This is a genomic window from Tateyamaria sp. GN1-10 (assembly GCF_055693845.1).
The window spans coordinates 172,611-230,281 of record NZ_JBVFUR010000004.1 but is presented as its reverse complement, the minus strand read 5'-3'; the positions used below and the strand labels follow the sequence as shown (position 1 = coordinate 230,281).

The following is a 57,671-nucleotide window of genomic DNA, read 5'->3' as shown; positions in this document are numbered from 1 at the left end:
TGCAACCGTTGCATCACCGGGCCGATGGCTGCTGCGTTTCCGTCACCCACAACCAGCAGAACGTCGTCGACATCCGCTTCGATTGAGGCTGGCGCGCAAGCGGCAATGTCGTCTGCGCTTAGCGGGTCTGGATCGTTCAGCTTGTACAGCCCGACCTTTTCCAGTGTTTGTCGAAAATCTCCCGGCTCCAGTTGGCGTGCGAGGTCCATCAGCAGGTGCATCGCCTCTTGCGGCGGGTTGGTGATGCCAGCGGCGGTTAGGTCGCGTTCAATCTCGTCTCGCGTCGGGGGATTGTCGTAGATGCCTGCGGCATTGGCCGATGGGTGTGCCTCGAACGCCTTGCGGAGTTTTGACGTGGGCTTGAGTGCGCCTGCGGTGACCACGATCTGTGCATCCCCGGCCACCCAATCCGACAGGGCCTCGGTGATGATGGGCCCGACGGTTTCGTTTGCATCTTCGACCAAGGCAACACGGGGGCCGGGAAAAAATCCGATGGCCTTGGTCGCGTCCAGCAACAGGGCGGGCTCCTTGCGCAAATCACCCGCGGGTATGCGCGTCAGCCGCATTTCTTCTTCGCCTTGCGGGCCGATCAGCGCAGCTACAACCTGTTGCCGCTTCAGTGCAATGCGCATTCCGTCGGCACCGTATATCAACAGGCCCGCTGCATCCGGGTCCGGCTTGGCAAAATACGCAGTCGCCTGGGCCGTGTTCAGCTTCACAGGTCAGAGGCCTGCAGTTGCAGCACAATTTCATCCGCAAGGATGGTCATTAGCCGTTCGACGGCATCTCGTTTGGCCGAAAGGGTCGCAACAGTTGTGCCGGTTGCCGAATAACCCACAAAGTTATCCACAGTGTCTGACCGCAGAACGGCACCTGTCGCAGTGTCCGAAAGCGTATATGTGGCATCGCCAATCACGTGAAACCTGCGGATGTCACCGTCCGGGTCGATGGCGCGCGCTTCTTCCCGCACCGCCAACTCGATGCCAAGCCGGTAGGCGGGGTCACCCGCGCGACCCAACCGCTCTTCCAACTGCCGCACCAGAAGGAAGCCTTCGCGGTCGATGGGCGTGTCGACCTGCACACGGTTTTGCAGCTTCGTGCCCGTGCCGCCCGGGCCATAGACGGGCTCGAACCCGCAGCCGGTCAGAATCAGGGTCAGGGCAAGAGCTGCAATGATGCGCATGTCGGTCAGACCACCACGTTGACGATACGGCCCGGCACGACAATCACCTTCTTGGGGGTGCCGCCGTCCAGTGCCTTTTGCACAGCTTCGGTTGCCAGCGCTTGTTTTTCAACCTCGGCCTTGTCCATGTCGGCAGGTACGGCGATCTCACCACGCCGTTTTCCGTTGACCTGAATGGGCAATGTTACGGTGTCAGACACCAGCATCGCCTCGTTCGCTGTCGGCCAGGGGGCGTTGATAACAAGCCCGTCGCCGCCCTGACGTGCCCATATATCCTCGGACAGGTGCGGGGTCATGGGGGCCATGAGTTGGGCAAGCGTCATCACGGCCTCGCGCTGGGCGGCATGGCTGGCTTTTGACTTCTGCAGCGCCGCGGTAAAGCCATAGAGCTTGGCGATGGCCGCGTTGAAACCAAAGGATTCGACGCCCAATGTCACATCATGGATCGTCTTGTGCATGGCGCGCAGCAGGTCATCGTCGCCTGTGCCCGCGACGTCTTTGTCCATCTGTCCGATGCGGTCGCAAATGTTCCAAACGCGGGACAGGTGTTTGAACGCGGCCTCAGCGCCCGAGGCTGTCCATTCCACATCGCGCTCGGGCGGCGAGTCGCTCAGCACGAACCAGCGTGCCGTGTCTGCCCCGTAGCTGGCAATAATGCCAAGCGGATCGACCACGTTCTTTTTTGACTTCGACATCTTGGCCGACGGGACAACTTGGACCATGGCGCCAGTGGCACCAAGGCGGGCGCCGGATTCGGTCCACTCGATATCCTCGGGCAGATGGTAGACGGGCCGGTCATTCTCGTCCCGGGTCACATAGATCTCGTGCGTTACCATCCCTTGCGTGAACAGCGCGTCAAACGGTTCCTCACAACCTTGCGGCAAGTGCCCGGTGATGCGCATGGCCCGCGCAAAGAAGCGGGAATAGAGCAGGTGCAAGATCGCGTGTTCGATGCCGCCAATGTACTGGTCCACATTCATCCAATAGGCTGCGTCTTCCAGATCGGTGGGAGCCGCTGCGTGCGGCGCTGTAAAGCGGGCGAAGTACCACGAGGAATCAACGAACGTGTCCATCGTGTCCGTTTCGCGCTGCGCAGGTTTGCCACACGATGGGCAGGGCACATTCCGCCACGTCGGATGGCGATCAAGCGGGTTGCCCGGAATGTCAAAGCTGACATCGTCTGGCAATTCGACCGGCAGGTTTTCTTTCTTCTCCGGCACCACACCGCAATCGTCACAATGGACAACCGGGATCGGGCAGCCCCAATAGCGTTGGCGGGACAAGCCCCAGTCGCGCAGACGGTATTGTGTCTGACCCTTCCCAAGACCGTTGGTTTCGAAATAATCGATCGTGGCGTCTATGGCTTCCTGGCTTGTGACCTCACCGATGCCTGCAAAGTGGTCGATGAAGTCGACTTTTTCCGTTTTGGCCGGAACAAGCGCTTCGTTCTCTACCTCGGTGGTGTCACCGGGCATGTAAAATGCGTTCTGAACGTTCAGATCGTATTTGCGCGCAAAATCCAGGTCGCGCTGATCATGCGCAGGACAACCAAAGACGGCACCGGTGCCGTAATCCATCAAAACAAAGTTGCCGATCCAAACCGGCAGTTCGACATCTGGATAGACGGGGTGCTTGACCCGAATATCCGTATCGATGCCTTTCTTTTCGGCCTTCTCCATTGCGGCTTCGGTCGTGTCCATCTTGCGGCATTCATCGATGAACGCGGCAAGGTCAGGATTGTCGGCCTCAAGCGCCTTGGCGACAGGGTGGTCTGGTGAAACGGCAACAAACGACGCGCCACGCATCGTGTCGGGGCGGGTTGAATAGCAAAGGATGGTGCCCTGCCCATCCGTGCGGACGAAAGGAATGTCGATGCCTCGGCTTTCGCCGATCCAGTTTTCCTGCATCAGGCGCACCTTGGCGGGCCAGTTGTCAAGCTTGCCAAGCGCATCCTTCAGCTCGCCTGCCATATCGCTGATCTTGAAGAACCACTGTGTCAGTTCGCGCCGTTCTACCTCGGCGCCCGAGCGCCAGCCCTTGCCGTCGATTACCTGTTCGTTGGCGAGCACAGTCATATCGACCGGGTCCCAGTTCACCTGCGCGTTCTTGCGATAAACGAGATCGGCTTCGAGCATGTCGAGGAAAAGCGCCTGCTGCTGGCCGTAGTATTCCGGGTCGCAAGTGGCAAATTCGCGAGACCAGTCAATAGACAGGCCAAGCGGCTTCATCTGTTCGCGCATGTCCGCGATATTGTCGTAGGTCCACGTCTTGGGGTGGCCTCCGATGGCCATGGCGGCGTTTTCGGCGGGCATCCCGAACGCATCCCACCCCATTGGGTGCAGCACGTTATGTCCGGTCGACATCTTGTAGCGGGCAATCACGTCACCCATTGTGTAGTTGCGCACGTGACCCATGTGGATGCGGCCCGAGGGGTAGGGGAACATCTCGAGCACGTAGTACTTCGGCTTGTCGGCACTGCGGGTTGCGGTGAACACGCCGGCTTTTTCCCAGGCGGCCTGCCAGCGGGCTTCGATCTCGGATGGGGTGTAGGTGGCCATGGGTTCTGGTCCTGAATGTACAAACGCCGGGCATGAAGCCCGGCGCATCTGATAATAGGGAATGGGTTGCGCTGAAAGGGCCTAAAGGCGGTTATCAGCCACCCGTAGTTGGCGGGCTCGCGTCAGGATCGCATCTTCGATCGCGCGCACGGTTGCGGTGCTGGCCGGGCCATTGCGCGTTTGCAAGGCCACGTTGAGCGATCGTGCGTCAAGGGCCGGATCGCTGATCAGTACAGTTGCGCGGTAGGCGCGTCCGCCACCGGGCGGGGTTCCAAAACCGGTTACAATAACGCCTGTGAAGGGATCAACGGATTGAACTGGAAGAAAATCCAATACCTGCAGGCTCGCCGACCATATATAGCGATTTACTTGTACGATGGATTCCTGATTGCGTCTCGCACGTGCAGCTGCCCCGATTGTCGTTCCACGTGCATTTCTTTCCCGCTGACTTTCCCCATCTTCAAAAACAGGGTCGTCCCGCTCTGTTGGCGCACTGCCAGAGCCACCGCAGGCTGCAAGGGATAAAGTCAAACACACACCGACTACACGTGCCGAATAGTACATAAGACCCATTAACTTACCCCATCACTTCGTTTCCGTATTCTCATTAGCTAAGTTGTCCAAATGCTGCAAGGCAGGGCAGCGAAGCATGTGTACAGGCCATGTGTTGAAACTGTGGCAAAGCTGCACCAGCCATGCCTGAATTGCACTCAGGTCTGATGCGTCGCTTGAGATGCTCCAGCAAATCGGTGAGACAGCATCCATCCCCTCGCCGGATTCCCCGGTTAGGGCGTGTGACTGAAAACCGAGGGAAAACTCATGAAAAAAGTTCTCTTCGCTACAACTGCACTGGGTGCCGCCGGCCTGATCGTCAGCGCCGACATGGCAGCAGCGCAGGATGTTAGCTTTGGTGGTTACGGCCGTTTTGGTCTGTTCTACCAGGAAAACGACACCGACGCAGATGAAACACGCATCGAGCAGCGTTTCCGTCTGACCATCACAGCCAGCACCACAACCGACGCTGGTCTGGAAGTTGAAGGTCGTATTCGTCTGCAGACAGACGAAAACGGTGACGGTGCATCTAACGTTGCACAGACATCCGCAGCCGGCTTCGCTGTTTCGAGCGGCGGTTTCCGCCTGGACGTTGGCCACGTTTCTGATGTTGTCGATTCCGGCGACGTTCTGGACTTCTTCGGCTACGAAGTCGGTCTGACTGACTTTGTTGGCAACTCGACAGGCTCCGACGGTATCCCTGCCAGCGGCTTCGGCGTTTCGGGTGACAGCGATGACACCGTCGCTCCGACTGTCAAACTGCGCTACAACGTTGGCGACTTCACTGTATCCGCATCGTACACAGACGACGCAGATACCGTGGATGACGATGTTGCCGTGGACGGCAACAGCGAATTCCAGATCGGTGTTGGCTACAACTTCGGCAACTACAGCGTTGGTCTTGCCTATGGTGAAGCCGAAAACGGTGTAAGCGCGACCGAAGACAACGAATTCTTCGTTCTGGGCTTCGGCGGTGAGCTGGGCGCGTTTGCCTTCAACGCTCTGGTCTACGACTCGGACGTCCAAGAGGACACTGGCTTCTCGCTGACAGCGAAGTATGACATCGGTGCAGCAACCGACATCCGCTTCGTATACGCGGACGGTGGTGTTGACGGCGAAGACGAGATCCTACGGCATCGGCTTCCGCCACAGCCTGGGTGGCGGCGTTGTTCTGCGCGGTGGTGTTGGTGAAGTTACCGGCACAACCACAGCTGACCTGGGTATCCGTTTCGACTTCTAAGTCGGCAGATATCTGACAGATTTGGGGCGGGCCTTTGGCCTGCCCCTTTTCGTTTCTGGACCTTTGCAATTGTCCGCACAGCATGCTTTGTGCGCCATATCGCCAATGCAAAAGGTCCTCCCATGTCCCTTTCCGAAATCAACTCCAAGATCGAAGCCGCCTGCGCCAAGGCCGGGCGGGACGCGGATGCGGTCAACCTGATCGCCGTCAGCAAGGTGCAGCCGCTGGACCGGGTGCAGGCGGTTCTGGACGAAGGGCACCGCCTGTTCGGCGAAAACCGCGTGCAGGAAGCGGCGGGCAAATGGCCTGATTTTCGGGAACGCTATGGCTCGATCGATGTGCACCTGATTGGCCCACTGCAAAGCAACAAGGCCCGGCAGGCGATGGAGTTGTTTCAGGCGATCCACTCTGTTGACCGGCCCAAGCTGGCGAAAACCATCGCGCGCCTTGCGCAAGAAATGGGCAAATGCCCGGACCTCTTTCTTCAGGTCAATACGGGTGAAGAACCTCAGAAAGCCGGTGTATTACCTGCGGACGCTGACGTGTTCATTGCCGAGTGTCGGGCGCTCGAACTGCCTGTTCGCGGTCTCATGTGCATCCCCCCGGTGGATGAAGAACCGTCGTTGCACTTTGCTCTGCTGGCCAAGATCGCGGCGCGTAACGGATTAACGGGCCTGTCCATGGGGATGAGCGGCGACTTTGAAAGCGCGATCGCGCTCGGGGCCACCCATGTCCGCGTGGGTTCCGCGATCTTTGGCGAACGGCAGGCCACCTGATGCGGTATCTCCTGTTTTTTGCCATGTTCTGGCCCGCTCTTGCAATCGCACAAGGCGTGAAACCGGGTCCCATCACGCCGACGGCTTGGGATGATTACCGTCGTGCGGCCGAACTGTTCAACGCAGGTGCGCGGGTGCAGGCGGGTTGTGTCATGTATCGCGGCCAGTTTCGTGCGCGCCTGATGTTGTTGGCAGACCCGGACCAGTCGTCCGACGGTGGCCCTGCCTTGTTTGCATCCCTGAACGAAACCGTCGCGCGACCGATCAATCAATGGCTGGGCGGGGATCGTGACGACTGGATTGCGGCATTGGAATGCGCCCGCAAATGGGCTGCTGAAAATGATGATCCGGCCTATCCGCACAGGCGGTTTGGTGCGATCCACGCCAATGTGCTCGCGGGGCTGGATGAGTTGATCGCGGCGATCCCACCAAAATCTGAATTGCGTGCGCAACGTCGCTCAGCAGGCTTGCCTAACCGCTAGAGGACAATCAGCCGGGTTTCATAACCGATCCGAAGGGCGATCCATCGCAGATCGTCTGGCCGCAGTCCGATACACCCTTCGGTCGGATAGCCGGGCCTGCGCCAACGGTGGATAAATATGGCTGACCCGCGCCCCGGCACTGCATGGGGCCAGTTCCAGTCTGTCAGGATCACCAGGTCGTAAAGCGGATCGGCGCGGCGCAGGACTTCATGGCTCGGTGCATAGGGCGCGCGCACCATATGATTGTAGTCATCGTCGTCGGTATCATCAGACCACAGATCACCCGGGTGGATTGGCACAGCCCAATCCGTCGGAGCGGCTATGCGGTCCGGGCGATAAAGCATACCCACAATCCTGTGGCAGCCGCGGGGTGTGGCCCCATCACCCTCTCGCTTTGTGTCGCTTATACCGCCCTTGCCAATTGTGCAGGGAAACCATCGCCCGGCAAAGCGCATCCCGCGCGACGTCACCACCATGTCCCGTGGTGTCACAACAAATGCCCGGACTTCGCCGCCTTGGTCGCAAGGTAGTCTCGGTTGAACCGGTTTTCACCAACCTTCAGCGGCACGCGCTCAGCCACGGTAATGCCGCTCGCTTCCATCATCGTCACTTTCGCCGGGTTGTTGGTCAGCAATCGCACTGCCGTGAATCCCATGGACTTCAGAATATCTGACCCAAGCCGAAAATCCCGCTCGTCATCCTCGAACCCCAGGCGGTGATTTGCGTCTACAGTGTCAAAGCCCTGATCCTGTAGCGCATACGCGCGCATCTTGTTGGCCAGGCCAATCCCGCGGCCCTCCTGGTTCATATACAGCAAAACACCTGCCCCTTCGGCCCCCATCTGGGCCAAGGCGCCGCGCAGCTGCGGCCCGCAATCGCACTTTAAACTGCCCATCACGTCGCCGGTGAAACAGGCCGAATGCAAACGGGCCAGAACAGGCTGGCTGCGGTCTGGCCGACCAATCTCGAACGCATAGTGCTCTTCGCCGCCATCGTCGGGCCGGAAGACATGCAAACGCCCGGCTTCGGATGCTTCGACCGGCAATCGGGCCTGCACCACCGGATGCAAAAGGCTTGAGCCGCCCAACAGGGGTGCTGCCAATGCCAGCGGCACGGCGGTCAGGCCATGTGTGGCCGCAAAACCTAACCCGTCTGTAATCTCAACGCACAGCGCGGCTGGCAATAACTGAGCTGATTTGCATAACTGTAACGCCGCACGATGCGGAGCCGCATCCCCGTCGCGGACTGAACGCAAGGGCCCTTTCATCGGCGTCGCCAAGTCGTCAGCCGGATCGGCCAAAGACTTCAGCCACCCCAAGGCCGCAGCTTCAGGCACAGCGATCCGGGCCACATCACCATCGTAAACGCGGGCCTTCAAAGTGTCTGCCCGCCAGCCTGTCAGGGCTAGCTCGGGTGCTGCGCCAAGGGCTCGCAGCCCAACCAACCGTGCCTCGGTCAACGTCTCGACTGCCACGGCCAACATATGGGTGTCACCCAGGACCACAATTGGCACACCCATCCGCAGATCGGCCCGTGCCCGCGCCAGCGTCTCGACGATATCCGGGCCCAGCCCCATGTAACAAATCCTCTCCTACACCCCGCCCGACATAAGCAAATCGCACGAGAATTGAAACATTTGCCCGTTCACCGACACATGGGCGTGAAACAAAAGGCCCATAACTTGCTGAAACAGCGAAGGCAGCGCATTTATCATTCAACTTCAAGGGAGACGAGGCCCATGGCGCAACTTAAAAAAATTCTGCTGGTCGACGACGATGAGGACCTGCGCGAGGCGCTCAGCGAACAGCTGATCATGACCGAAGATTTCGACGTGTTCGAAGCGGGTAACGGTCAGGACGCATTGGTTAAAGCCAAGGAAGCGATCTACGACCTCGTGATCCTTGATGTCGGCCTGCCCGACACCGACGGTCGCGAACTGTGCCGGGTCATGCGCAAGCAGGGGGTCAAGTCGCCCATTCTGATGCTTACTGGTCACGACACCGATGCTGACACGATCCTTGGCCTTGATGCAGGCGCCAACGACTATGTCAGCAAGCCCTTCAAATTTCCCGTCCTTCTGGCCCGCATCCGCGCCCAGCTGCGCCAGCACGAACAGTCTGAAGACGCCGTGTTCACCCTTGGGCCGTACACGTTCAAGCCGTCGGTGAAGATGCTGATCACCGAGGATGACCGCAAAATCCGCCTGACGGAGAAAGAAACGAACATCCTTAAGTTCCTCTACCGTTCGACCGAGGGCGTGGTAGCACGCGATGTGCTGCTGCACGAGGTTTGGGGGTACAACGCAGGCGTCACGACCCATACGCTCGAGACGCATATCTACCGTCTACGCCAGAAAATTGAACCAGATCCGTCCAATGCCCGCCTTCTTGTGACCGAATCCGGTGGGTATCGGTTGATCGCCTGAGATTGATTTGGGTCAAGGCAGACATGTTTGCCATGGCCCAGATTGAAGGCACGAAAGCCCGCACATGCCGGGGCCGCCACGCGGCAAAGCATGTACCTCCCTGTTGGACTTGCCCGGGCCTGAGTGCCCGGGTTTTTTTGGAACTGCGGTGCGGTTCTAAAGACGATGATGTGATCCAACCCAAGCGAATCGATCACGATGTCACTGGTCGCTTGAGCATGCCCTTCATCTTGGATGAAGCGCGGCGCAAGGCCGTTGAAGTGAAAAACCCAGCATTCATCCCGTGATTTGAACATCTTGCCGGGTCAGGGATTAACTCTTGCCAAAATTGGAACGTTCCAGTAATCATATATGGAACGTTCCAAAAGCGATAAGCTCGGCGTGGGGGAGGATACTATGAAGAAGGTCGTGCCAGCTGCCGAAGCCGCGCGTCAGATTCCGGACGGGGCCGTGCTGTCGGTATCTTCTTCTTCGACGTTGGGGTGTCCGGACGCGATGCTCAAGGCAATTGGCGAACGGTTCACAACCGAAGGGCACCCACGCAACATCACTTCACTGCATCCGATTGCGGCCGGGGATGTGTATGGCGTCAAAGGCATGGATCATCTTGCCAAAGACGGTTTGCTTGCCCGCGTATTGGCCGGGTCCTATCCGTCCGGTCCATCCAGTGTCGAAATGCCAGAGATCTGGAAGATGATCGTCGAGGATCGCGTTGCCGCCTACAATGTTCCGTCCGGCATCATGTTCGACATGCATCGTGAGGCGGCGGCGCATCGTCCCGGTGTCTTGACCAAAGTGGGGCTTGAAACCTTCGTGGACCCAAATCTTCAGGGTTGTGCGATGAACGACAAGGGCGCCGCAGCGCCCATCGTCAACCGAGTGGCGTTCAACGGTGAAACCTGGCTGCATTTCCCGAATGTCATACCGAATGTGGCCATCATTCGGGCCACCACGGCGGATGAGCGCGGCAATCTTACCTACGAACACGAAGGCGCCTATCTGGGCGGCCTGGAGCAGGCGATTTGCGTGCGTAACAACGGTGGCGTGGTCATTGCGCAGGTCAAACGCGTAACCGCCAATGGCAGCCTTCGGCCCCATGATGTGCGGGTTCCCGGCCATCTCGTGGACTACGTGGTTGTCGATGCGGATCAGAAGCAAACCACTGAAACAGCCTATGATCCGGCAATTTCGGGAGAGATCATGCGGCCCTGGGACAGTTTCTCGCTGGCGAACCATGGCATTGAAAAAGTGATCGCTCGCCGCGCAGCAATGGAACTGCGTCGTGGGATGACAGCCAATCTTGGGTTCGGGATCAGCGCCATGGTGCCCCGTGTCCTGCTTGAGGAAGGGCATCCAGACGCGGTGACATGGGCCATTGAGCAGGGCGCCGTCGGGGGTGTGCCATTGACCGGATTTGCCTTTGGATGCGCGTCGAACGCGGATGCTTTCGTGCCCTCCCCGCAGCAATTCATCTACTTTCAGGGGGCCGGTTTTGACATGTCGTTCCTGTCATTTCTTGAGGTCGACGTGGAAGGCAACGTCAACGTCTCGAAGCTTGGCAAGAAACCCTATCTGACGGCTGGATGCGGTGGATTTGTGGACATCACTGCCCGGGCTAAAAACATTGTGTTCTCCGGGTGGTTCGAGGCGGGGGCAAAGGTCAAGCTGCTCGATGACAAGATCGAAATCGCGGAACCCGGCAAGTTCACCAAGATGGTGGACGAGGTTGAGCATGTGACCTTCTCGGGAAAGCGCGCGCGCGAACAGGGGCAGAACGTGCTTTATGTTACCGAACGCTGTGTGATCGCGCTGACCGGGAACGGTCTGGTTGCCACCGAAATCATGCCGGGTGTGGACCCGGCAGAGCATATCGTCGGGCCTTCGCAAGGCCGTGTGCAAGTGGCGGAGAATGCCAAGATCATGCCGAAGGCACTGCTTGCCGACGCTCCAATGGGCCTCGCACTATGAGTGAGGTTGTTTGCACATATCATCGGGACACGGCCGTTCTGACGCTGTCCAACGAGGCGAAGCTGAACGCGTTCACAACGGCAATGCTGAGATCGCTTGAAGCACATCTCATTGAAATTGAACACCGCCCCGACATTCGGGCTGTCATTGTGACCGGTGCGGGACCGAAAGCGTTTTGTTGTGGTGCAGACATCGCTGAATGGGGCGGACTTGGCCCGGCCGAGTTTGCGCGGCATTGGGTCCGGGACGGACACCGCATCTTTGACATGCTGGCACGGCTGTCCAAGCCGACGATCGGGGCCATCAACGGCCATGCGTTTGGCGGTGGTTTGGAACTGGCCGCCTGCTGTGATGTGCGCGTGATTTCTGCTCAAGCGACGCTTGGACTTCCCGAAGGCAAGGTCGGCATTGTGCCGGGTTGGTCCGGCACACAGCGCCTTGTGCGGCTTCTTTCTGAGCCGGTTGTAAAAGAGATGGCGATATTCGGGCGGCGCATCACCGCGGAACGCGCGCACATGCTCGGATTTGCGGTGGATGTGACCGACGATGCGCTAACCACGGCAAAAGACATTGCTGCATCCTTGAGCGCCCTATCGCCACGCGCAAATGAATTGACCAAGGCAATGATCCACGGTGCCGTGGGCGAAGATCGGGGCGCCGCAATCGAGGTGCTTGGCAGCGCGGCAGCTGCCGCCAGCGCCGACCGTGATGAAGGCGTGCAGGCTTTCCTTGAAAAGCGCACAGCCAGTTTCGATGGATCTTGAGACGATGAATGACCTGACGATCAATAAGGCGATTGACCACGCACTGCCTTCTGCCTTTGCCGGGCGTCATCTGATCGATGGCAAATGGGTTGAAAGCACCGAGACATTCGACCGAGTGTCGCCGTCGCATGGCACCGTTGTCAGTGTATCAGCCAAGGGCGACGCGGTGGTTACGGAGCAGGCCATTATCGCCGCGCGGCGCGCCTATGATGCGGGGGTTTGGAGCCGCATCTCGGGCAAGGAACGTGCGACCGTTCTGCTTCGGGTCGCAGACCTGATCGAGGCCAATGTTGAACGCATCGCCGTGCAGGAGACATTGGAGAGTGGCAAACCGATTTCCCAGGCGCGTGGCGAAGTGGGCGGTGCGGCAGACCTATGGCGCTATGCTGCATCCCTTGCGCGGACCACGCACGGGGACAGTCACAACACGCTTGGCGCGGACATGCTGGGTGTTGTCGTCAAAGAACCAATTGGCGTGGTGTCCATCATCACGCCGTGGAACTTCCCGTTCTGGATCCTGTCCCAGAAGCTGCCTTTCGCTTTGGCCGCTGGCTGCACGGTGGTGGTCAAACCGTCCGAGATGACGCCGTCTTCGACCGTGATGATGGGCGAACTGCTGGTGGAAGCTGGCTTGCCTGCGGGCGTTTGCAACATCGTCCTGGGCTACGGTGAGCCGGTTGGCAGTCTGATGTCGACCCATTCTAACGTCGATATGGTGACCTTCACCGGCTCAACGGCAGTGGGCAAGCTGATCACACAAAGCGCGTCCGCGACGCTGAAAAAAGTCGCGCTGGAACTGGGCGGCAAGAACCCGCAGGTGATCTTTCCCGACGCCGATCTGGAAAGCGCGGCCGATGCCGTAACCTTCGGCGTCTATTTCAACGTCGGGCAGTGCTGCAATTCGTCCAGCCGCATCATCGTGCACGAGGATATCGCGGATGCGTTTGTGGCCCGCGTGGTTGCGCTGTCCAAACAGGTGAAGTTTGGCGACCCTCTTGATCCGTCCACGCAAGTCGGTGCCATAGTTACGCCCGAACACAACGCCAAGATTGACGGATATGTGCAAGCCGCCATTGCCGCCGGTGCCAAGCTGGAACTGGGCGGGGGTGCTCTGTCCGTCGATGGGCTTGGCCGACAATTCTATCAGCCGACCATCATCAGCGGTGTGACACCTGACATGGCGATTGCGCGGGAAGAGGTCTTTGGCCCGGTCTTATCGGTCTTGACGTTCCGCACACTGGGCGAGGCCATCGCGCTGACGAATGACAGCAACTATGGCCTCTCTGCTGGAGTCTGGAGCGAAAACGTCCACACCTGTCTGGAGTTTGCACGCCGCGCCGAAGCGGGTACGGTTTGGACCAACACCTGGATGGACGGATACCCAGAACTGGCCTTTGGCGGCATGAAGCAATCGGGGCAGGGACGCGAGATTGGCCGCTATGGCTTTGATGAATTTCTCGAGGTGAAATCAATGGTCATGCGCATCGGACGCAGCCGGGCACCTTGGGTCGAGACGTGCGCATAGCGTGCGTCACTGCAAACGCAAAATGGGAGGAAACCAATGCGTTCTTTTTTGAAGACTAAAACAGCAATCGCGCTGGCGCTGACGGTCAGCGCCGGTGCCGCTCATGCAGATGGACACGGCGGTGTCGAGGTGTTGCACTGGTGGACATCGGGCGGTGAGGCCGCAGCGCTAAACGTTCTGAAGGAAGACCTGGAAGGTCAGGGCGTCGGCTGGACCGATATGCCAGTTGCAGGCGGCGGTGGCGAACAGGCGATGACTGTTCTGCGCGCACGCGTCACTGCTGGCAATGCACCGACAGCCGTTCAGGGCCTTGGCTTTGACATTCTCGACTGGGCAAACCAGGGCGCTCTGGCGAACCTCAATGATGTTGCCGCGGCAGAAGGGTGGGACGACGTGATCCCAGCCGCCCTGCAGCCATTCGCCAAAGTCGACGGCAAGTGGGTTTCGGCCCCCGTGAACGTACACTCGACCAACTGGGTCTGGGCCAACAAGGCCGTGCTGGACGCCAATGGCATCGCTGTTCCAACCACGTGGGAAGAGTTCACAGCGGCTCTGGATACGCTCAAGGCAGCAGGCGTGACGCCGGTCGCGCACGGCGGGCAGGCCTGGCAGGATGCAACCGTCTTCGACGCTGTGGCAATGTCCGTGCTTGGGCCTGATGGCTACCAGGCCGCGTTCATCGACCTTGATGAAAGCGTTCTGGGTGGCGACGGCATGAAAGAGGCGTTCGACCGTATGGCCGTGATCCGCGAAAACGTGGACGAGAATTTCTCGGGCCGTGACTGGAACCTCGCAACCGCAATGGTCATCAATGGCGAGGCCGGTTTCCAGATGATGGGCGACTGGGCCAAAGGTGAATTCCTGAACGCGGGCAAGGTGCCGGGTCAGGACTTCCTGTGCTTCCGCTTCCCCGGCACGTCTGATCAGGTCACGTTCAACGCGGACCAGTTTATGATGTTCGACCAAGGCGGTGCCGTTTCCCCGGAACAGGCCAAGCTCGCCACGGCGATCCTGTCGCCCTCGTTCCAATCCGCCTTCAACGTGGTGAAAGGGTCGGTTCCCGCACGCACCGACGTGTCGAACGAGGCGTTTGACGATTGCGGCAAGAAAGGCATGGCCGATCTGGCTGCCGCCGCATCTTCGGGCAACCTCTTTGGTTCCATGGCCCACGGCCATGCCAACCCTGCGTCGGTGAAGAACGCGATCTACGACGTGGTCACGGCGCATTTCAACGGCGAGTACGACAGCGAAACCGCTGTTGTTGAACTTGTCGACGCGGTGTCGATCGCCAAATGATCCTCCCTTGGTGGGGCGGTGGCACGATGCCGTCGCCCCGTCACTTTGGATACAAAACAAACCAATGACTTCTGGGTGAGGAGGGCGCGTCATGGCACAGGCTGCCAACGCGGATTTCAAGACACGGCTACAGACATGGTTGCCCAAGCTGGTGCTTTCACCATCGCTGGCCATGGTCCTGATCTTTGTCTACGGGTTCATCGCGTTCTCGGTCTATCTGTCCTTTACCGACAGTCGGCTTCTGCCGTCCTTCGGTTGGGTCGGATGGGAGAATTACTCCAAGCTCTGGCGCCTCAGCCATTGGGAAACATCGATCACCAACATGGGCATCTTTGCCCTGCTCTATATCGGCATCTGCACGGTCCTTGGGCTCAGCCTTGCGATCTTCCTCGATCAGAAAATCCGGGCCGAAGGGTTCATTCGCACCGTGTACCTCTATCCGATGGCGCTCAGCTTCATCGTGACAGGCACGGCGTGGAAATGGTTTCTCGATCCCGGCATCGGGCTTGAGAATGTCATGCAAAGCTGGGGTTGGACCAGCTTTGAGTTCGATTGGATCAAGAACCGGGATTTCGCCATCTACACCGTGGTTCTTGCCGCCGTCTGGCAGACAAGCGGGTTTGTCATGGCCATGTTCCTTGCGGGTCTGCGCGGGATCGACAACGAAATCCTCAAGGCGGCGCAGATGGATGGCGCCTCGAATTGGAACTTGTATCGCCGGATCATCATTCCACAATTGCGGCCCGCGTTCCTGTCGGCCTTCGTGATCCTCAGCCACCTCGCCATCAAGACGTTTGACCTTGTCATCGCTTTAACCGGCGGTGGCCCCGGGCGGGCAACCGAATTGCCCGCGACCTTCATGTATTCCTACACGTTCTCACGGAACCAGATGGGGATCGGCGCGGCCTCGGCCACGATCATGCTGATGACCATTGCCGCCATCATGATCCCATACCTCTACGCCGAATTGCGGGAGAAGAAGTGATGGCGCACGCAACCCAAGATACCGCCATCCGCACCGGGCGCGCTGTGCGCATGCTGATCTACCTCGTGCTGGTTCTTTTCGCGCTGTTCTACATGCTGCCGCTTTATGTGATGCTGGTGAACTCAGTGAAACCGCTGGAAGAGATCACTGGCGGCGGCATGATGAACCTGCCACAGGTCTGGACGCTCGCGCCGTGGGCCAAGGCATGGTCCTCGGCGCAGATCGGGGTCGAGCCGACGGGCCTGTCCCCCTATTTCTGGAATTCGATCAAGATGGTTGTGCCCGCCGTTGCCATCTCGACCATTCTGGGTGCGCTCAATGGCTATGTTCTGACCAAATGGCGGTTTCGGGGCGACACGATCTTGTTTGGCCTGATGCTCTTTGCCTGTTTCATCCCGTTCCAGATCGTTCTGATCCCCATGGCGCGGATGCTGGGCCTGATGGGGTTGGCCGGAACAACATGGGGTCTTGTGCTGGTCCACGTGGTCTACGGGATCGGGTTCACGACGCTCTACTTCCGCAACTACTACGCCGTCTTCCCGACCGAACTGGTGCGCGCTGCGCAGATCGACGGGGCGGGGTTTTTCCAGATTTTCTGGCGTATTCTTCTGCCCTCGTCAGGCCCCATCGCGGTGGTGTCGATCATCTGGCAGTTCACCAATATCTGGAACGACTTCCTCTTTGGCGCGTCCTTTGCTGGCGCTGACAGCCAGCCCATGACGGTTGCGCTTAACAATCTGGTGCAGGCCAGCCACGGGGTGAAGGAATACAACGTTCACTTCGCCGGTGCGATCCTGGCCGCGCTTCCCACTCTCCTCGTCTACATCGTCGCGGGCCGCTATTTCGTGCGCGGTCTGATGGCTGGCTCCGTCAAAGGATAAGACCCATGGGCTTTCTCGATATCGACAACACAACCAAGTCCTATGGCGCGGTCGAAGTTCTGCACAACGTGGACATCTCGATCGAAGAGGGCGAGTTTCTTGTCCTCGTCGGCCCGTCGGGCTGTGGGAAATCCACGCTTCTGAATATGATCGCGGGTCTGGAAGAGATCAGCAGCGGTGAAATCCGGATCAAGGATCGGGTGATGAACGGGGTCCACCCGTCCAAGCGCAACATCGCAATGGTGTTCCAGTCCTACGCGCTCTACCCGAACATGACGGTTGGACAGAACATCACCTTCGGGCTGGAAATGCACGGCACACCCAAGCCCGAGCGTGAGAAGGCGATGAAGGAGGTTGCCAGCCTCTTGCAGATCGAACAACTGCTTGACCGCAAACCGGGTGCCCTGTCCGGCGGGCAGCGGCAACGGGTTGCCATGGGCCGCGCATTGGTGCGCGATCCGGATGTGTTTCTGTTCGATGAACCGCTGTCCAACCTCGATGCGAAACTGCGCGTCGACATGCGGACAGAGATCAAGAAACTCCACCAGAAGCTGGGCACCACCATCGTCTACGTGACCCATGACCAGATCGAGGCGATGACGCTATCGACACGCATTGCCGTGATGAATGGCGGCTATGTCCAGCAACTTGGTACGCCGCAGGATATCTACGACACGCCCGCGAACATCTTTGTGGCGACTTTCATGGGGTCGCCGGCAATGAACGTCGTACCGGCACGGGTCGCGGTCGAAAACGGCAAGCCCATGGCGCGCGTTGCGTTGCATGACGGGACCGAAACCGCCCTGCCGTTCAGCCAGAACAACATGGCGGATTGGGATGGGAAAGACATCCTTCTGGGCATCCGGCCTGAAACGATCACGGATGAGGATGCCGCAGACCGCAAATCCTCGAACATCGCGCATATGACCAACCGGATCGTTGTGACGGAACCCGCTGGCTCCGACACCTTCGTGACGATGACGATGGGCAGCAAGGATGTGATTGCGCGTATGCGCTCCGATGCCGAGGTACATCCGGGCGCGGATTTCACCTTTGCTGTGAACATGGAAAAAGCGGTCGCCTTTGATCCCGCGACCGAGGCGCGCATCGCACCTTGATGCAGCCGGACGTCATCATAATCGGCTCGGGCATGGGCGGAGCGACACTGGCTGCGGTGCTTGCTCCCACGGGCCGCCGCATCCTGATCCTTGAACGGGGTGACCACCTGCGCCCGTCGCCACGGGACCGTGACGCGCAGGCGATTTTCGGGGATGGCGTTTTTCGCCCGGACGAGGTTTGGCTGGATGGCAAAGACCAACCGTTCAACCCCGGCAACTACTACAATGTCGGCGGCAATTCGAAATTCTACGGTGCCGTGCTGATCCGATACCGGGCCGAGGATTTTGGTGTTGTGCACCATGCAGGCGGCGCAACACCCGGTTGGCCGATCAGCTATGATGAGCTTGAACCCGACTACCAGGCGGCCGAACAGTTTTATGCCGTGCGGGGGACATTGGGCGACGACCCGACAGAGCCGCCCCACTCCGGCACTTACCCGCATAAACCGGTGCCGGATGAGGACGACATCGCCGATCTGCGCGCCCGGTTGAAACAGGTTGGATTGACACCCAGCCATCTCCCGCTGGGCGTCGATATCGACCGCTGGCTGGCGGCGGGTCAGACCACGTGGGATGCCTATCCCGACACCTGCGGCGGCAAGATGGACGCGGAAACTTGCGGGCTGTCCACCGCACTAGCACATGACAACGTTCAGATACGCACCGGATGCAGTGCAACGGCCCTGATTGCCGACCAGGACGGCCAAGTGACAGGCGTCACCTGCGAGGTGGATGGAGGCACCGAAACGCTGACAGCACCGATCATCGTGCTGGCTGCTGGCGCAGTACAGACGGCGGCACTGCTGCTCGCCTCGGCCAATGACAACTGCCCAACGGGCCTTGCCAACCGCTCTGATCAGGTGGGGCGAAACTTCATGAACCACAATTGCAGCGCCGTGCTGGCCCTGCATCCGTTCCGGCGGAACCGGGCGGTGTACCAGAAAACGCTGATGGTGAATGACTACTACCTGGACAGTGACGGCGACGGTCCTCTTGGCAACATCCAGTTGCTTGGCAAAATCACCGGCCCCATCCTTGCGGCCAATGCACGCCTGCCGCGCTGGCTGGCCCACCAGATCGCCGCGCGCAGTTTCGATTTCTACGCCATGTCCGAGGACCTGCCGAACCCGGACAGCCGGGTGACGCTCAAGAACGGGAAGATCAAGCTTGATTGGCAACGGTCGAACTGGGCCGGGCACGAACTTTTGGTGAAAAAGCTCACGGCCAAACTGAAACAGGCAGGGTTTCCCATCATAATGTCGCGGCCCTTCGACCGGCGTACCCCATCACACCAGTGTGGCACGGCACGCATGGGGACCGACCCGGCGGCAAGCGTCGTGGACACGTTCTGCCGCAGCCACGACCACAAGAACCTGTTTATCGTCGATGCCTCGGTTCTGCCGACATCCGCGGCGGTGAACCCCGCATTGACCATCGCGGCGCTCGCCCACCGGGCCGGGCGGCACATTGCCCAGACGGAGTTTGCGGCATGACAGCCAAGGGCTACGATTTCATTGTCATCGGCGGCGGATCGGCGGGGTCGGTGATTGCGGCGCGGCTGTCAGAACACCCTGATGCGCGTGTCTTGCTGCTCGAAGCTGGCGGCAGCGACCGCCACCCGTTTTTTCACCTGCCCGCTGGCTTTGCCAAGATGACCAAGGGCATCGGATCATGGGGGTGGTCGACCACGCCGCAGCGATCCATGCAGGACAAGGTGTTCAACTATACCCAGGCCAAGGTCATTGGCGGCGGTTCGGCCATCAACGCGCAAATCTACACGCGCGGTGCGGCGCAAGATTATGATGAGTGGCGGCAAATGGGGTGCGAGGGGTGGAGCTATGACGAAGTTCTACCCTACTTCAAAAAATCCGAGGACAACGACACTTACAATGGGGAGTATCACGGCCAGGGCGGCCCACTGGGCGTCTCCATGCCAGCCGCACCGCTGCCAATCTGTGACGCGTTCATTGAAGCGGCCGGGCAACTGGGCATCCCCAAGACCACCGACGTAAACGGGGCCAAGCAGGACGGGGCAGGCTACTATCAGCTGACACAGCGCAATGCGCGCCGATCCTCGGCTGCGATGGCGTTTCTGACCCCCGCCAGATCGCGGCCCAACCTGACCATTCAGATGCAGGCTCAGGTCCGCCGCATCACGGTCGAAAACGGGCGCGCCACTGGGGTCGAGATGGCGGACGGCACCAAGGTGACGGCGGACCGCGAAGTGATCCTGTCCTCGGGTGCCATCGGATCACCCCGCCTCTTGCAGCTTTCGGGTATCGGTCCGGCGGATCATCTGCACGGGCTTGGCATCGACGTGGTGCTTGACCAGCCGGGGGTCGGCGCGAACCTTCAGGATCACCTTGATCTCTATGCGATTTGCGAGGTGACTGGTCCACACACATATGATCGCTTTGCCAAGCTGCACCTGAGCGCGCTGGCAGGGCTGCAATACCTGTTCACGCGCAAGGGGCCGGTTGCCTCCAGCCTCTTTGAAACCGGCGGCTTCTGGTATGCGGATGAAAACGCGCGTTCGCCCGATATCCAGATGCATCTCGGGCTTGGTACGGGGATCGAGGCCGGGGTCGAAGCCATGCCAAACGGCGGTGTGACCCTCAACGCCTGCCATTTACGTCCGCGCTCTCGCGGCAGCGTCAGGCTGCAAAGCGGCAATCCCGCCGATATGCCCCTGATCGACCCGAACTATCTGTCAGACCCCTATGATCGCGAAATGTCGATCCGGGGCCTGAAGCTGGTACAGAACATTCTGGCGCAGGACGCTCTGAAACCTTTCATCATGGCCGAACGTTTGCCGGGGCGAGATGTGCAGACGGATGAGGACTACTTCAACTTTATCTGCGTGCATTCCAAAACATCACACCACTGCGCGGGCACCTGCCGCATGGGCAATGATGCCGATGCCGTGCTGGACCCACGCCTGCGGTTCAATGGGATCGAAGGGCTGCGTGTGGCCGATGCCTCGGTCATGCCTAGGGTCAACTCCTCCAACACCAACGCTCCATCCATCATGATCGGTGAAAAGGCCGCTGACATGATCAAGCAAGATCAGGGACTCATGCAATGATCCGTCACATCGTACTCACCAAGTTCAAGCCGGACACGCCCGAAGACAAGATTGCCGGTATCTATGCGGGCCTGTCTGCATTGGCGGACAAACTGCCCGGCGCACAGGACTTCACCGGCGGGCGGTCCGAAAGCCCGGAACAGATCGAACGCGGCTACATGCATGGCTTCGTGATTGATTTTGACGGTTGGGAGGCGCTGCAAACCTATGCCGACAATGACGAACACAAGGTACTTGGCGGGCAACTGGTTGAAAATGCCGTGGGCGGGGTCGACGGCATCCTTGTGCTCGACCTTGATGTCTGAGACCAGCAAAGGCTGACAACGAAGGGACGCCTGTAGATGGGTCAAAGACCAACCATACTGGATGTTGCCAAGCGGGCGGGCGTATCGAAATCGACCGTCAGCCTTGTCCTGCAAGGCAACAAGACGGTCAAGGAATCGACCCGGCAGGCGGTGCGGCAGGCGATGGCCGACATCGGCTATGTCTACAATCGTTCGGCTGCAACCTTGCGCTCGTCCTCGTCCGGGCTGATCGGTCTGGTGATCAACGACCTGCGCAACCCGTTCTTCACGGAATTCGCGGCCCTGTTTCAGATGGAACTGGCTAAGAACGGGTTTGCGACCGTGCTTGCCAACTCGGACGAAGACCCGGACCTGCAGACGCGCATGATCTCTTCGCTGGTTGAACATGGTGTGTCCGGCTTCATCGTCTCGCCCAGCTATGGCGCTGAACAAGACGCTCTCGCCGTCCTTGAAGCGTCCAATACCCCCACGCTGCAGGTGTTCCGCGCGCTCGATGCAGGCGACAGGAAATTCCCCTTCGTCGCACCGGACTATGAAAAGGGCGGGCGCCTCGCGACCGAGCATTTACTCGAGATGGGATGCAAGCGCATCGCGTTTCTGGGTGGTCTTGAAGGCCGCCCCGTAACCGAAGAACGCATGAGCGGGTACCTCGCGGTCTTGTCCGAGGCCGGGATGGAACCGGTAGTCCTGACCGGGCAGGCGACGCGATCCTTCGGCAAATCCATGGCCGCCGACCTGCAAGCCAATCACCCGGATGTCGATGGCGTCCTGTGTTTCAACGACCTTGTGGCGCTGGGCGTGCTGGCGGCTTGTCCTGAACTTGGCGTGCGCGTCGGCACCGACCTGCGTGTCGTGGGTTTTGACGATATCGAAGATTGCCGCGACAGCTATCCGTCCCTCACCTCGGTCAGCTGCAACATCCCCGACTTCGCAAAATCAACGGCCGCGCAAATCCTCGGCTGGATCAAGAATGGCAAACGCCCTGCGCTCACAGCCCGCAGCCCGGTCCAACTGATCAAAAGGGCATCCAGCGGAACCTGATTGAAACGCGCCCGATAGTGCGCGGGCCCCGAAACACGCTGCGCCAAAATGATGGAACGTTCCAAGCGTCAGCAACACAGAAGGAGAAGCACATGACGGAAGTAAAAGTCGCAGTTCTGGGCGCGTCTGGCTGGATGGGCAAGGTTCACACCATGGCCTACCAGACCTTTCCGCATTTCTTCGGAGACGGCGATGGCACGGCCCGCGTCACAGCCTTGGTCGAGGCCAACGCCGACGCAGCCAAGGATTTGGCCTTTCGTGCCCCGGGCGCCAAGATCCTGACCAACTGGCAAGAGGCGGTCAACGATCCCGACATCGACCTGATCGACATCTGCTTGCCTGACAACCTGCACTATGACGTGGCCAAGGCGGCCCTTCTGGCCGGCAAGCACGTCTATTGTGAAAAGCCTCTGGCCGACACCGCCAAAGAGGCCCGCGAACTCGCGGACATAGCTCGCGAAAAGGGCCTGATCACGCGTGTCGGTCATTCCTTCCCCCGCAACCCGATCCATGACCGCGCCAAAGACATCATCGAGGCGGGTGAGATTGGCGAGATCAAGCTGTTCAAGGGCAGCCAGCACGTGGACATCTATGCCGACCCGCTCTCCCCTTACATGTGGCGCGCCAATGGTGACCTTGCTCCAACCGGTATCATCGGCGACACCGGCAGCCACGTGTTCAGCTTTATGGATTTTCTGGTCGGGCGCGTCTCATCGCTGATCGCCGACAGCTACATTACCGCCCCGAAGCGACCCAAGATCGAAGGGGTGGACTTTGGTGGCGCAGTTCCAGAGATCACGGACCAGACCGAGTGGGGTGATGTTACCAACCCGGATGGCACAAACCTGCTTTGTACTTTTGAGAACGGCGCAAAGGGCGTCGTCGATTTCAGTCGCGTCGCCACTGGCCGCAAGTTCATGCAAACATATGAAATCTACGGCACGAAGGGCAGCCTCGCTTACACGTTCGACGAGGTCAATCGCCTGCGGTTCTATTCCAACGATGACCCCACCGGACGGCGGGGTTTCCGTGAGATCGACGTGGGCCCGGAACACCCGACCTATGGCGCGTTCCTGCCGCTCCCAAACTTCGCGCTGGGCTATAACGAGGGCAAGATCATCGAAGTGGCCGAACTCATCCGATCCATTGTCTCGAAACAACCCATGTGGCCAACCTTCGAGACGGGCCACCACATCTGCCAGATCGTAGACGCCTGCATGGACTCCGCGCGTCTGAAACGATGGGTCGACATCGACTAACCCCAAAGGACCCGGATGAATGAGCCTTTCTGTTCCCCAGCACATTCTTGATGCGCTCACGGACGTGGTCATGCCGCGTTTGCCGGCAGAACCCGCGCCGGACCGGCACGTAACAGCCTCGGGCTACGACATCCCTGTGTTTGCCTGTGGCGCCGTCGTGATCGGCAGCGGCGCGGCAGGCCTGCGTGCCGCGGTCGAGATGAAGCGCCGCGACGTGGATGTCGCGGTCATCAGCCAAAGCGCATGGGGTGGAACGTCGGCGTGTTCCGGGTCGGACAAGCAAACGTTGCACACCGCCAACACCAAGGATCAGGGCGACAATTTCCAGGCCATGGCCGCCGCCATCCGGGCAGGCGGCGCTATGGACGAAGACACCGCATATATCGAAGCCGTCGGCTCGATCCGGGCCATGGCGTCACTGCAATATCTCGGTCTGCCGCTGCCGCAGGACGATCTTGGTGGCACACTCCGGTATCAGACCGACCATGACGAGGTTGGGCGCGCCACCTCCTGCGGGCCGCGCACCTCCCGGCTCATGGTCAAGGTGCTGGCCGAAGAGGCGATCCGCCTTGGCGTCCCACTGTTCAACCACACCACCGCCTTGAAGGTGCTGACCGACGGGCAGGGGGATCAGACGCAAGTCACGGGTGTGCTGACGATCCGGCCCAAGGCACGCAACGATGCCAACCCGCTTGGCCTCGCGCTGTTCCAATGCGCGGCGCTTGTCTTTGCGGCAGGTGGTCCGGGTGAGCTCTATCGCGACAGCGTGTTTCCCAACGGGTGTTTCGGCACGCTTGGGCTCGCTCTGGAAACCGGGCTTGAACTGGTCAACATCACGGAAAGCCAATTTGGCATCGGCACCCGCCGCGAAGGATTCCCATGGAACCTGTCCGGCACCTACGTACAGGTGATCCCGCATATCTATTCCGTGGATGACACCGGGGCCGAACACCACTTTCTCGCCGACTACTATCGCACCACACGGGAAATGGCCTCGAACATCTTTCGCAAGGGCTATCAATGGCCCTTCCACGCCAGTCGGATGCTCGATTTCCAGTCCAGCCTCGTGGACCTTGCGATCTTCACCGAAAGCCAAAAGGGGCGGCGGGTCTTTATGGACTTCAACCGCAATCCGCTGCCGGTGCTGGGGGATCAGGGCTTTGATCTTGAACGGCTGGACGACGACGTGCGCACGTATCTTTCAAATGCCGGTGCCTCGCACGACCTGCCGATCGATCGGCTGCGCCAAATGAACCCGCTCGCGATTGAGCTCTACAAACGCTACAAGGTCGACATCACCTCTGACCCGCTGGAATTTGCGGTCAACAATCAGCACATGAACGGTGGTATCGCCGTCGATACATGGGGGCGGACCAACATCGCCGGGATTTACGCGGTGGGCGAAGCGTCGGGTACCCATGGCGCGACCCGGCCCGGCGGGTCAGCTTTGAATGCGGGGCAGGTGTTTGGCACCCGCGTGGCGGAACACGTCGCTGCCAGTCGCAAAGCGCATATGCCCACACAGACTGCGCCTAAAGTTGACCACGCCATCGACGAAATACATGCCGTCCTCAAAACGGACAGCCCGCACACCATCCGTGACATCCGCACTGACATCCAAGCCCGGATGAGCGATCACGCGGGCATTCTCTGCACCGCCAAAGACGTGACATCGGCGCGTTCAGAGGCGCGGCAATTGAACGATGCCATCCGCCGGAACGGTATCGCCTATACGCGCGAAAACGAAATTGGCCGCGCCCTGCAATGGCAGCAAATGGCGCTCGCGTCCGAGGCGGTGCTGTCCGCGCTTGATCACTACATCTCGAACGGCGGGGGCAGCCGCGGTGCACGGGCCATCTGCGATCCGGAAGGCACTGCCTTGCCAGAGGCCCGAACAGGTCCACTGCCACATGTCAGGTTCCGCCCGGAACGTGACGAAGATATGCGTGAGCAAATCCTCGTGCGGCTCGACGGCACAGAAATCGTGATCTCGACCCGGCCCAACCGCGCTTTTGACCCCAATGCGAAATCCTTTTTCGAACGGGATTGGCCTGCCTGGCTCACCGGCGACATTTACGATCTGTCTGGGGAAAGTGATCAAACGCGCTGAGGTCGGGACGACTGCATGCAGTCAGTGTCGGGCCTGATCCGCGAAGCCGCCCGTCTTCGTGGGTCAGTCTGTATCCGCGGTGGTTAAAATCGGCATAATACACCGTCCGCACACCCAACCTGCTGACACGTCGCGACAATAACGGAACCATTGAAATCCCGTGAACAGACCGAAGGGCTTGTCCCCGCGGGGACAAAACGCATTTTCCGGGTGGAGACTGCGGTTTTCGGCGTCTAGTCTGGCCTCCAAACCCGGATTTCTGGAGCCGCCCATGTCCTTCACCCTCGCCACCTGGAACATCAATTCCGTCCGCCTGCGCGAACCCATCGTGCTCAAGCTGCTCAAGGAAGAAGGCCCAGATGTGCTGTGCCTGCAAGAGTGCAAAAGCCCCGTCGACAAGATCCCCCGCGAAGGGTTCGAGGCGCTGGGCTACACCCACATGGTTGCCCGCGGTGACAAAGGCTACAACGGTGTCGCCATCTTGTCGAAGATCCCCATGGTCGAATCCAGTGCACAGGATTTCGCGGGCCTCGGCCACGCCCGCCACATTGCGGGACAGCTCGAAAATGGCGTGACCGTCCACAACTTCTATGTCCCTGCGGGGGGCGACGTGCCGGACCGCGAGAAGAACGAAAAATTCGGTCAGAAACTCGACTATCTCACCGATATGCGCGACTGGTTCCACGGCGACAAACCGCAGAAATCCATCCTCGTCGGCGATCTCAACATCGCCCCGCGCGAGGATGATGTGTGGTCCCACAAGCAACTTCTGAAGGTCGTCAGCCACACGCCGATCGAGGTCGAGCAACTTGCCGAAACGCAGGATGCCGGTGGCTGGGTCGATGTCACACGGGCCGACATCCCCGAGGGGCAGTTGTATTCCTGGTGGTCCTACCGGGCCAAGGATTGGGATGCCGCTGACAAGGGACGCCGCCTGGATCACGTCTGGGCCACGCCCGACATCTCGAACGCCGCCCATTCGAGCCGCATCATGCGCGATGCCCGTGGCTGGGAGAAACCCAGTGACCATGCCCCGGTCTTTGCGAGCTTCGATCTTTGATCAGGCCTGCACGTCTTGATGAGTTGGATGCACTGACCGATCTGATGCATCGGTCAAAGGCGCATTGGGGCTATGACGAGGACTTCATGAAGGCCGCCCGCGCCGTTCTGGTTTTGACTCCGCGAGATATTGAGAGCGACGAACTGCGTGTGTTCGACAACAACGGTCCGCAGGGTCTGTGCAAGCTGGTGGTCCGTGAGAATCGCGCGGACCTCGACAAGCTGTTTGTTGATCCGGAAGCAATGGGACAGGGTGTCGGGCGTGCTCTTGTATCTTGGGCCATTGACCAGGCACGCGCGCAGGGGGCCACACAGATGCAGATCGAAGCGGACCCGGATGCTGTGCCATTCTATGAACGCATGGGCGCGCGTGTGATCGGGGGCGTTCCGTCCGAGGCCATCGTCGGTCGCACCCTGCCACTCATGCAGATTGACCTTAGTGGCTTGGCACCGGACGCCTGCGGGTCCATATAAAGCGCGACCCGCCGCGCCAAGAAGGAATGATACGATGATGGATTTGGGATTGTCCGCAGGCCCCGATGACGCCGACCTGATCAAGGACGGCTCCGAAGCGAGCTTCATGCAGGATGTGGTCGAGGCCAGTCAGACCGTGCCGGTGATCGTGGACTTCTGGGCGCCATGGTGTGGCCCGTGCAAGACGCTTGGCCCGATGCTAGAGGATGCGGTCAAGGCGGCCAAGGGCGCCGTCAAGATGGTCAAGATCAACGTAGACGAGGCGCAGATGATCGCGGGTCAGCTGCGCATCCAGTCAATCCCGACCGTTTATGCCTTTTGGCAGGGCCAGCCGGTGGATGGATTCCAAGGCGCTGTTCCGGGTTCGGAAATCACGGAGTTCGTGGATCGGGTGATCAAGGCGGCCGGCGGTGAAGCGCCCGGGGACAGCCTGAACGATGCCGTTGAAGCCGCCGAAGAAATGCTGAGCGAAGGTGCTGCCGTGGATGCGGCCCAGACCTTTGCCGCGATCCTGGAAGAGGACCCCAACCATGCAGGCGCTTACGGTGGATTGGTCCGAGCGCATATCGCGATGGAAGATTTGGATCAGGCCGAGGCGATCCTGAACGGGGCACCTGCCGAAATCTCTGACAGTGCCGAAGTGGAAGCGGCCCATGCCCAATTGCAACTGGCCCGTCAGGCCGAGGATGCGGGGCCGGTCGCCGAGCTGCGCGCCGCAGTTGAGGCGGATGAGGGCAACTCGGAGGCCCGGTTCGAACTGGCGCAAGCGCTGCACGCCAGCGGAGATGCAGAGGCAGCAGTCAATGAACTGCTCGAAATATTCCGCAGGGATCGTGAGTGGAACGACGGCGCTGCCAAGGAACAGCTCTTCACCATCTTCGATGCGCTCAAGCCAAACGACCCGATTGTTCTGAATGGACGTCGTCGTTTGAGCTCAATGATATTTGCCTGATGCGATTCACGGGCTAGCTGACATTGCATGATAAAAGTGGCTGACCTTCCCGGCGTAATCCCGGTCTTTCCATTGCCGGGGGCGCTGCTGTTGCCGCGCTCTCGTTTGCCTCTGCACATCTTCGAACCGCGCTATCTGCAAATGTTTGATGACGCTCTGAAAACGCCGCACCGTTTGATCGGTATGGTGCAGCCCAACGAGGTGGAAGGGCGCAAAGGCAATGGGCTGCAAACGATTGGCTGCGCGGGCCGGGTCACACAGTTTTCCGAGACCGAGGACAACCGCTACCTGATCACCCTGAGTGGCATCTCGCGCTTTCGGGTGCAGAATGAGGTGGATGGGTTCACGCCGTATCGTCGATGCGAAGTGTCATGGTCCGGTTTTGATCGTGATCAGGGCCGCTGCGAGGAAGATCCCAGTTTTGACCGGCCCACGTTTCTGGACCTTCTGGGGCGCTATTTTGCGGCGCAATCCTTGTCGGCAGATTGGGAAACGTTGAAGGACGCAGATGACGAATTGTTGATCAATTCCTTGTCGATGATGCTGGACTTCGACCCCGAGGACAAACAGGCCTTGCTCGAGGCGCCGTCGCTCAGTACCCGTCGCGAAACCTTGATCACCTTGATCGAGTTTGCGTTGCGTGGCGGTGAAGGCGAAATGATGCAATGAGTACGGATGTTGATCGCCGGATGCTGGAGGCACTGATCTGCCCGCTCACCCATGTGACATTGCGCTATGATGCCGAAAAACAGGAACTGATCTCGGACGCGGCGCAGCTGGCCTATCCGATCCGCAACGGCATTCCTGTCATGTTGGAAGACGAAGCGCGCAAGTTGGATTGACGCGCGGGGCGGACGAAGCGTCCGCCTTACGATTGCCAGGTAAGGCGCAGCTTGCTGCGACCCCGCGGCGACGCCCCCGAAATGCTGTTTTCAAACTGTAAGACGCACGTGCCGTGCGCCCGGCGGAGGGCATCTCCGCCTTACGATCAGAGGGGTTGGCCCTGCATCAGACGGGGCAGGTCTCCGGTCAGCCCGGCGGCTTCCCGAATGAAACTACGGCGCAGACCGGGCAGTGCATTCACGACGCCCATCCCGATATCGCGCAGGCCACGCACCATCGTGTTGTCGTTTGAGAACAAACGGTTGAATCCATCCGTGGCAAGGGCAAGCGTCGTGTTGTCAAAGCGCCGCCACTCTTCGTATCGGCGTAGTACTGCAATGCTGCCGGGGTCTTCACCTCGGCGCACCGCGTCGGTGATCACTTGCGCCAGTGCAGCAATGTCGCGCATGCCCGCGTTCAGCCCTTGCCCTGCGATCGGGTGTACGCCGTGTGCTGCGTCAGCAATCAGCGCCAGCCTGTCGTCCGCCAGCCTATGTGCCAAGGACAGCGACAGCGGATAGGTATAGCGTTGGCCCGACAGGCTGATCTCACCCAGAAAGTCGCCGAAGCGGGGGCGCAGCATGGTCAGGTAATCGGCATCTGGCAGGGCGTTGAACGCTGCCGCGGTTTCATCCGTTTCGCTCCACACGATCGAGCTTACATTGCCTGGTAGCGGCAGGATAGCGAGCGGCCCCGGGGGCATGAAGAACTGGTGTGCGATCCCGTGATGCGGTTTTTCATGGGCGATGGCGCAGACCAGGGCCGTTTGGCCGTAGCCCCAGCCGGTGCGTTTAATCCCCGCCCGTTCGGCTGTGCCGCTGCCGCGCCCGTCGGCGCCGATCAAAACGCGGCCTGTCAGCACCTTGCCCGATGCCAGCGTGACGGCAGCCGCGCCGGGGTCGATATGCTGTGCCGTCACTGTTTCGCCCGACAGGTGCGTGATGCCGTCCGTGGCCGCCATAGCCTCCAGAAGTGCGCGCCGGATGTGCCGGTCCTGTACCATATAGCCCATCGGGCCTTCCTCGATCTCGGCATGATCGAAATGCATGAAGAAGGGCGATGGTCCTTCGCCCGCGCGGCCGTCCGTGACCTTGATTTCAAGGATCGGTTGGCTGTTGTCCGCGATAGCGTCCCAGACGCCGACTCCATCCAGCAGCCGTTGCGAGGTCAGCGCCACGGCGTAGCTTCGCCCGTCAAAGGCTGCGTTTTTGCGGACCTTTTCCGTCAGTGCGTCGATCACGGTCACGCGTTGCCCGGTTTGTGCGAGTGCGAGGGCGAGAATGGGGCCGGAGAGCCCGCCGCCGACGATCAGGATATCGCTGTCATGCGTCATGTCGCGCAATATGGACGGGTGCTTGGGATTGTCCATGCGTTGTCACGTCGCTACCGTCCGACAAAACCGGATGGAGGGCAGGACATGCAGGCGTGGTTGGACAAGAGTGCAGCGGATCTGGGCCGCGCCATCGGTGCGGGCGAGGTGGACCCGGTCAACCTGACTCAAGCCTTTCTTGAACGGATCAAGGCGCATGCGTTGTCAGACCGCATTTTCGCCCGACTGACCGAAGACCGTGCGATGGCCGAGGCGCAGGCCGCGTCTGTCCGCGCCAAGGCTGGTGCGCGTTTGTCCTTGCTGGACGGTGTGCCGATCAGTTGGAAAGACTTGTTTGACACCGCAGGTGACGGGACCGAGGCCGGGTCGAAGCTGTTGGCGGGCCGTGTGCCGGACCGGGATGCCGTTGTTTTGCAGAATGCGACGGCGATGGGGTTGGTCTGTCTGGGCAAGACGCATCTGAGCGAGTTGGCCTTTTCCGGTCTTGGTTACAATCCCTCCACCGCGACGCCCCCATGTGTGAACGATGCCGATGCTGTGCCGGGTGGCTCGTCCTCGGGCGCTGCGGCGTCGGTTGCATTTGGTCTGGCGCCTGCGGCCATTGGATCTGACACGGGCGGGTCGGTGCGTATTCCTGCTGCTTGGAATGATCTGGTGGGGCTGAAGACGACACATGGGCGGTTGTCCTTGGAAGGCTGTGTGCCCTTGTCGCTGAAGTTCGACACGGTGGGACCGTTGACCCGGACGGTTGAGGACGCAGCGCTGTTGATGGCGGCGCTGGAGGGGCGTGATCTGGGGGATTTGCGGGGTGCGTTGTTGCAGGGGCGCCGGTTTGCGATGCTGAAAACCGTTGTTTTGGATGACATTCGGGATGTACCCAAGGCTGCGTTTGACGGTGCTGTCGAGAAGTTGCGTGCGGCTGGGGCAGAGGTTGAGCCGCTGGAAGTGCCGGAGTTGGAAGAGGCCATGGCGCAGGCTGGGCCTTTGATGCCCGGCGAGGTGTACGGGTTATGGCGCGATGTGATCGAGGCACAGCCGGAGGCGATGTATTCCGAGATTCTGGAGCGGTTTCGTTTGGGCAAGGAATTCAGCGCGCCGGATTACAACGCGGCTTGGGCCAAACTGGATGCGGTTCGGCAGGCTTGGGACGTGGCCGTTGCGTCTTATGACGCCGTGTTGGCCCCAACGGCGCCGATCCTGCCGCCGAATCTGGAACGGCTGAACAGCGACAGTGACTACTACAAGACCGAGAACCTGCTGGCCCTGCGCAACACGCGGGTGGGCAACCTGATGGGCATTTGTGCCCTGACCTTGCCGACGGGTGTGCCGAGCTGTGGCCTGATGATGATGGGTGTGCAGAACGGCGAAGAGGCGTTGTTGCGGTTGGGGGTTGCGGCAGAGGCGGCTTTGGGCTGATCCAAAGGCCGCCTTGCGGCGACACCATATTTTGTTGGGGGTTTCACCCCCGGCCTTTGGCCTCCCCCATGGTATTTTCGGTCAGAAGAAGGGGCTGATTGGCGGATTTGCCACAAGGTGACGATTTGGCGTGGTTTTTCTGGACGAGGGAGTCACCCTTGGGGTACATTCAGGCAAACGGGGCGAAAATGATCCCGAACCTGAGGCAGTTTGATGAAGTTTCCCGAGCGGTTTTCGAACCTTCCGGCTTATGCGTTCCCGCGTTTGCGCGCCCTTTTGGATCATCACGATCCGGGCGGCGACGTTGTGCATATGACCATTGGGGAGCCGAAACATGCCTTTCCCGCATGGGTCACGGATGTGATTGCCGAGCATGCGGCAGGGTTCAACAACTACCCCCCGAACGAAGGTTTGCCCGAGCTGCGGCAGGCGTTTTGTGATTGGCTGGGCCGCCGCTATGGCGTGTCGATGGATGCCGATGCGAATGTGATGCCGCTGAATGGGACGCGCGAGGGTCTTTATAATGCGGGGATGGCGCTTTGCCCCGAGGTGAAGAATGGGCAACAGCCTGTCGTGCTGATGCCGAACCCGTTTTATCAGGTCTATATGCTCGCCGCGATTTCGGCGGGGGCGGAACCGGTGTTGGTGCCTGCCACGGCAGAGACGGGGCATTTGCCGGACTATGCGGCGGTTGATCCAGAGATTCTGAACCGCACCGTTGCGTGTTACATGTGTTCGCCTGCGAACCCGCAGGGCGCTGTGGCGGGCAAGGATTACTGGCGGGACTTGATCGCGCTGGCCGAGAAGTACGATTTTCAGGTCTTTGCCGACGAGTGCTATTCCGAGATTTACCGTGATGTGCCGCCAGTGGGTGTTTTGGAGTGCATTGGTGATGCGGACCCCGAGCGGGTCGTGGCCTTTCATTCGCTGTCCAAGCGGTCGAACCTGCCTGGGTTGCGGTCCGGGTTCATCGTGGGTGGGCCTGCGACCATTCGCGAGGCCAAGCAGTTGCGCACCTATGCGGGCACACCGTTGCCTTCGCCGCTTCAACACGCGGCGGCGGCGGTTTGGGCGGATGAGGAGCATGTCATCCAGAACCGTGCGCAGTATCACGAGAAGTACGACATGGCCGATCGCATCCTAGGCAATGTGCCGGGATATATGTCGCCCGAAGCCGGGTTTTTCCTGTGGCTGCCTGTCGGTGACGGCGAGGCGGCGGCGTTGAAGCTGTGGAAAGAAACCGGCGTGCGTGTACTGCCGGGCGCGTATCTGGCGCGTGAGATCGACGGGTTCAATCCCGGACATGAGTTTATCAGGGCTGCACTGGTGGCCCCAAGGGCAGAGACGGAGCGGGGCCTGACGGCCATTCGCGACGTTCTTTATGCCACATAAGAAAAGACGAGGCGAAGCATGGCATATCAGACACGGCGGGATCCGCTTTTTGACCACGGAATGCAGGCGGCGTTGGAAAAACGCGGGCGGGAGTTGGTGGGTATTGGCCTGCTGATCGCGGGTCTGATGGCCGCGGCCATGATGCTGAGCTACACGCCGGATGATCCGAACTGGATGGCGTCGACCGATGCGCCGGTGCAGAACTGGCTGGGTCGCACGGGCGCCTCTATCGCTGCGCCGCTGTTCATGATCGGCGGCTGGGGCGTGTTTGGCATTGCCATCGTTCTGATGGCGTGGGGTGTGCGGTTTGGGCTGCATCTGGGGACCGAACGGGCGCTGGGTCGTCTGATCTTTGCCCCCATCGCGATTGCTTTCGGGTCGATCTATGCCGCGACCCTGCAACCGGGTGACGTGTGGCAAGCGACCCACGGCTTCGGTCTGGGCGGTCTGTTTGGTGATACTGTCATGGCCTTTATCCTGACGGTTTTGCCTGTTGGATCGAGCTTTACCGTCAAGTTGATGTCGTTGCTGATGGGCATTGGTATCGTGGTCTTTGGCGCTTTTGTCCTAGGCTTTACCCGGATGGAAGTTGCCCGTCTGGCCCGCTTCCTGCTGGTCGGGTTGGTCGTGGTCTATGCCATGTTGATGACCGTTTTGGGTCGTGGTGCCAGCGGCGCGGTGCAGGCTGCACGTACCATGCAGGAACGTCAGGCAGAACGCCGTGCGGCGCGTGAGGCCGAGGCGGCAGAGGCCGAAGCCTATGCTGCTGCGGTTCCGCCGATGCCTGCCTATGATGAGCCGCTTGTCGAAGAGCCAGCCAGACCCAGCCTGTTGTCGCGGATGCCTGCGCTGATCAAACGCCCCGATCAGATGCCGGATGAGATGCCCGAGCAGGAGCTGATCGAGACTTACAGCGACGTGGATGTGGGCGACGGCCCCGGCGATGAACGGATCAAGACGAAGATTGCTGATGTGATCAAGGCGCGTGTGCGCTCGAACCCGGCCGTGCAGGCGGAAAGCGTTGCACCGTTGACCAAGGGCCGTGGGCGCGGACCGGATCCGCTGGTGCTGAACACCGCGTCACAACCGATCTTGCCGCCGGAACCGCCGTTGACCGCTGCCGCATCGCTTGGTCGTGCGGAACCACCTTTGACGGCTGCGCCCGGTGCATATGCGCCTGAGCCGGTACAAGACTATGCGCCTGAATCGGTGCAGGAGTACGTGCCGGAGCCGGAACAACTGGATGCACCCATTCCGGAACCTGTTGAAGCTGCCCCGGTCATTCCTGTGGCCGAGCCGCGCACAGTGGTTCATCAGCCGGCCCGCAAGCCGGTGCAGCCCAGCACACGCGCGCAGTTGGAAGCACAGCCGAAGCTGAGCTTTGAGGACACCCATCCCGGTTTCGAATTGCCCCCTTTGAACCTGTTGGAAAGCCCCAGCGTTGTGCAGCGTCATCATCTGAGTGACGAGGCGTTGGAAGAAAACGCGCGGATGCTTGAGAACGTGCTGGATGATTACGGTGTGAAGGGCGAGATCGTTTCGGTCCGTCCCGGTCCCGTTGTCACCATGTACGAGTTGGAGCCTGCGCCCGGTTTGAAAGCCAGCCGTGTGATTGGTCTGGCCGATGACATCGCCCGGTCCATGGCCGCCCTGTCGGCCCGTGTGTCGACCGTGCCCGGCCGGTCCGTGATTGGTATCGAACTGCCAAACGAGAACCGCGAAAAGGTTGTGCTGCGCGAGATTCTTGCCAGCCGTGACTTTGGCGATGGCAACCAGAAGCTGCCGCTTGCCTTGGGTAAGGACATCGGTGGTGATCCGGTTGTGGCGAACTTGGCCAAGATGCCTCACCTGCTGATCGCCGGTACGACGGGTTCGGGTAAGTCGGTGGCGATCAACACAATGATCCTGTCGCTGCTGTATAAGCTGACGCCCGAGGAATGCCGGTTGATCATGATCGACCCGAAGATGCTGGAACTGAGCGTTTATGACGGCATTCCGCACCTTCTGTCCCCTGTTGTGACCGATCCGAAAAAGGCGGTTGTGGCCCTGAAATGGGTCGTGGGCGAGATGGAGGAACGCTATCGCAAGATGTCCAAGATGGGCGTGCGTAACATCGACGGCTACAATGGCCGGGTGAAAGAGGCGCTGGCCAAGGACGAGATGTTCAGCCGTACGGTGCAGACCGGGTTTGATGACGAGACGGGTGAACCCGTGTTCGAGACCGAGGAATTCGCGCCCGAGGCAATGCCCTACATCGTGGTCATCGTGGACGAGATGGCCGATCTGATGATGGTCGCGGGCAAGGAAATCGAGGCCTGCATCCAGCGTCTGGCACAGATGGCACGGGCCTCTGGTATTCACCTGATCATGGCGACACAGCGCCCGTCGGTCGATGTGATCACCGGTACGATCAAGGCGAACTTCCCGACGCGGATTTCGTTCCAAGTGACCTCGAAAATCGACTCGCGCACCATTCTGGGCGAGATGGGGGCCGAGCAGCTTTTGGGCATGGGTGACATGCTGTACATGGCTGGTGGCGCCAAGATCACGCGCTGTCACGGCCCGTTTGTAAGCGACGAAGAGGTCGAAGAGATCGTGAACCACCTCAAGGCCTTTGGCGCGCCGGACTATGTGTCGGGCGTTGTGGAAGGACCGCCCGAGGACAAGGAAAGCAACATTGACGCTGTTCTGGGTCTGGGTGGCAACACGGATGGCGAGGATGCGCTGTACGATCAGGCTGTCGCCATCGTGATCAAGGATCGCAAATGTTCAACCTCGTACATCCAGCGGAAGCTGGCCATCGGCTACAACAAGGCGGCACGTCTGGTTGAGCAGATGGAGGACGAGGGTGTCGTGAGTTCTGCGAACCACGTGGGCAAGCGCGAAATTCTGGTCCCCGAACAAGGGTAAGCGGGGACCTGCCGTACCGTACGGCCTGTTGATATCGTATAACAGGCCGTCCCGGCCTATATCATCGCCAAGACAAAGATGTGAAAGGTGGGCGGTATGACCCTATGGACCCGGATTGCAGCGATTTCTGTCGCGGTTGTAACAGCGCAGGCCGCGTGGGCGGACAAGCTGCCGTTGAACGCGATTTCCAGCTATTTGAACGATTTGCGGACAGCCCAAGGAACGTTCACGCAGGTCAATGATGATGGAACTGTCGACACCGGCAATATCTATATCAAGCGGCCGGGCAAGATGCGGTTCGAGTACAACGCACCCAACGAAACGCTGATGATTGCGAGTGCGAACGCCGTTTACATCGTCGACTCAAAGTCGAACCAGCCGCCCGAAACCTATCCGCTGCGCCGCACGCCGTTGTCGTTGATCCTCGCGCGGAATGTGAATCTGGGTCAGGCCAATATGGTGGTCGGCCATGACTTTGACGGCACGGCGACCGTTGTCACGGCGCAGGATCCCGAGCATCCGGAATATGGCAATATCGAAATGAAGTTCACGGGTAACCCGGTGCAATTGCGCCAATGGGTCGTGAATGACAGTGGGGGTGGTCAGACGACCGTTGTCCTGGGAGAGCTGCAAACAGGCGGCTCTCTCTCGAACCGCCTGTTTGATGCGCCGCGCCGGACGTCAGACTAGACCGGGGCCTTAGCAGGACCGCAGCTGCACCGCGTACTGATCGGACCGGGCATCAACCTCGCCCGCGACGCGCATCAGCCATGCCTTGTTGCGGTAGGTTCCGCGCGTATAGCCCGTGCGCCCTTCGTGATAGGCAAGGTACTGGTTGCGCGTGTCGCTGAGGGGAATGCCCAGCCGTGCGTTTGTTTCCGCCATATACCAACCCATGAAGTCTGTCGCGTCGCGGATGCGATCGCGGCGGGCCACACGCTTGCCGGTGGATGTGCGGTATTCATCCCACGTCCCATCAAGGGCCTGGCTGTAGCCGAAGGCGCTGGAAATGCGGCCCGTGGGGATCACCCCGGCTGCATAGCGGTACGGGGGCCGCGCGTCCGATATGAATTTGCTTTCCTGGTAGATCGTCGCCATCTGCACGTGCACCGGCACGCCGTATTTGCGTTCAACCGCCTTGAAGGCGCGAAGGTATTCAGGGCGCTCACGGACAATGGAACAGGCGTTGTCCAGCTGGTTGGGGGCCGTACCCGACCCGCCACCACAGCTGGCAGCCAAAAGAACCAAAGCCATTGCGCGAAAGAGTCTGCTCATCTGCCTCACTCGCTTTTATTTTTTTTGTTAGTTTACAGGAAAATGAGCCGCGTGGAAATCACGTTTTGTCAAAGGACAAGCGCAAGGATCACAGGAAGTGCCGCGACTGCCATCAGGGTGGAAGCAACGACGAGGCCCGCGACCTTTTCGGACTGCGCGCCGTACTTTTCCGCAAGCAGATAGGATGTCACGGCAACGGGCGTGGCGACCTGAAGAACCAGCACGCCAAAGGCAACTGGATCAAGGGCAAAGAACCGTCCGACCCCCCATGCAATGCCCGTGCACAGGGTCAGCTTGATGGCGGACAGACCCGCGGCTTGCAGCATCCCCTTGGTCGACAGCCGGGCCACGGCGACGCCCAGTGTGATCAGCATCATGGGGATCGCCATTTGCCCGATCAGATCAAGCGCGTTGGTGAGGAAAGTGGGCGTCTGCCAGCCCTGCCACAGAAACAGCGCGCCCAGAACAGTGCTCCACACTAGGGGTTCGCGCAGCACCTTGCCGAATGCACCGGCCCCCGCCACAAGCCATATACCATAGGTGTATGACCAGAGCGCCATAATGGCGAAGACGATGATCGCGTAGCTGAGTCCGACATCGCCAAACGCAAAAAGGGCGAGGGGCAGGCCCAGATTTCCGGTGTTTCCAAAGATCAGGGGGCGGCATATGTGCGCGTGTTCAGACGCGCGATGCGCACCAGTGCCAACATGGCCACAGTGACGGCGGCGTAGGCGACGACCGATGCAACTGACAGGGTTCCTAAGGCCACGGGATCAATCTCTGTCTGCATCAGGGAGACGAAGATGAGGCAGGGCAATGAGAGGGTCATGGCCAACTGCGTGACGAACTGAATACGGTATTCCAGGCCGACCTTAACCCATGTGAATCCGATGCCTGCGAGCAGGAAAACAGGGGCGACGATTTGGAGGACTGTTAAGGTTAGGTTCACAAACTGTTTCCAGCGAAATTGTGCTCAATTATTGGACAAGTGTCCCTTGCACCGTGTAGTCACGTGCCGTAGGGGGCGCAATGTTATGCTTAGAACACGCGCAAAATATCATCTGGGCCAGGTGGTCCGTCACAAGAAGCACCCCTTTCGCGGGGTGATCTTTGATGTGGACCCCGAGTTTTCGAACACCGAAGAGTGGTACGAGGCGATCCCAGAGGACAGCCGTCCGAAAAAGGCCCAGCCGTTCTATCACCTGCTGGCTGAGAATGATCAAAGCTACTACGTGGCTTATGTGTCCGAGCAGAACCTTGTTGCCGACTATTCCGGGCAACCAGTGGATCATCCGGACATCCCGGATCTGTTTGGCCCGTTTGAGGACGGATCCTATCCGCTGCACTTCCAGCTGAATTGACGTGCGGGGCAGAGGACACCTCCGCCTTACCTGGTTCCTAATACCCCAGCGCGCAGCCGTCTTTGCGGGGATCACTTGCGCCTTCCAACACGCCGTCGTCCCGGATGAGGATCGCCTGCGCGCCGCCAATGGCAGTGTCGGGGATGCTGATGTTGTGGCCCAGATTTGCAAGCTCTGACCGGACCTGAACGGAATAGCCCCTTTCGACCTTCATATCACCTGCGTCTGAGAAGGCGCGGGGTGCGTCGATTGCTGTTTGCGGGTCGAGGCCGAAATCCGTGAGGTTGGAGACAAAACGTGCGTGCCCGTTTGGCTGGTATGCCCCACCCATCACGCCGAAGGGCATGATCGGTTTGCCATTCTTGGCCAGCATCCCGGGAATGATCGTGTGCATCGGGCGTTTGCCGCCTTTCAGTTCGTTCGGGTGCCCTTCTTCCAGTGTGAACCCCGCGCCGCGGTTCTGGAACAGGATGCCGAACTTGTCGCTGGCAATGCCTGATCCGAACCCATGGAAGATCGAGTAGATCAGTGAGACAGCCATACCGTCGCGATCCACGACGGTGATATAGATCGTGTCCTTGTGCACCTGTTCGCTGAGCGTTGTGGCGTTGGGCATGGCCGTGTTTGGGTCGATCAGCACAGCGAGCTGTGTCGCTGTTTCCGGCGACATCATATGATCCATGCGGGTGGCATAATCCGCATCTGCGACAAAGCGGTTGCGCGCGTCGTAAGCCAGTTTGGCGGCTTCCGCTTCGATATGCGCGCGCTGGCTGCCCCATGGGTCCATATCCGCGACGTCAAAATGCCTGAGGATATTGAGCATCAGGTTCGCTGTTGCGCCTTGCCCGTTTGCCGGATGTTCGATCAGGTCCAGACCCTGATAGCTGCTGCTGATCGGCGTGGTGTCTGTGCATTTGGTCGACGCGAAGTCATCCGCCGTGTGTTTGCCGCCCAAGGCGTTGAGGGTGGCCAGCATGTCTTCGGCCACCTCTCCGCTATAGAAGGCGTCGCGCCCATTCTTGGCGATGCGGCGCAGGACGTCGGCCTGCTTGGGTGCGGCAAACATCTGGCCGGTTGTCGGGACAGCGCCGTTTACGAGGTAGGAGTCGCGGGCGGACCCTTGGAGGACGGCTTGGTCTTTGGCCCAGTCAAAGGCGACGCGGGGGGCCACGGGGACGCCGGTTTCAGCGTAGTGGATTGCAGGCGCTAGAATGCGATCGAGGCCCAATCGGCCGACACGGTCGGACAGGGTGCAGAACGCATCTATGGCGCCTGGAATGGTGACTGCATGCGCGCTGTAGGGTGGGACGGTTGTTTCGCCGGTGGCCCGCAACTCGGCGGCGTCGAGCGTCATGGGTGCGCGACCTGACCCGTTGAGGGAATGCACATTGCCGTCGGTATCAGACCAAAGGACGAAACAGTCACCGCCGATCCCGGTCATCTGCGGCTCACAGATGCCCAGCAAGATGGCCCCGGCAATGGCCGCGTCCATTGCGTTTCCGCCAGCTTTCAGGATTTCTACGGCTGTTTGGGCTGCAAGCGGGTGCGACGTGGCGCACATGCCGGACGATGCAAGAACAGGCGAACGGCCGGGCAGGTGAAAGTCGCGCATGGAAATCCCCATAGTCTGATTGCACCGGGCAACCTAACTGTCGCAGATGTCTTGTCCACAGAAGAATGGGGGAGAGAAGATCCTCGGTGCCGCGCACTGGGTGGGGGCAATTACACGCGACACCGAGGGAAGCTATTTGCAGCTACGGGTACTGGTATGCCGGTGGATTCGGGCAGGATTATGGTCGGCGGGAGGCTGTTTTGCGGAATCATCGCGCAGGGCGCGCGACCGACGGCCTATGCCAGTGCAACAGCAAGTCGAAGCTGCAGCTGGTTTTCTGTATCCTGTCGCTGATAGGTGACGTCCTTGGCCAGATCCTTGATCAGGAACCATCCGAACCCGCCTTCCGGCATGTCACAGAAGTCAACATCAATATCTGCGGCACCACCTACGGGGGTCTGGCCATCTGGCATTGCCCGCCCCGAATCCACGACTGTCAAATGTAGCCCGTCCGATGCATGGGCGCATGTGATATCAATCGGCCCACTCCCTTCGTCTTCGGGATAGGCGTGTTCGACAATATTGTTGAGCGCCTCTGCCATAACCAGCTCAACCGTTCCTGCCTCTTCCACATCAAGCGACAGGGGTTTCAGACCATCAAGCAGTTGGCCGAGCGCCGTTCTGACGGCCATCTGACCACTCACCACCGAAATATGAAATGCAGGCAAGAATGTTGTGCGGGTCATCGAACGGACTTCCATCTGGGTCGACAAAGTTAGGTCTTCAGCTCGGCAATCGCCCCGTCAAGTGTGGGGAAAACCGGGAAAACACTGTCCATCCGTGTCAGGCGAAACACTTTTTCCACGGTCGGCGTCAGGCCAGCGAGGGCCAATTTGCGTGATTGACCCATCTGTTTCATCGCGGCGACGATTGCGCCCAGGCCACTCGAATCGATGAACTGCACCTCGCTCAGGTCCAAAACGACGGTGTCGTCGCCGCTATCGGTGGCACTGCGCATCGCTTCCTTGAACTCGATGGCCACTGCCGCGTCGATCTCGGCTGCCATGTACAGACACCACTTGTAGGCTGTCTTCTGATCTGCTGCGAAGATCCATGCGCGCCCTCTTGCAATTCTCTGGTTACATTGTCTGTCTAGGTCGCAAACCTTACTATTCAGTTGCTACCTTCTGACAGGAGTCCCAAAGCATGAAACCAGTTGTGATCGCCGGAGCATCGCGTACCCCCATGGGCGGGTTTCAGGGCGCATTGTCAGACATGTCTGCACCGGCCCTCGGAGGTATCGCGATCAAGGCTGCGATGGACGGTGCTGGTGTGTCGACCGTGGACGAGGTGTTGATGGGCTGCGTGTTGCCTGCCGGTCAAGGCCAGGCCCCGGCGCGCCAGGCGGGTTTCGCCGCAGGCCTGGCTGAAGATGTTCCCGCCACGACGCTGAACAAGATGTGCGGGTCCGGGATGAAGGCGGCGATGATGGCGTTTGACCAGATCGCGCTGGGTCATGCTGACACCATGGTGGCTGGTGGGATGGAGAGCATGACAAACGCGCCATACATGCTGCCCAAGATGCGAGGCGGCGCACGCTTGGGCCATGGGGAGGTGATTGATCACATGTTTCTGGATGGTCTCGAAGATGCCTATGACAAGGGCCGCTTGATGGGCACATTCGCCGAGGACTGCGCTGAGACTTACCAATTCACCCGCGAGGTGCAGGATCATTACGCCCTCGCTTCCCTGAGCCGAGCGCAGTCCGCAATCGAGACCGGATCTTTTTCGGGTGAAGTGACACCGGTTGAAATCTCAACCCGCAAGGGCTCGGTGACGGTGGACGCGGACGAACAACCGGGCAGTGCAAGGCCTGACAAAATCCCGCACCTGAAACCGGCCTTTCGGGATGGCGGTACCGTGACAGCGGCCAACTCGTCCTCCATCTCGGACGGGGCCGCTGCGCTTGTTCTGGCGTCCGAAGAGATCGCTGAGGCGCAAAACATGAGCGTGCGGGCTCGTGTCCTCGGTCATGCAAGCCACGCCCAGGCGCCGGGTTTGTTCACCACGGCGCCCGTGCCTGCTGCGCAAAAGCTGCTGGACCGCATCGGTTGGAAAAAGGACGACGTAGACCTATGGGAGGTGAACGAGGCCTTTGCGGTGGTGCCGCTTGCGTTCATGCGTGAAATGGGGCTCGACCACGAGGTTGTGAATGTAAACGGCGGCGCGTGCGCGCTGGGTCATCCGATTGGTGCATCTGGCGCCCGCATCATCGTGACGCTTTTGAATGCGCTGGAAAAACGGAACCTCAAACGTGGCGTTGCGGCCATCTGCATCGGCGGTGGCGAAGGAACGGCCATCGCCATAGAACGCGTCTGAGTTTCTTTTGACTGAAAATACCACGGGGTCTGGGGCAGCGCCCCAGTCCTGCCCGACCAAGGGGAGGTGCCAGTGCCAGATTACAGCCTGCTTGCCAAAACGATCCAAAGCCTGACCGAAAGCGAGGACGATCCGATCGCTTTGATGGCGACGGTTGCGTGCGAAGTGCATCACAGTGACGATCGGTTCGACTGGACCGGGTTCTATCGTGTGACCGGCCCGGAGATGTTGAAGATCGGCCCCTATCAAGGTGGGCATGGCTGTCTGCAAATTCCCTTCTCACGCGGCGTATGCGGTGCGGCGGCGCGGACAGGCGAGGTGCAACTGGTAGCGGATGTGGATGCCTTCCCGGGCCACATAGCCTGTGCCAGTTCCACCCGCTCCGAGCTTGTGCTGCCGGTCAAGGCGGCCACTGGAGACCTGATCGCCGTTTTCGACATCGACAGTGATCAATCGGATGCCTTCACACAGGGCGATGCCGATGCCTTGGCCGTGATTCTTGGGAATGTTTTTGCCCGCACGTGAAAATCTATCTTGATTTTTCATTTTGACTTCCCTTACGTGAAATTCTGAAAGGGAATTTCACGGCTCATGCTGCAATCAGACCCAACCATTGCCCACAGCCTTGGCGCGGACCTGCGTGCCTTGCGCAAGGCGCGTGGGCTGACATTGCAGGATTTGGCGGACGCATTGGGTCGATCCGTGGGGTGGGTCAGCCAAGTGGAGCGTGATCTGTCTGAGCCGTCGATCACCGATTTGCGCCACATCGCGACCGAGTTGGACATTGCCGTATCGACCCTGTTTCGCCGGGGCGCGGCCCCTGCCAACGAAGAGGGTTATGTCGTCCGCAGCGGTGCACGGCGGCCCATCGGATCACGTACGGCAGGATTGGTCGAAGAGTTGCTGTCACCCGACCTGACAGATGATTTCGAGATGGTGCATTCGACCTTTGAGCCGCACAGCGAGATTGCCCAAGCCGTCACCCGCCCGACGCAAGAGGTGGGGTATCTGATCTCGGGCCGTCTGGATCTTGAAATTGCCGGCCAGACCTATGCCATCGCACCGGGTGACAGTTTTCGCATCCGGGGCGAGCCTTTTCGCTGGAAGAATCCCTATGACGCGCCTGCGGTCGCGATCTGGGTCATTGCGCCGCCGGTGTACTGATGTCGTTCGAAGCCTGGGCCATATTCGCGATGTTTTGGGTGGTGTTTGTCACCACGCCCGGCCCAAACGCTGTCAATTGCATCAACAACGGCATGACCCTGGGTTTTCGTCGGTCGGTCCCCGGCATTCTTGCGATCCTGACGCAGGCGCTGCTGTTTCTCATCTTGTCAGCGGCGGGCATTACCGCGCTCATCGCCGCGTCTCCAACTGCGTTTTTCGTGGCGAAGCTGATCGGAGCAGGATTCCTGATTTATCTCGGCGTTCGTGGTTGGCTTGCGGCACGAACGCCACCCAAGCTGGCCGTGCAATCGGGCAAATCCGTTTATGTCCGCGCTTTCGCAATTGCGACAATCAACCCCAAGAGCGTGGCTGGCTATCTTGCTGCCTTTTCGCAGTTTGTGCAGCCAGACGTGCCTGTCTGGGATCAGATGTGGCAGATCATTCCAACGGCTTTGACGATCACCGCGCTCAGCTATTCGGGCTTCACCGCATTGGGTGCAGGTATCGGACGGGCCGCCATCGGCGCGGTGTTCAACGTCTGGTTCCGGCGTGTCATGGCGACATGTTTCGTTGTCTATGGGTTGCTTTTGGGCGCGTCAGCAACACCGGGGAGGTCCTAACATGATGACTGGAAGCTGCTTGTGTGGCGGTGTCGCCTATAGCCTTTCGGGAGAGCTGCGCAACTCTGTTGCTTGTCATTGCCTCCAGTGCCGGAAGACGAGCGGACACTATGTCTCCGCAACGCAAGTGGCGCCTGTCCAGCTTGAGATCACGCGCGATGCCACATTGGTCTGGTACCATTCTTCGCCCAAGGCCCAACGTGGCTTTTGCAGCCACTGCGGTTCGTCCCTGTTCTGGCGACATGAGGACGATGGCGGTGCCGTGTCTGTCATGTCGGGGACATTGGACGGGCCGACCGGGATCACCACGGAAAAACACATCTTTGTCGCCGACAAGGGCGACTATTACGACATTGCGGATGGACGTCCGCAACACGACCAATAGGGAGCTATTCAAATGGCAGACTTTCCAACAACGGCCCGCGTGGTCATCATAGGGGGTGGTGTCGTCGGCACCTCGACCCTGTACCATCTTGCCAAGGCGGGTTGGACCGATTGTGTTCTGCTTGAGAAGAACGAGTTGACTGCGGGGTCTACTTGGCACGCGGCGGGCAACTGCCCGAACTTCTCGTCCTCCTGGGCCGTGATGAACATGCAGCGCTACGGGCTGGAGATGTATCGGACCCTGGCTGACGACGTCGATTACCCGATGAATTACCACGTCACAGGCGCGATCCGCCTCGCCCACTCGAAAGAGCGGATGCAGGAATTTGAGCGCGTTGCGGGCATGGGCCGCTACCAGGGCCTTGAGATGCAGATGTGCACTCCTGACGAGTTGAAAGAGTTCAACCCGTTCATGGAGACTCATGATCTGGCCGGTGGTCTTTGGGATCCGCTGGATGGTGACATTGATCCTGCCCAGTTGACCCAGGCGCTGGCCAAGGGTGCGCGTGATGCGGGCGGTCGTATCGAACGGTTCTGCCCTGTCATCGGCATCGACCGTGATGGCGACGAATGGATTGTGAAGACCGAGAAGGGCGAAATTCGCGCTGAATACGTCGCCAACTGTGCCGGCTACTACGCGCAGCGCGTCGGTGAGATGTTCAAGCCATTTGGCGGACGCACCGTGCCCATGGTGGTCATGTCGCACCAGTACTTCCTGACGGAAGAGATCCCCGAACTGGCCGAGTGGACCAAGGAAAAAGGTCACAAGATGCCGATGATCCGCGACGTGGACATCAGCTATTACCTGCGTCAGGACAAGAACGGTTTGAACCTTGGGCCTTACGAGCGGAACTGTAAGGCGCATTGGGTGACGCCTGACGATCCGATGCCAGAGGACTTCAGCTTCCAGCTTTATCCCGACGATCTGGAACGTCTTGAATTCTACATCGAGGACGCGATGGAACGTGTGCCTGCACTGGGCACTGCTGGCGTTGGCCGCAACATCAACGGCCCGATTCCATACGCCCCTGACGGGCTGCCAATGATTGGCCCAATGCCCGGAGTGAAGAACGCGTTTGAGGCGCATTCCTTTACATTCGGCATCGCCCAAGGTGGTGGTGCAGGCAAGACGCTGGCCGAGTGGATCATGCATGGCGAGACCGAGTGGGACATGTGGGCGGTTGACCCGCGTCGCTACACCGACCACGCCGATCACGACTATTGCCTGTCGAAAGCGCTGGAAACATACGGTCACGAATACGCGATGCACTTCCCGCATCACGAATGGCCTGCCGGGCGGAACAAGAAACTGTCGCCGAACCACCACCGTCTTGTGGCTGATGGCGGCCAGATGGGCGCCTACAATGGTTGGGAGCGCGCAAACTGGTTTGCCAAGGATGGCGACGACACGTCCGAAGAGGCGACGCAGACCTGGGACCGCAAAGGCCCATGGGAAGCCCGGATCAAGGAAGAAGTCGAAGCCGTGCGCGATGGCGTAGGTGTCATCGATATGTGTGGCTTCTCGCGTTACGCCCTTAAGGGTGCGGGTGCGGCAGAGTTCTTGCGCACACAGATCACCGGCGCACTGCCCAAAGCGGGCCGGATGAACCTGTCCTACTTTGCCGACAGCCGTGGCCGTATCCTGACCGAAGTATCGGTGATCCGGCATGGTGAGGATCACTTCACTATCATGACCGCTGCTGTTGCGCAGTGGCACGATTTTGAACTGCTTGCCAGCCGTGCGCCCGAAGGTGTTGAGCTGACGGACCTGTCCAAAGAGGTCACCACCATGTTGGTCACCGGGCCCAAATCGCGGGACCTGTTTGCCGATATCTCGGACGCGGACCTGTCCTTGGGCTGGTTGACGCACCAATCCGCCACGGTGGCTGGCGTGCCTGTTGCCATGGCCCGCGTGTCCTTTGTAGGTGAGCTGGGCTGGGAAGTGCACGCACCAACCGATCAGGCAGCCAAGGTCTATGAGGCGATCCGTGACGCGGGTGCCACACCGTTTGGCATGTACGCGCTGAACTCCATGCGTTTGGAAAAAGCTACCGAACGTGGAAAGGCGATCTGTCGACCGACTACACCATGTTCGAAGGTGGCTTGGAGCGCTTTGTGCGTCTCGACAAGCCGCAGGATTTCCCTGGCAAGGCCGCGCTTCAAGCCGAGAAACAGCAAGGGTCAAAGAAGCGCTTTGTCACCATGTTGGTTGAGGCCGGTGATCAGGACGCGCCCTACATGTCCACCGTCTGGAACGGCGACGAGGTTGTCGGCGAAACCACATCCGGCGCGTGGGGCTATCGGATCAATGCATCTATTGCCCTGGGCGTGGTGCGCAACGATCTTGCCTCTCCGGGCACCGAGCTGGAGGTCGAAATGTACGGCAAACGCTACAAGGCGGTCGTGCAGGCGGACCAGCCGCTGTGGGACCCTGAAAACGAACGGCTGCGGGCGTGATCGTTTTTGGATTTCTTTCGGAGCTGACTGATGGCTGAGATCACACTGTTGGATGGTGGGATGGGGCAGGAACTGGTGCATCGCGCCGGGGACAAGCCAACGCCGCTTTGGTCGACACAGATCATGCTGGATCATCCGGGCTTGGTCACGCAGGTGCACGCGGATTTTTTTGCCGCAGGCGCCACGATAGCGACCACCAACAGCTACGCCATTCATCACGACCGTCTGACAGATACTCCGGTGGAGGGCGCGTTTACCGCCCTTCATCAAAGTGCCTTGTTCGAGGCGCGGGCTGCACGGCGTGCCCACGGCTCGGGTCGTATCGCCGGGGCCATTGGTCCATTGCGTGCGAGCTACCGACCCGACCTGCATCCGGATCCGGATGTTGCCGTACCACTTTTTGCCGAAGTGGCGAACTTGCTGGCCCCGTCCAGTGACCTGCTGATTTGCGAAACTGTAGCGTCGCTTGCCCATGCGCAAGATGTGCTCGCAGGGACCGTGCCCACAGGCAAACCCGTTTGGCTGGCCCTCACCGTTGAGGATCGGGACGGCAGCAAGCTGCGCTCGGGCGAAGACGTTGCTGATGTAATACCCATCGCCCGCGACCGCGCCAGTGCAGTGCTGATCAATTGCTCCGCGCCCGAGGCCATTCCCGCTGCACTGGCCGGGCTCAAGGGTCTGGATGTGCCTATCGGTGCCTATGCCAACGGGTTCGAACAGATCACTTCCGATTTTCTTGAAGACAAACCCACGGTCGACAGCCTGTCGGCCCGGCGCGACTTCACTCCCGACCTCTATGCTGACCACGTGATGTCGTGGATCGATGCAGGCGCCACCATCGTGGGCGGCTGTTGCGAGGTTGGCCCCGCCCATATCGCTGAAATCGCCCGACGCCTGAAAGCCGCCGGGCATGTAATCGTCTGAGGATGTACTATGCCTGATCTTCCCTCCAACGCCCGCGTTGTCATCATTGGTGGTGGCGTCATTGGCTGTTCGGTTGCCTATCACCTGACCAAGCTTGGGTGGAAAGACGTGGTGCTGCTTGAGCGCAAGCAGCTGACATCGGGCACGACATGGCACGCCGCCGGTCTGATTGCCCAGCTGCGCGCAACGGCCAACATGACCAAACTGGCCCGTTATTCGCAGGAACTTTACGGCACGCTGGAGGCTGAAACCGGTGTCGCGACAGGGTTCAAACGCGTGGGATCGATCACGGCAGCCCTGACCGACGAGCGGTTGGAAGAGCTGCGCCGTCAGGCCGGTATGGCCCGATCCTTTGGCGTGGACGTCGAGGAAATCTCGCCATCGGAAGTCAAAGCCCGTTACGAGCACATGAATATCGACGGTGTGACCGGTGGTGTCTATCTGCCGTTGGACGGTCAGGGCGACCCGGCCAATATCGCGCTGGCGCTGGCCAAGGGCGCGCGGCAGAACGGGGCCAAGGTGCAGGAACGCGTGGCCGTCACCAACGTCGTGCGCGAGGGCCGCAAGGTCACAGGCGTGGACTGGAAGGGCGAGGATGGTAGCGATGGACACATCGCCTGCGATATGATCGTGAACTGTGCGGGCATGTGGGGGCATGAGGTTGGCCGCATGGCGGGCGTGAACGTGCCGCTGCAGGCCTGCGAACACTTTTACATTGTCACCGAGTCCATCAAGGATTTGAAGCAGCTGCCCGTGCTGCGTATTCCGGACGAATGCGCGTATTATAAGGAAGATGCGGGTAAGATTCTGCTGGGCGCCTTTGAGCCCAATGCCAAGCCGTGGGCTGTTGACGGCATTCCGAAGGATTTTGAATTCGACCAGTTGCCGGAGGATTTTGACCATTTCGAGCCGATCCTTGAGGCTGCGGTGAACCGTCTGCCGATGCTGGCCGAGGCGGGTATTCACACGTTCTTTAACGGACCTGAATCGTTCACGCCTGACGATGCCTATCACCTGGGTCTTGCGCCCGAGATGGACAACGTCTGGGTTGCGTGCGGCTTCAACTCCATCGGCATCCAATCGGCTGGCGGTGCTGGCATGGCACTTGCGCAGTGGATGGAAGATGGCGACAAGCCCTTTGATCTGGGTGACGTGGACATCAGCCGGATGCAGCCGTTCCAGGGCAACAAAACCTATCTGGCCGAACGGTCCAAGGAAACACTGGGCCTGCTTTACGCCGATCACTTCCCCTTCCGTCAGAAGGCGACTGCTCGTGGTGTTCGCCGCTCCCCTTTCCACGGGCACTTGATGGAGCGTGGCGCGGTGATGGGCGAATTCGCTGGTTGGGAGCGTGCCAACTGGATCGCGCGAGCCGGTCAAACGCCGGAATACGAGTACAGCTGGAGCCGCCAGAACTTCTTTGACAACGTGCGCGAAGAGCACATGGCGATCCGTCAGAACGTGGGTATGTATGACATGTCGTCGTTCGGTAAGATCCGTGTCGAAGGGCGCGATGCTGAGGCGTTCATGAACTACGTGGGCGGCGGAAACTATTCGGTGCCGAATGGCAAGATCGTCTACACCCAGTTCCTGAATAATCGAGGTGGGATCGAGGCGGATGTGACCGTCACGCGCTTGACCGAGACCGCCTATCTGGTGGTGACACCGGCAGCGACGCGTTTGGCGGACCAGACCTGGATGGAGCGCCATGTGGGCGACTTCAACGTGGTGATCACCGATGTGACCCCGGGCGAAGGTGTGCTGGCCGTGATGGGGCCACGGTCGCGCGAGTTGCTGAACGCGGTGTCGCCTGCGGACCTGTCAAACGAGACGAACCCCTTTGGCACCGCACAGCAGATTGAGATCGGCATGGGCCTCGCCCGTATTCACCGCGTAACCTACGTGGGCGAGCTGGGCTGGGAGGTCTACGTGTCCTCCGACATGGCGGGTCACGTGTTCGAAACGCTCTATGACGCGGGTCAGGACATGGGTCTGAAACTGTGTGGTATGCACATGATGGATACCTGCCGGATCGAAAAGGGCTTCCGCCACTTTGGCCACGACATCACCTGCGAAGACCACGTGATGGAGGCAGGTCTGGGCTTTGCCGTGAAGAAAGACAAGCCGTCCTTCATCGGGCGTGACGCGGTGCTGCGGAAGCAAGACGAGGGGCTGTCCAACCGGATGTTGCAGTTCAAACTCACGGACCCGGAGCCGCTGCTGTATCACAACGAGCCGATTGTGCGGGATGGCGAGATCGTGGGCTACCTGACTTCGGGCGCCTATGGGCACCATCTGGGCGGAGCCATGGGCCTTGGCTATGTGCCGTGCAAGGGTGAGGCGGTGGCGGATGTTCTGGCCTCGACCTATGAGATCGACGTGGCCGGCACACGCGTGCGGGCAGAGGCATCGTTGAAGCCGATGTATGACCCGAAATCCGAGCGCGTGAAGGCGTGACGCCACGTTGATCTGGTGCTAGGGGTGGGCCGGAAAGGACCACCCCCATGACACAATCGAACGGTGACACGCCCCAAGGGCTTGGCTTTGCCATTTCCGCCTATTTCCTGTGGGGGTTTCTGCCGCTTTACATGAAGATGCTGAGCCATGTTGGCCCGGGCGAGGTGGTCGCGCATCGGATTATCTGGTCCGTTCCGATTGCTGCCGTTCTTCTGATCGCGTTGCGGCGCACGGGCGATCTGATGGTAGCGCTGCGTAACCCGCGTATGCTGGCCATGGGGTGCGTAACGGCCGCGCTGATTACGGTGAACTGGGGTATCTATGTGTGGGCCATCACCAGCGGACACGCGCTGGACGCGGCCCTCGGTTACTACATCAACCCGCTGTTTTCCGTGGCACTTGGCGCAGTGCTGCTGCGCGAGCGTCTGACGGTTGCGCAACTGGTGGCTATTGGTCTCGCGGCCTGTGCAGTGGCTGTCCTGACCATATCGGCGGGGGTTGTGCCTTGGGCCGCGCTGGGATTGACCGTCTCTTGGGGCTTCTATGCACTTGCAAAGAAACAGCTGCCGATCGGGCCAAACCAGGGCTTCCTGCTTGAGGTGCTCATCCTGCTCATTCCGGCGCTTGCCTATATCACATGGTTGGGGGCGACAGGGCAGGGGCAATTCCTGATTGGCAATACGGGCACCAACTGGCTTTTGCTGGGTTGCGGTGCGGTTACGGCCATCCCCCTGATCTTGTACGCAAATGGTGCCAAGGGGCTGCGACTGACCACCATTGCGATCCTGCAATACATCGCGCCGACCATGATTTTCCTCTGCGCGGTGCTGGTGTTCAAGGAGCCCTTTGGGCAGGCGCGTATGATCGCGTTTCCGATGATTTGGGCGGCTCTGGTGATCTACTCGGCCTCCATGATCCGTCAAATGCGGGCGACGGCCTAAGACCCCTCGAACCAGTCGCGGGCAAGAGTGGTCCAGCCGCGTGGCATCCCGTGGGCGCCGTCATGTTCGCAGAATTTTATCGCACCGTCTGAGCAGCTTGCGTTCCAATCGCGACAGCGAAAACGGTCGCCGACGTCGATTGTGTCTGGGTGCGTGCGGCATTGGTTGCTGGCGCGTGCCAGTGCGAGACTGTCCCACAGGCTGCCCTGATGCCAATCCCGAATGGCACGTCCTTCGAAGGGGACCTGGTTGTCGGCAAATCCATGGATTTGCAGGAACCGAACAGGCGTGGTCGGGCAGTTCGTTGTATCGTTGGGTTCCCGCAAGGCTCCAGAGATGGACGTGAAGCCAGCGAACTGTTCCGCAGCTTTGCAGGCCATGAGCCAAGCCATTGATCCACCTGCGGAAAACCCGGCGACATAGATGCGGTCGGCGTCGATGGACGCCTTGGTCTTGGCATCTTCAATCACGTCGAGGGTAAAGGCGATATCGTCGCGCACGCTGCCATCCCGCCCCGGCCAGAAGCGCGTTTGCCGCCCCGGTATTTGCTGGCCGTTGGGGGCGATGACGACATAGCCAGCATCCGCGAAGTCTGACTTGATCCCGCCGCGAAAGATCATCTGGCCCGTTGCATTGTGGCCGTGGAAAAAGACCAGTACAGGGGCGCCTTCTGTGCCCTCGCCGCCGTCGATCATGTGATAACTGCCGCCGTCTATTTTACAGGGCGCATCGGGTCCACACTGGGCAAAGGCAAAGGTCGGGAGGGCGAGCAAAAGGGCAGCTAAATACTTCATAACGCACAACGATCATGGCGCGCTGATTCAGGCAAACAGGATATGCGAGCCTCGCCGAAACGTGATGGGGGTTGTCTTTGAGCTGCGCATTTGAGAGGCGGGGACATGGATGATGTCTATGCCCCGCCCAACGATCCTTTGGACATTCTGCATGATGATGCGGAGATGCTGGTGGTCGACAAACCCTCTGGCTTGCTTAGTGTTCCGGGCAAGGGAGAGCATTTGTCAGATTGCTTGATCGCACGGGTGCAGGCGGTGTGGCCGCAGGCGTTGCTGGTGCACCGTTTAGACCGGGATACAAGCGGTGTCATGGTATTTGGTCTTACACCACATGCCCAGCGGTTCCTGTCCAAGCAATTCGAACTGCGTTCCGCGAAAAAGACCTATGTGGCAAGGGTGTGGGGGCGGATGACACCCAAGACGGGGCGGGTTGATCTGCCCCTGATCGTGGATTGGCCGAACCGACCGAGGCAACATGTCGACCACGAGAACGGCAAGCCTGCTGTCACCGATTGGCGGGTGCTGCGCGACACGGAGACTGAGAGCCGGGTGCGGTTGTTTCCGCAGACAGGGCGGAGCCATCAGTTGCGTGTGCATATGCTTGCTTTGGGGCATCCTATCTTGGGCGACCCATTCTATGCGGAAGGGCCCGCGCGTGAGTTTGATCGGCTCATGCTTCACTCGGAAGAACTGCGGATCAAGCACCCGGACAGTGGAAAGATGATGCGGTTTCGAGCTTCAGCGCCATTCTGAGGTGTGTAGCGATCTGCCCTGAGCAATGCGCAGCGTCCGGCGCACGGTGTTGACGCCGGACGCTGCGCATTGGCATCTGTTCTGCCGTATTGGTGGCCCGTTTTGCCCGGGCAGACAAATATTCGTATCCGTTTTGAGGGCTGTACGTGTGTGTCTACTTGAATCCCAATGTCAAACTTGGAGGATATTTTGCATAAAACGCGCCTATCCACGCGCAATGGAGCGTCTTAGACGGTCTGCGGTTTGCTTGCTGACAGATGAGCGGCCTCGCGGTTGCGTCGGCAAAATCTGTTGTTCTCAACCACAATAGGTCAGGGGGTTTCTGCTGTCTTTGTGCCTCTGATGTGTTTTCATTCGAAGTGTCAACACAGTCATTTTATTTTTACAGGGCGGTTCGTCGGTATCATTTCCATTTGAAACATTTAATAAAAAAATTACAGCATAGAGAAGTTAAAGTCATTTTGAGAATTGTGTGTTCCGACTTTCAGTTCTTGCACAAGCATTGCAAATGCCTGTTATTCAGCGGTTGCGGTCAAAGTTGAGCAATTGAGTTTGTCAAATCGGTGCCGTCGGGTCATTGAATGGTTTCTGCCTTGTGGCGATGGTTCAGCGTGTGAATTGAGCGCATGGATATCGCACGATTATAGCCACCACTGCTCTATATGTAGTTAATAAGGTGACTCTGGCTGCTGTATATGGTGCTTTCGTTGGGCTGGCGTCCGCGGACAACACTCAATAGTTGTGGCATCTGTGTGACAATTTCTGGAAGAATTTCGAGGGGGAAATCTCTGACAAAAAAACCGTTGATGACTTGTTGGTTGCAGTGCCACTTTAGTCTCAGGGTCGATAAGATCTATTACCAAGAATAAATATCGCGCGCGTAACGAGCAGAAAATCTGCCAACAGACGCGAACAACGAGGGACGGTAATGTTTAGATTGAGTGGTGCCTTTCAGGGTGCGCTGGCAGCCGCCAGTGTATCTTTTTTTGCGGCTGACCTGGCGCATGCCACACCCTTTACGACAAATGTTCCCGGGACGAGCATTGCGCTTCCTAGTGCATATCCCGAAGCGGGTGGCGTCGTCATTGTCATGGAAGGTGTCAACGGCCAGATCTATTACCAGTTCAGTGATCCGAACGGCGCTTTTCGCGGCTTCAACTCGAACGGCCAGCCAACGCGATTCCGAGGCAACCCGTTCACTGTGAATGACCCCATTCCACTGGACTGCGGAATTCGGAACTGTACGGACTACTTCGGTGGTGCCATCGCCCGGGTTCACGTCCGTTTCTCTGCCTATGACGGGGATACGCAACCGGGTGGGTTTGACCAGAACGATATCAGCTTGATCCTGAACGGGGTGAATGTGGGCAGCTGGTCGGGACTGACGACCGAACGGACCAACAACTCAGGTACGGTGAGTCAGGGCTTTCAAACCGGGTTCGGAAATAACAGCTTCAATACCGGCTGGTTTACTTCGACCAACCCGACGCTGCTGAACAGTCTGTTGACGACGGGTCAGACAACGACCCAAGTGCTAGATGATGATCCCAACGACAACTTTTGGGATTTCCGTCGCGGCGAGAGCCTGAGCGACGAGGCGTTGCGTACGATCGCGCCGGGTTACGAGTTTGAAAAGACAACCACTGCCACAGATTATACCACCGTTGGCGACGTCATCACATACACCTACACGGTAACAAATATCGGGTCGGTCAACATCAACAACCTGACTGTGTTTGATGACAAGGTGGATGAGCAGGGCGGAGCCGTGTCCTGTGATCGTACGACCATCAACGAGACGACGGGCGGTGGGGCACCTGAGGTCGCCACCTGTACCGCCACTTACACGGTCACGCAGGACGACATCGATAGCGGGAGCCTGACCAATATCGCGCGTGCGAATGGTGATCCGGAGTTCGGCCAATTGGGTGAAGTGCAGGATACTGTGACCTTGCCCGGTCCCACAGCTGACGCTGATATGACCATCGCGAAAGCGGCGCGGCAAACGACTTTTAGCGCCGTGGGTGAGGTGATCACCTATGATTATAATTTGGAAAACACCGGCAACACGACTCTGACCAACCTGAGTGTGGCGGACAACCTTATCCCGTCACTGTCCTGTTCACAGGCGACATTGTTGCCCACCGATACACTTACATGTACCGGCACCTATACCGTTACACAGGCAGATCTGGATGATTTTGCCCAAAACGGTACGCCACTGACCAACACCGCGACGGCCAATGCGCAGGACCGCGGGCAGTCCACGCTGACCCGCACCGTTGATGAGACCGTGGATGGGCCGGCGGCAGCCTCGGCGTTGGTGGTGTCCAAGACGGCGCTGCAACAGAATTTCGACAGCGACGACGACGTTCTGCAATTCCGCATCGAGGTCACAAACACGGGCAATGTCACCTGGCCCGGTCCGCCAGCTATCACCGATGCCTTGGTGACGGATGCCGGCGGGGCGGTCAGCTGTCCCGCAGGTGCTGTTCCGCCAAATGGTGCGGTGATCTGTACTGCGGACTATGCGGTGACGCAGGCGAACCTGAATGCGGGCGAAGTGCTGAATGAAGCGACAGCATCAATTACGGTTGGGGGCGTCACAGCGAACGGTTCGGCCTCAGTAACGATCCCTGCTGTCCAAACGACCGGTTTGACGCTGGTCAAACAGCTTAACGCGGCCAGCGCGACAAGTTTCGATGCGCCCGGTGTGACCCTGGTCTATGACTACGTGCTGACCAATACCGGCAATGTCACCCTGACCACACCGCGGATAACGGATGACAAGGTATCCGCCACCTGCACCGCGACCGAGATCCTGCCCGGCACCAGTGTGACCTGTACCTCGGATGACTACCTCACGCTTCAGGAAGACGTGGATGCAGGCTCGGTCACCAACATCGCAACCGCTGCCGCTGACGACCCGGATGCAGCGGAAGTGTCGTCCGATCCGGCGCAAGTGACGGTCGATGCCGACCAGATGCCCGAACTGACATTGGACAAGCTGGCGCCGGTGATCCCAGCCGTCGACTTCTTTGAGGGGCAGACGGTCACCTACACGTACGAAGTGGAAAACACCGGCAATACGACCATCACGGCACCGCTGACCGTGAATGACGACCGGTTCACTGATCCGATCGATTGCGGCACCGGCGATCTTCTGATTGGTGACACGCGCACGTGTCAGGCTGTCTACACAATAACCGCGGCGGATGAATCCCTTGGGTTCGTGTCCAACACTGCCACGGCAACGGATGGCACAACAACGTCAAACTCGGATACCGAGACTGTCCCGCAGGCAGGTACAGATGCGATTGAGCTGACCAAGACCGCGGATGTGACCAGCGTGTCCAGTACCTCAGACGTCATCACCTACACCTTTACAGTGACAAATGTTGGCGACCGGTCCATTGGGGTAAACAGGACCATCTCGATCAACGACCCACGCTTGGACACCGTGACATGTGTGCAAACAGGGCGGATTTTCCCGGTGGGGCAAGGCACGCCGAATTCGGTCACATGCACCGGCAGCACCACACCGACCCAGGCCGAGATAGACGCAGGCGAGGTGATCAATACTGCCACGGCACAATTCAACCGCGTCAATGGCGGCAACCCGTTTGATGTTGTGTCTCCGTCGGCAGAGGCGACCGTGCCCGTCGACATCACGCCGTCCTTCACGCTGGACAAGGTGGGACCGTCGCAGTTCACCAGCGCTGGCGAAGTCCTTACCTACACATTCCGGGTGACCAACAACACCGAACAGACGATTGCGTCGGCCACCGTCACGGACCCTCTGATCCCGGGTCTGGTTTGCGATCTGACCGATATCGGGCCTCTTCTCGCCGGGGAATGTACCGGCGAGTACACGGTCACCCAAGCTGATCTGGACCGGGAAACGATTACCAACACCGCGACCGCGAACGGCATGTCGAGCACCGGCGACACCATTGATCCGTCCTCCGACACTGAGGTTACGCCCGTCGATCCGGCTGCCGCCACGCGCGCCGTCAACGTGTCGAAAACTTCGAACGTGACAGAGTTCGACTCGGTGGGCGACGAAATCCGCTACAGCTTTGCCGTAGCAAACACCGGTACGCAGACCTTGACCGACATTGTGGTCACTGACCCGCTGGTCAACCTGACCTGCACCATTCCGACACTCGCCCCCAGCACCACTGACACAACCACCTGTCAGGCCGTCTACACCGTGACCCAGACCGATTTGGACAATGGACAAGTCGACAATATCGCGAGTGTGGCAGCGCCTGGCACATCGGGCGACAGCAGCTCGCTGACCGTGCCCGCCGTTAACCGCGACGCGGACTTCACCGTCGAGAAGCAGGCCGATGATGCGGTGAGCGTCGTCGCAGGCCAGGTGATTACCTATTCCTATGTTGTCAGGAACACCGGAAACGTCACGCTGACCAATGTGGCGTTGACGGACAGTCATACCAGTTCTTCTGGTACTCAGACACTGACCATTTCGGGGGCGGCAATACGGGCAGCATTGCGCCTGGGGCTGATGTAACCCTGACAGCGACCTACACCGTGACCCAGGATGACATCGATGCAGGTGCGGACCTGACCAACATCGTCAGCGGAACTGCGGTTCCACCTACCGGCCTTACACCACCTA

Annotated in this window: 50 protein-coding genes and 3 pseudogenes (2 of these 53 cut by a window edge); 40 read left to right on the top strand and 13 right to left on the bottom strand. The window is 59.6% G+C overall.

Annotated elements, in window-relative coordinates:
• The 4 genes from holA to ACZ1HN_RS02950 form a co-directional block, all read right to left on the bottom strand.
• On the bottom strand, positions 1-719 hold the 5' portion of the coding sequence (gene holA / locus ACZ1HN_RS02965; protein ID WP_472726431.1) for a DNA polymerase III subunit delta. It extends 283 nt beyond the left edge of the window; only the first 719 of its 1,002 coding nucleotides appear in the window; its start codon is at positions 717-719; its stop codon lies beyond the left edge, outside the window.
• Positions 716-1,183 (bottom strand): LPS assembly lipoprotein LptE, encoded by a 468-nt coding sequence (gene lptE / locus ACZ1HN_RS02960; RefSeq protein WP_299600487.1) that lies wholly within the window; start codon positions 1,181-1,183, stop codon positions 716-718. Before lptE ends, holA begins: the two co-directional genes overlap by 4 nt.
• A 5-nt stretch (positions 1,184-1,188) precedes the next feature.
• Entirely contained in the window at positions 1,189-3,741 is a 2,553-nt protein-coding gene (leuS, locus tag ACZ1HN_RS02955) for a leucine--tRNA ligase (protein ID WP_472726430.1), read from the bottom strand.
• An 81-nt stretch (positions 3,742-3,822) separates the two neighbouring features.
• Positions 3,823-4,305 (bottom strand): DUF3576 domain-containing protein, encoded by a 483-nt coding sequence (locus ACZ1HN_RS02950; RefSeq protein WP_472729264.1) that lies wholly within the window; start codon positions 4,303-4,305, stop codon positions 3,823-3,825.
• Positions 4,306-4,560: 255 nt separating this feature from the next.
• On the opposite strand from ACZ1HN_RS02950, the gene ACZ1HN_RS02945 reads away from it, so the two are divergent.
• The 3 genes from ACZ1HN_RS02945 to ACZ1HN_RS02935 all read left to right on the top strand — a co-directional run bounded on the left by ACZ1HN_RS02945 (position 4,561) and on the right by ACZ1HN_RS02935 (position 6,791).
• Positions 4,561-5,484, top strand: coding sequence for a porin (locus ACZ1HN_RS02945; protein ID WP_472726429.1), 924 nt, complete (start codon positions 4,561-4,563; stop codon positions 5,482-5,484).
• A 171-nt stretch (positions 5,485-5,655) separates the two neighbouring features.
• On the top strand, positions 5,656-6,309 hold the full coding sequence (locus tag ACZ1HN_RS02940; protein ID WP_472726428.1) for a YggS family pyridoxal phosphate-dependent enzyme: 654 nt from the start codon (positions 5,656-5,658) through the stop codon (positions 6,307-6,309).
• A complete protein-coding gene (locus ACZ1HN_RS02935) occupies positions 6,309-6,791 on the top strand; it encodes a hypothetical protein (protein ID WP_472726427.1) in 483 nt (160 codons plus the stop codon). The genes ACZ1HN_RS02940 and ACZ1HN_RS02935 overlap by 1 nt, the downstream gene beginning before the upstream one ends.
• Here the strand turns inward: ACZ1HN_RS02935 and ACZ1HN_RS02930 are convergent.
• Positions 6,788-7,282, bottom strand: coding sequence for a L,D-transpeptidase family protein (locus ACZ1HN_RS02930; RefSeq protein ID WP_472726426.1), 495 nt, complete (start codon positions 7,280-7,282; stop codon positions 6,788-6,790). The two genes, ACZ1HN_RS02935 and ACZ1HN_RS02930, sit on opposite strands and share 4 nt — an antisense overlap.
• On the bottom strand, positions 7,279-8,367 hold the full coding sequence (gene ribA / locus ACZ1HN_RS02925; protein WP_299600467.1) for a GTP cyclohydrolase II: 1,089 nt from the start codon (positions 8,365-8,367) through the stop codon (positions 7,279-7,281). Before ribA ends, ACZ1HN_RS02930 begins: the two co-directional genes overlap by 4 nt.
• A gap of 162 nt (positions 8,368-8,529) precedes the next feature.
• Here ribA and ACZ1HN_RS02920 point away from each other — a divergent pair, with 162 nt between their 5' ends.
• The 20 genes from ACZ1HN_RS02920 to ACZ1HN_RS02825 all read left to right on the top strand — a co-directional run bounded on the left by ACZ1HN_RS02920 (position 8,530) and on the right by ACZ1HN_RS02825 (position 28,880).
• Complete coding sequence (locus ACZ1HN_RS02920) at positions 8,530-9,216, top strand: response regulator transcription factor (RefSeq protein WP_299202856.1); 687 nt, start codon at positions 8,530-8,532, stop codon at positions 9,214-9,216.
• Positions 9,217-9,239: 23 nt separating this feature from the next.
• Positions 9,240-9,503, top strand: coding sequence for a hypothetical protein (locus tag ACZ1HN_RS02915; protein ID WP_472726425.1), 264 nt, complete (start codon positions 9,240-9,242; stop codon positions 9,501-9,503).
• A gap of 109 nt (positions 9,504-9,612) precedes the next feature.
• The gene (locus ACZ1HN_RS02910; protein ID WP_472726424.1) at positions 9,613-11,184 is read left to right on the top strand and encodes an acyl CoA:acetate/3-ketoacid CoA transferase; all 1,572 of its coding nucleotides are present in this window, start codon (positions 9,613-9,615) and stop codon (positions 11,182-11,184) included.
• The gene (locus tag ACZ1HN_RS02905; RefSeq protein WP_472726423.1) at positions 11,181-11,948 is read left to right on the top strand and encodes an enoyl-CoA hydratase/isomerase family protein; all 768 of its coding nucleotides are present in this window, start codon (positions 11,181-11,183) and stop codon (positions 11,946-11,948) included. Before ACZ1HN_RS02910 ends, ACZ1HN_RS02905 begins: the two co-directional genes overlap by 4 nt.
• Complete coding sequence (locus ACZ1HN_RS02900; protein WP_472726422.1) at positions 11,938-13,473, top strand: aldehyde dehydrogenase family protein; 1,536 nt, start codon at positions 11,938-11,940, stop codon at positions 13,471-13,473. Before ACZ1HN_RS02905 ends, ACZ1HN_RS02900 begins: the two co-directional genes overlap by 11 nt.
• A gap of 36 nt (positions 13,474-13,509) precedes the next feature.
• Positions 13,510-14,769 carry an ABC transporter substrate-binding protein gene (locus tag ACZ1HN_RS02895; protein ID WP_472726421.1) on the top strand — a complete coding sequence of 420 codons (1,260 nt, stop codon included), beginning with the start codon at positions 13,510-13,512 and terminating at the stop codon, positions 14,767-14,769.
• Between the two features lie 91 nt (positions 14,770-14,860).
• Positions 14,861-15,754: a carbohydrate ABC transporter permease gene (locus ACZ1HN_RS02890; protein ID WP_189367462.1), complete on the top strand. Its 894-nt coding sequence runs from the start codon at positions 14,861-14,863 to the stop codon at positions 15,752-15,754.
• On the top strand, positions 15,754-16,635 hold the full coding sequence (locus ACZ1HN_RS02885) for a carbohydrate ABC transporter permease (protein WP_472726420.1): 882 nt from the start codon (positions 15,754-15,756) through the stop codon (positions 16,633-16,635). Before ACZ1HN_RS02890 ends, ACZ1HN_RS02885 begins: the two co-directional genes overlap by 1 nt.
• 5 nt (positions 16,636-16,640) lie before the next feature.
• Positions 16,641-17,753 carry an ABC transporter ATP-binding protein gene (locus ACZ1HN_RS02880; RefSeq protein ID WP_472726419.1) on the top strand — a complete coding sequence of 371 codons (1,113 nt, stop codon included), beginning with the start codon at positions 16,641-16,643 and terminating at the stop codon, positions 17,751-17,753.
• Entirely contained in the window at positions 17,753-19,246 is a 1,494-nt protein-coding gene (locus ACZ1HN_RS02875; protein ID WP_472726418.1) for a GMC oxidoreductase, read from the top strand. Before ACZ1HN_RS02880 ends, ACZ1HN_RS02875 begins: the two co-directional genes overlap by 1 nt.
• Complete coding sequence (locus tag ACZ1HN_RS02870; RefSeq protein ID WP_472726417.1) at positions 19,243-20,838, top strand: GMC family oxidoreductase; 1,596 nt, start codon at positions 19,243-19,245, stop codon at positions 20,836-20,838. Before ACZ1HN_RS02875 ends, ACZ1HN_RS02870 begins: the two co-directional genes overlap by 4 nt.
• Positions 20,835-21,143, top strand: coding sequence for a Dabb family protein (locus tag ACZ1HN_RS02865; protein ID WP_472726416.1), 309 nt, complete (start codon positions 20,835-20,837; stop codon positions 21,141-21,143). The genes ACZ1HN_RS02870 and ACZ1HN_RS02865 overlap by 4 nt, the downstream gene beginning before the upstream one ends.
• A gap of 36 nt (positions 21,144-21,179) precedes the next feature.
• The gene (locus ACZ1HN_RS02860) at positions 21,180-22,184 is read left to right on the top strand and encodes a LacI family DNA-binding transcriptional regulator (RefSeq protein ID WP_472726415.1); all 1,005 of its coding nucleotides are present in this window, start codon (positions 21,180-21,182) and stop codon (positions 22,182-22,184) included.
• Positions 22,185-22,276: 92 nt separating this feature from the next.
• Positions 22,277-23,443: a Gfo/Idh/MocA family protein gene (locus ACZ1HN_RS02855; protein WP_472726414.1), complete on the top strand. Its 1,167-nt coding sequence runs from the start codon at positions 22,277-22,279 to the stop codon at positions 23,441-23,443.
• 19 nt (positions 23,444-23,462) lie between these two features.
• Positions 23,463-25,553, top strand: coding sequence for an FAD-binding protein (locus tag ACZ1HN_RS02850; RefSeq protein WP_472726413.1), 2,091 nt, complete (start codon positions 23,463-23,465; stop codon positions 25,551-25,553).
• 271 nt (positions 25,554-25,824) lie between these two features.
• Positions 25,825-26,613 (top strand): exodeoxyribonuclease III, encoded by a 789-nt coding sequence (locus tag ACZ1HN_RS02845; protein ID WP_472726412.1) that lies wholly within the window; start codon positions 25,825-25,827, stop codon positions 26,611-26,613.
• Positions 26,610-27,086 (top strand): GNAT family N-acetyltransferase, encoded by a 477-nt coding sequence (locus ACZ1HN_RS02840; RefSeq protein WP_472726411.1) that lies wholly within the window; start codon positions 26,610-26,612, stop codon positions 27,084-27,086. Before ACZ1HN_RS02845 ends, ACZ1HN_RS02840 begins: the two co-directional genes overlap by 4 nt.
• 34 nt (positions 27,087-27,120) lie before the next feature.
• On the top strand, positions 27,121-28,038 hold the full coding sequence (gene trxA / locus ACZ1HN_RS02835) for a thioredoxin (RefSeq protein WP_472726410.1): 918 nt from the start codon (positions 27,121-27,123) through the stop codon (positions 28,036-28,038).
• A 27-nt stretch (positions 28,039-28,065) separates the two neighbouring features.
• Positions 28,066-28,707, top strand: a complete 642-nt coding sequence (locus ACZ1HN_RS02830; RefSeq protein WP_299746215.1) for an LON peptidase substrate-binding domain-containing protein — start codon at positions 28,066-28,068, stop codon at positions 28,705-28,707.
• Positions 28,704-28,880, top strand: a complete 177-nt coding sequence (locus ACZ1HN_RS02825; protein ID WP_299202801.1) for a Trm112 family protein — start codon at positions 28,704-28,706, stop codon at positions 28,878-28,880. Before ACZ1HN_RS02830 ends, ACZ1HN_RS02825 begins: the two co-directional genes overlap by 4 nt.
• A 146-nt stretch (positions 28,881-29,026) precedes the next feature.
• On the opposite strand, the gene ACZ1HN_RS02820 is transcribed toward ACZ1HN_RS02825, so the two are convergent.
• Positions 29,027-30,253, bottom strand: coding sequence for an FAD-dependent monooxygenase (locus ACZ1HN_RS02820; RefSeq protein ID WP_472726409.1), 1,227 nt, complete (start codon positions 30,251-30,253; stop codon positions 29,027-29,029).
• An 84-nt stretch (positions 30,254-30,337) separates the two neighbouring features.
• On the opposite strand from ACZ1HN_RS02820, the gene ACZ1HN_RS02815 reads away from it, so the two are divergent.
• From ACZ1HN_RS02815 to ACZ1HN_RS02800, 4 genes are all read left to right on the top strand, one after another.
• Positions 30,338-31,666, top strand: coding sequence for an amidase (locus ACZ1HN_RS02815; protein ID WP_472729263.1), 1,329 nt, complete (start codon positions 30,338-30,340; stop codon positions 31,664-31,666).
• 213 nt (positions 31,667-31,879) lie between these two features.
• Entirely contained in the window at positions 31,880-33,058 is a 1,179-nt protein-coding gene (locus tag ACZ1HN_RS02810) for an aminotransferase class I/II-fold pyridoxal phosphate-dependent enzyme (protein ID WP_472726408.1), read from the top strand.
• 18 nt (positions 33,059-33,076) lie between these two features.
• A complete protein-coding gene (locus ACZ1HN_RS02805; protein ID WP_472726407.1) occupies positions 33,077-35,968 on the top strand; it encodes a DNA translocase FtsK in 2,892 nt (963 codons plus the stop codon).
• Positions 35,969-36,064: 96 nt separating this feature from the next.
• Positions 36,065-36,658, top strand: coding sequence for a LolA family protein (locus tag ACZ1HN_RS02800; protein ID WP_299548996.1), 594 nt, complete (start codon positions 36,065-36,067; stop codon positions 36,656-36,658).
• 9 nt (positions 36,659-36,667) lie between these two features.
• Here the strand turns inward: ACZ1HN_RS02800 and ACZ1HN_RS02795 are convergent, their stop codons facing one another.
• Both ACZ1HN_RS02795 and ACZ1HN_RS02790 read right to left on the bottom strand, forming a co-directional pair.
• Entirely contained in the window at positions 36,668-37,243 is a 576-nt protein-coding gene (locus ACZ1HN_RS02795; protein ID WP_299202786.1) for a transglycosylase SLT domain-containing protein, read from the bottom strand.
• Between the two features lie 68 nt (positions 37,244-37,311).
• Positions 37,312-38,192, bottom strand: a pseudogene (locus ACZ1HN_RS02790) (AEC family transporter).
• 85 nt (positions 38,193-38,277) lie between these two features.
• On the opposite strand from ACZ1HN_RS02790, the gene hspQ reads away from it, so the two are divergent.
• The gene (hspQ, locus tag ACZ1HN_RS02785; protein ID WP_189367496.1) at positions 38,278-38,604 is read left to right on the top strand and encodes a heat shock protein HspQ; all 327 of its coding nucleotides are present in this window, start codon (positions 38,278-38,280) and stop codon (positions 38,602-38,604) included.
• Between the two features lie 37 nt (positions 38,605-38,641).
• Here hspQ and ACZ1HN_RS02780 read toward each other — a convergent pair whose 3' ends face one another.
• From ACZ1HN_RS02780 to ACZ1HN_RS02770, 3 genes and pseudogenes are all read right to left on the bottom strand, one after another.
• On the bottom strand, positions 38,642-40,216 hold the full coding sequence (locus ACZ1HN_RS02780; RefSeq protein WP_472726406.1) for a gamma-glutamyltransferase family protein: 1,575 nt from the start codon (positions 40,214-40,216) through the stop codon (positions 38,642-38,644).
• 236 nt (positions 40,217-40,452) lie between these two features.
• Positions 40,453-40,902: an ATP-binding protein gene (locus ACZ1HN_RS02775; protein ID WP_299746206.1), complete on the bottom strand. Its 450-nt coding sequence runs from the start codon at positions 40,900-40,902 to the stop codon at positions 40,453-40,455.
• Between the two features lie 29 nt (positions 40,903-40,931).
• Positions 40,932-41,271: pseudogene (locus ACZ1HN_RS02770) on the bottom strand (STAS domain-containing protein).
• Positions 41,272-41,362: 91 nt separating this feature from the next.
• On the opposite strand from ACZ1HN_RS02770, the gene ACZ1HN_RS02765 reads away from it, so the two are divergent.
• From ACZ1HN_RS02765 to rarD, 9 genes and pseudogenes are all read left to right on the top strand, one after another.
• Complete coding sequence (locus ACZ1HN_RS02765) at positions 41,363-42,535, top strand: thiolase family protein (RefSeq protein ID WP_472726404.1); 1,173 nt, start codon at positions 41,363-41,365, stop codon at positions 42,533-42,535.
• Positions 42,536-42,607: 72 nt separating this feature from the next.
• Entirely contained in the window at positions 42,608-43,060 is a 453-nt protein-coding gene (locus ACZ1HN_RS02760; RefSeq protein ID WP_472726403.1) for a GAF domain-containing protein, read from the top strand.
• A 66-nt stretch (positions 43,061-43,126) separates the two neighbouring features.
• Positions 43,127-43,699, top strand: coding sequence for a helix-turn-helix domain-containing protein (locus tag ACZ1HN_RS02755; protein WP_299202763.1), 573 nt, complete (start codon positions 43,127-43,129; stop codon positions 43,697-43,699).
• A complete protein-coding gene (locus ACZ1HN_RS02750; protein WP_299600396.1) occupies positions 43,699-44,319 on the top strand; it encodes a LysE family translocator in 621 nt (206 codons plus the stop codon). The genes ACZ1HN_RS02755 and ACZ1HN_RS02750 overlap by 1 nt, the downstream gene beginning before the upstream one ends.
• Position 44,320: 1 nt before the next feature.
• Positions 44,321-44,704 carry a GFA family protein gene (locus ACZ1HN_RS02745; protein ID WP_299701030.1) on the top strand — a complete coding sequence of 128 codons (384 nt, stop codon included), beginning with the start codon at positions 44,321-44,323 and terminating at the stop codon, positions 44,702-44,704.
• Between the two features lie 12 nt (positions 44,705-44,716).
• Positions 44,717-47,160, top strand: a pseudogene (locus ACZ1HN_RS02740) (GcvT family protein).
• 30 nt (positions 47,161-47,190) lie between these two features.
• Positions 47,191-48,084: a homocysteine S-methyltransferase family protein gene (locus ACZ1HN_RS02735; RefSeq protein WP_472726402.1), complete on the top strand. Its 894-nt coding sequence runs from the start codon at positions 47,191-47,193 to the stop codon at positions 48,082-48,084.
• Positions 48,085-48,093: 9 nt separating this feature from the next.
• Positions 48,094-50,541, top strand: coding sequence for a GcvT family protein (locus tag ACZ1HN_RS02730; RefSeq protein WP_472726401.1), 2,448 nt, complete (start codon positions 48,094-48,096; stop codon positions 50,539-50,541).
• A gap of 47 nt (positions 50,542-50,588) precedes the next feature.
• The gene (rarD, locus tag ACZ1HN_RS02725; protein WP_472726400.1) at positions 50,589-51,482 is read left to right on the top strand and encodes an EamA family transporter RarD; all 894 of its coding nucleotides are present in this window, start codon (positions 50,589-50,591) and stop codon (positions 51,480-51,482) included.
• On the opposite strand, the gene ACZ1HN_RS02720 is transcribed toward rarD, so the two are convergent.
• Positions 51,479-52,276, bottom strand: a complete 798-nt coding sequence (locus ACZ1HN_RS02720; RefSeq protein ID WP_472726399.1) for a CE1 family esterase — start codon at positions 52,274-52,276, stop codon at positions 51,479-51,481. The two genes, rarD and ACZ1HN_RS02720, sit on opposite strands and share 4 nt — an antisense overlap.
• Before the next feature lie 105 nt (positions 52,277-52,381).
• Between ACZ1HN_RS02720 and ACZ1HN_RS02715 the strand changes: the two genes are divergently transcribed.
• From ACZ1HN_RS02715 to ACZ1HN_RS02705, 3 genes are all read left to right on the top strand, one after another.
• A complete protein-coding gene (locus ACZ1HN_RS02715; RefSeq protein ID WP_299770735.1) occupies positions 52,382-53,029 on the top strand; it encodes an RluA family pseudouridine synthase in 648 nt (215 codons plus the stop codon).
• A 928-nt stretch (positions 53,030-53,957) separates the two neighbouring features.
• On the top strand, positions 53,958-57,563 hold the full coding sequence (locus ACZ1HN_RS02710; protein WP_472726398.1) for a DUF7507 domain-containing protein: 3,606 nt from the start codon (positions 53,958-53,960) through the stop codon (positions 57,561-57,563).
• A 20-nt stretch (positions 57,564-57,583) separates the two neighbouring features.
• A protein-coding gene (locus ACZ1HN_RS02705; protein WP_472726397.1) for a beta strand repeat-containing protein crosses the window boundary here: on the top strand, positions 57,584-57,671 show its beginning. 8,471 nt of this gene lie beyond the right edge of the window; only the first 88 of its 8,559 coding nucleotides appear in the window; it begins with the start codon at positions 57,584-57,586; its stop codon lies beyond the right edge, outside the window.

Bases quoted from the DNA above. Each gene is read 5' to 3' on its own strand.
- lptE (WP_299600487.1), bottom strand. From the start codon at position 1,183: ATGCGCATCATTGCAGCTCTTGCCCTGACCCTGATTCTGACCGGCTGC.
- leuS (WP_472726430.1), bottom strand. From the start codon at position 3,741: ATGGCCACCTACACCCCATCCGAGATCGAAGCCCGCTGGCAGGCCGCC.
- ACZ1HN_RS02950 (WP_472729264.1), bottom strand. From the start codon at position 4,305: ATGTACTATTCGGCACGTGTAGTCGGTGTGTGTTTGACTTTATCCCTT.
- ACZ1HN_RS02945 (WP_472726429.1), top strand. From the start codon at position 4,561: ATGAAAAAAGTTCTCTTCGCTACAACTGCACTGGGTGCCGCCGGCCTG.
- ACZ1HN_RS02940 (WP_472726428.1), top strand. From the start codon at position 5,656: ATGTCCCTTTCCGAAATCAACTCCAAGATCGAAGCCGCCTGCGCCAAG.
- ACZ1HN_RS02935 (WP_472726427.1), top strand. From the start codon at position 6,309: ATGCGGTATCTCCTGTTTTTTGCCATGTTCTGGCCCGCTCTTGCAATC.
- ribA (WP_299600467.1), bottom strand. From the start codon at position 8,367: ATGGGGCTGGGCCCGGATATCGTCGAGACGCTGGCGCGGGCACGGGCC.
- ACZ1HN_RS02920 (WP_299202856.1), top strand. From the start codon at position 8,530: ATGGCGCAACTTAAAAAAATTCTGCTGGTCGACGACGATGAGGACCTG.
- ACZ1HN_RS02915 (WP_472726425.1), top strand. From the start codon at position 9,240: ATGTTTGCCATGGCCCAGATTGAAGGCACGAAAGCCCGCACATGCCGG.
- ACZ1HN_RS02910 (WP_472726424.1), top strand. From the start codon at position 9,613: ATGAAGAAGGTCGTGCCAGCTGCCGAAGCCGCGCGTCAGATTCCGGAC.
- ACZ1HN_RS02905 (WP_472726423.1), top strand. From the start codon at position 11,181: ATGAGTGAGGTTGTTTGCACATATCATCGGGACACGGCCGTTCTGACG.
- ACZ1HN_RS02900 (WP_472726422.1), top strand. From the start codon at position 11,938: ATGGATCTTGAGACGATGAATGACCTGACGATCAATAAGGCGATTGAC.
- ACZ1HN_RS02895 (WP_472726421.1), top strand. From the start codon at position 13,510: ATGCGTTCTTTTTTGAAGACTAAAACAGCAATCGCGCTGGCGCTGACG.
- ACZ1HN_RS02890 (WP_189367462.1), top strand. From the start codon at position 14,861: ATGGCACAGGCTGCCAACGCGGATTTCAAGACACGGCTACAGACATGG.
- ACZ1HN_RS02885 (WP_472726420.1), top strand. From the start codon at position 15,754: ATGGCGCACGCAACCCAAGATACCGCCATCCGCACCGGGCGCGCTGTG.
- ACZ1HN_RS02880 (WP_472726419.1), top strand. From the start codon at position 16,641: ATGGGCTTTCTCGATATCGACAACACAACCAAGTCCTATGGCGCGGTC.
- ACZ1HN_RS02875 (WP_472726418.1), top strand. From the start codon at position 17,753: ATGCAGCCGGACGTCATCATAATCGGCTCGGGCATGGGCGGAGCGACA.
- ACZ1HN_RS02870 (WP_472726417.1), top strand. From the start codon at position 19,243: ATGACAGCCAAGGGCTACGATTTCATTGTCATCGGCGGCGGATCGGCG.
- ACZ1HN_RS02865 (WP_472726416.1), top strand. From the start codon at position 20,835: ATGATCCGTCACATCGTACTCACCAAGTTCAAGCCGGACACGCCCGAA.
- ACZ1HN_RS02860 (WP_472726415.1), top strand. From the start codon at position 21,180: ATGGGTCAAAGACCAACCATACTGGATGTTGCCAAGCGGGCGGGCGTA.
- ACZ1HN_RS02855 (WP_472726414.1), top strand. From the start codon at position 22,277: ATGACGGAAGTAAAAGTCGCAGTTCTGGGCGCGTCTGGCTGGATGGGC.
- ACZ1HN_RS02850 (WP_472726413.1), top strand. From the start codon at position 23,463: ATGAGCCTTTCTGTTCCCCAGCACATTCTTGATGCGCTCACGGACGTG.
- ACZ1HN_RS02845 (WP_472726412.1), top strand. From the start codon at position 25,825: ATGTCCTTCACCCTCGCCACCTGGAACATCAATTCCGTCCGCCTGCGC.
- trxA (WP_472726410.1), top strand. From the start codon at position 27,121: ATGATGGATTTGGGATTGTCCGCAGGCCCCGATGACGCCGACCTGATC.
- ACZ1HN_RS02830 (WP_299746215.1), top strand. From the start codon at position 28,066: ATGATAAAAGTGGCTGACCTTCCCGGCGTAATCCCGGTCTTTCCATTG.
- ACZ1HN_RS02825 (WP_299202801.1), top strand. From the start codon at position 28,704: ATGAGTACGGATGTTGATCGCCGGATGCTGGAGGCACTGATCTGCCCG.
- ACZ1HN_RS02820 (WP_472726409.1), bottom strand. From the start codon at position 30,253: ATGACGCATGACAGCGATATCCTGATCGTCGGCGGCGGGCTCTCCGGC.
- ACZ1HN_RS02815 (WP_472729263.1), top strand. From the start codon at position 30,338: ATGCAGGCGTGGTTGGACAAGAGTGCAGCGGATCTGGGCCGCGCCATC.
- ACZ1HN_RS02810 (WP_472726408.1), top strand. From the start codon at position 31,880: ATGAAGTTTCCCGAGCGGTTTTCGAACCTTCCGGCTTATGCGTTCCCG.
- ACZ1HN_RS02805 (WP_472726407.1), top strand. From the start codon at position 33,077: ATGGCATATCAGACACGGCGGGATCCGCTTTTTGACCACGGAATGCAG.
- ACZ1HN_RS02800 (WP_299548996.1), top strand. From the start codon at position 36,065: ATGACCCTATGGACCCGGATTGCAGCGATTTCTGTCGCGGTTGTAACA.
- ACZ1HN_RS02795 (WP_299202786.1), bottom strand. From the start codon at position 37,243: ATGAGCAGACTCTTTCGCGCAATGGCTTTGGTTCTTTTGGCTGCCAGC.
- hspQ (WP_189367496.1), top strand. From the start codon at position 38,278: ATGCTTAGAACACGCGCAAAATATCATCTGGGCCAGGTGGTCCGTCAC.
- ACZ1HN_RS02780 (WP_472726406.1), bottom strand. From the start codon at position 40,216: ATGCGCGACTTTCACCTGCCCGGCCGTTCGCCTGTTCTTGCATCGTCC.
- ACZ1HN_RS02775 (WP_299746206.1), bottom strand. From the start codon at position 40,902: ATGACCCGCACAACATTCTTGCCTGCATTTCATATTTCGGTGGTGAGT.
- ACZ1HN_RS02765 (WP_472726404.1), top strand. From the start codon at position 41,363: ATGAAACCAGTTGTGATCGCCGGAGCATCGCGTACCCCCATGGGCGGG.
- ACZ1HN_RS02755 (WP_299202763.1), top strand. From the start codon at position 43,127: ATGCTGCAATCAGACCCAACCATTGCCCACAGCCTTGGCGCGGACCTG.
- ACZ1HN_RS02750 (WP_299600396.1), top strand. From the start codon at position 43,699: ATGTCGTTCGAAGCCTGGGCCATATTCGCGATGTTTTGGGTGGTGTTT.
- ACZ1HN_RS02745 (WP_299701030.1), top strand. From the start codon at position 44,321: ATGATGACTGGAAGCTGCTTGTGTGGCGGTGTCGCCTATAGCCTTTCG.
- ACZ1HN_RS02735 (WP_472726402.1), top strand. From the start codon at position 47,191: ATGGCTGAGATCACACTGTTGGATGGTGGGATGGGGCAGGAACTGGTG.
- ACZ1HN_RS02730 (WP_472726401.1), top strand. From the start codon at position 48,094: ATGCCTGATCTTCCCTCCAACGCCCGCGTTGTCATCATTGGTGGTGGC.
- rarD (WP_472726400.1), top strand. From the start codon at position 50,589: ATGACACAATCGAACGGTGACACGCCCCAAGGGCTTGGCTTTGCCATT.
- ACZ1HN_RS02720 (WP_472726399.1), bottom strand. From the start codon at position 52,276: ATGAAGTATTTAGCTGCCCTTTTGCTCGCCCTCCCGACCTTTGCCTTT.
- ACZ1HN_RS02715 (WP_299770735.1), top strand. From the start codon at position 52,382: ATGGATGATGTCTATGCCCCGCCCAACGATCCTTTGGACATTCTGCAT.
- ACZ1HN_RS02710 (WP_472726398.1), top strand. From the start codon at position 53,958: ATGTTTAGATTGAGTGGTGCCTTTCAGGGTGCGCTGGCAGCCGCCAGT.